Consider the following 57,671-nt stretch of genomic DNA (forward strand, 5'->3'; position numbering starts at 1 on the left):
CCCGGAACAGGTGTGCCATCGGGGCGACCAATCCAAACACCTGCAACAAACTGGCCATCCCAGCCCAGCGCCCAGGCATCGCGATGCCCATAAGATGTACCGGTTTTATAGGCCACACGGCCCGCAGGGCCAGCCGTTGGTGGCGGCGTTAACCCTGCCAAAACATTGCTGATTTGCCATGCCGAGGCTGCGGACATAATCCGCTGTGGCTCATACGTTTCTTGCCCTTTGTACCACTTCAGCGCGACCGCCTCTCCACCATGCGCCATCCCGGCATATAGCTGGACCATATCGTGCAATGTCACTCCAACGCCCCCAAGGCTCAGCGCCAATCCCGGCGCTCCTCCCTGTACATCAGCCTGAACTCCGGCCCGTGCCAAGGTCGCCATCAAATGCGCCGGTCCCAAGGCATCGGTCAGACGGATCACCGGAATGTTCAGTGACAGTTGCAACGCCTTGCGCACGGGCAATTCGCCGCGAAACACACCGTCAAAATTCTGCGGAGCGTAGCTGCCAAATTGAACCGGCGTGTCCAAGATCAATGTTTCAGGATGCGCCAATCCACGATCAAATGCCAACCCATAGACCAGGGGTTTCAACGTTGATCCCGGCGACCGAATGGCTCGGGTCATATCAACAAACCCCTGCCCCGCCGTATCCGCATATTGCGGTGACCCGACCGAGGCCAATATCTCTCCGGTTTGATGATCTGCCAAGACAATCGCCATCGACAGACGCTCATCTCGCCCATCCATATGCCCTGCCACAAGCGCTTCCAAACTGCGCTGCAAATCCGCGTTCAAAGTCAAATCATGCCGTCCGCCCCCCCGCGCCAGCGCCCGATCCGCCAAATGCGGGGCAAGCTGTGGCACAGGTTCACGGCCAATCGGGGCAGGATCATCCTGACCCGCCAATGCGGCCTCCATATCAATGACACCAGCGCGTTGCATACGCATCAACACCCGATCCCGCGCTATCTTGGCGGCGCGGTGGTGTCGGTCGGGACGGCGGCTTTCGGGGGCTTGTGGCAAAGCAACCAACAACGCGGCCTCGGCCGGGGTCAACCGTCGCGGCTCCTTACCGAGCCACGCCAATGACGCCGCCCTCAGCCCCTCAACATTGCCGCCATATGGGGCAATGCGCAGATATAAGGACAAGATGTCTTCTTTGCTCAGATGCCGTTCAAGCGCCAAGGCCAATCGCATTTGCCGCAGCTTACCGTCCCAGCGCCCGGTTGATCCATCTTCAAGCAACCTGGCGACCTGCATCGTCAGCGTCGACGCCCCCGACACCACGCGGCCATTCCAAACAGCCTGCCCAAAGGCGCGTGCTGTCGCCACAAGATCAACGCCCTGATGCTGATAGAACCGCTTATCTTCATAGGCGATCAGCATTTTGTAAAACAGCGGGTCCACCTGATCGGACGACAACGCCATCCGCCACAACCCATCGTCAATCATATAGGCGCGCAGCAACACCCCGTTGCGATCACGTATTTCGGGCGATGTGGCATGCACCAGAACCGGCAACTCAGTTGCGTCGACATAGGCATCAAACTGATCGCGCGCAAAACCGATGCTCCATAACACCACAACAAGGGCAAACATCCGTCGCATTAGGGCAAGATCACCACGCGACCAGAGTCTGTGTTCGCCCGGTAATCGGGGCGGTACATGTCTTCGACCAAGGCGGCCGGATGATGGAAGTCACCGGGGGAAACCGCCCGCAGGATATAGGCCAATTGGATGGGTTTGTTACCTGACTGATTGACCGCCGCCAAAAACCGATCTGACCGGAATTCGGAATGCTCGGCATAGGAAGGTTTTAGCCAATTCAGGGCACGCAGATCACCGGCCCGCAACAGGCTTGGATTGTCGATCTCAAACCCCGCTGGCAATGGGTCATTGATCATCAACCGGGCATTGGTTTTATCCGCTGGCCGCACCGTCAGCACCGCCACCAAACGATCCCCCGCCTGAATATCACCCTCAAGCTTTTCGCCATCCATAGTGTAATATTCACGCGTGATTCCATAGCCATAGCCTGTCGCTGCAACCGCGCCGTCAGGGATACCCAAGGTTGTCAGCGTGATATCCGTGGGCCGGTCCGACGTGTTGCGGATCTCGGTTGGATCCAATGTCGCCCCATCCACACGGCGCACAAATGGCCCCGACAAAGGGGCCCCATTCACGCTAAGGCCTGACACGGTCGGATCCTGAACCATTGCATGCGCGGCCAGCAAGGTCCAAGATTGCTCTTGGGTCGACAACGGGCGGTTCACGTCCGCAATACGCCCGGTCAATGCCTCGCGATCTACCGCATCACTGCGCGCCTCAACCGCCAGCGACAAAACCCCGGCCGCGTCACGTACTGAACTGCCGTAATCGGCGCGATAAATCCGGTCTTTGTTCCAAATCCGGTTCGGAACCAGACTTGCCGCGCTTGAAAACATCTGATCCGCGCGTTTTTGATCCCCATAGGCCGCCAAAGCCGCACCCAATTGTGCCCTCGCCAGCGGAGTTGCAAATGCGGTGGCCCGTTCGTCCGCATAATAGCGCAAGTCCCCCATCGCGGCCTCACCTTCGCGGGCCAAAACCATCAGCGCATAGGCAATGTCTTCGCCACCCTTATCGAAATCCGGCGCATAAGCGATACGATTGCGCAAATTGTCCAACGCGTTACGCCAAGCCAAAGCCGGAACCTCGTAGCCCGCATTTCGCGCCCGCCCAAGGAAGTCAGTGACATAAGCATCAAGCCAGAAATCACCCGAATAGGCCCCCCAAAGGCCAAAGGCCCCGTTTGGTGCCTGCCGTGTGAGCACCCGCGTTATGGATTGGTTGATCCGCAGTGCAATCCGGTCTGTATTGCCAAGACCCAATGGCTCGGCAATGGCGCTCATGTATAGCAAAGGCAACGCCTGCGACGTGACTTGTTCCGTACAGCCATACGGATAGCGATCCAGTGACGCCAACAGCCCCGGCGCATCAAACCGCGCCAAAGGTCCAGCGGAGACCAGCGCCGTCGAGCTTGCCAGTTGCAGCCCAGCAAACACCTCTTGGTCAAGCGTGAACGTCTGACCAGGGGCCAGTGACAACCGGCGGGTCGCCCCAATCGGCGGATCATTGGCACGCACACCCAAGGTGAGCGATTTGGTCAAAACCGCACCGTCGGGCATCGTCAATGCCACCTCAATCGCATGATCCCCGACCAAATCCGCGCGCAAGGGCACATCAAAGGCCAGCTTGCTGCCCTCTTCCAAACTCACCATTTCTGGCAAAACAGATGTGTCTAGGCCAACACCATTAGCGGTGACGCGCAGGGGCATCTCACCCGTTGGCCCTTTGACATGGGTGAGCTCAAGATGCATCCGCGATGTATCACCGGGAGACAGGAAGCGCGGAACAGACGCGCTCATGACAACCGGATCGCGCACCAGCACATCAGCTTCGGCCTGACCAACACCAACATCAGACCACGCCACCGCCATCAGCCGCACCGTGCCGTTAAAATCGGGCATATCGAAGGAGACTTCGGCGCGCCCTTGGGCATCGACGCTCACCAAACCGCTGAAATACGCCACCAACTCTTCGGTGGGGGGTGGGCTTTGCATCCGCATCCCGGCGGCATAGTCACCGCCAGACCGCACAGCGCCCATCGCGCCATTCATGCCGTCAATCAAGCGACCATATATATCCCGAATTTCAACACCCAACCGGCGTTGGCCAAAGTAATGGCCCGCTGGATCGGGCGACTGGAAACCGGTGAGGTTCAGGATACCCAAATCGACGGCTGCAACCGTGACATGGGCGGTCTCGCCTTCCTTGAGGCCTTTGATCTGTACCATCGCAGAAAGCGGTCCGCGCGGGGCCACCTCCGCAGGTACGTCAAACGCAACGTCGAGCTTGCGCGCCCCCGGATCGACGGCGGCATGGGCCAAACCCAAAGCGCGCGCGGGGTTTTGACCCGCCGCAACATCCATTGGACGGATCACCTGAGCGGTGACATAGACACCTGCCCCCCAATCTTCGGTTACAGGCAACTCAAGCGTGGTTTCACCTTCGCTTACATCAATGGCTTGCATCGAAATCACCCGGTCCGCCAAAACAGTGACCAAGGCCTTACCTGCATAGCGTGGGGCCATGCGCAAACGCGCCGTATCGCCGGGCTTATAGGCCGGTTTATCAAGCGACAATTCAAGCATGTCAGGCGTGTCAGTGGTATCGGCAGCGCCATACCACCCTGCATAGAAATCCATCGACGCTGCGACATAGGCACCATCGGTGCGCTCAACCACAACCTCATAATGCCCCCACTCCACATCGGCGCTGATACGAAGCGGCTCGTCCCCAAGCAGGCCGGTGCCACGCGCCACAGTTTTACGGGTGGTGATCGGTTCCCAATGCCAATTGCCGTATTGCTGATACCATTGGTATCGCGTGCGCACACGATTGACCTGCCATGACACATCCATCACCTGCGGTTCCAAATCGGGACCAAGCGCAATGACATCAAACTCCGCTGACACCCCTTCGGGCAGTTCGTCGTCAAAGCCAGGACGGATGCCAATCATCGGTGTGGCCGGTAAAACAGGGCGGGTGATGTCACGCTCAACCGGGCGGCCCGAGGCTTCGGACAAGCGCAGTGTTGCCCGCGCCATCATTGGGCGGCCTTTGGCATCAATATCCGGCAAAGGCAGATCAAGCACCGCCTTGCCCTGCGCATCCGTCACCAGATTGGCGGCAAAACTGTTGGTACGGACAATCCGGCCATCATCATGACGGCCAAACTGATACCGCGGGAAGGACTTGAGCGAGGTTTGGCTCGAAAATTGCAGTTCCCCTTCGATGGGCAGGTCGGCACCAACCGCACCAAACAGATACCGCGCCTCAACCCCAAGTTTGGGCGCGTCTAACGGATTAATTGGGCCATCGGGCAGCGCCAGATCAAAATCAATCCGCTCTGGTACAAAATCCTCAACCAAAACACTGGTGGTGGCGACAGCTTTGGCATCCGGGTCTGTATAAACCGCGATCTGCCATGTGCCGCGTGGGACCGACGGGGCCAAAGGCAGGGTGTAAACATGACCTCCCTCCTGCCCGCCATCGGAAATGTGGCGCGAATACTCAACCCCATCGGGGCGCGTCAGAACCGCGGTCAAAGGGAGATCTTCAAGGGCAGAAGCTTTGGCATCCCGCAAAAGCGTGGTCACATAAATGACTTCACCCGCACGGTAAGCCCCGCGATCTGTCGTCAAAAACGTATCGACAGGTCCGGCAGGGTCGCGTCCTTCGACACCACGATCAGACAGATCAAAAGCCGGATCGGTCAGCGACAAAAACGCCAGATCCTCGTCCCCACGTTTGGCCGTAACAAGAGCCGCCTTGGTGCCACCCTTGCCACGCAACAAACCCGGCCCAAATTGCGCAACGCCCTTGGCATCCGTCAGCACAGTCGCCAAAACCCGGTTTGCAGACGACATCAGCGAAATTTCCAGCCCTTCCAACGCACTTGCATCGCCAAGCCCACGGGCAAACACAGTGAGGCCGTCATTGCCCTGCAGGGTGGTCAAACCAATGTCCGAGAGCAAAAACCATTGCGTCGCACGGCCGTCTGAAAACTCTTCGCTGTTGGGAACGGAAGCCGTGAGCGCATAGACCCCGGCGGGCAAGTCACCCACAACATCCCCCATCGGCAGCCGGGTGGTGATATCGGTGTTCAGGCGGTTTTCAACCTCACCTTTGCCGCGCCATATCTCTTCTGCGATGTCGCGGCTAAAATGCTGTTCTTCCCATTTCGACAGGGGCTTACCAAAATAGCTGTCTTGAATCGCACGCAACAGGTTGCGATCAGACACCCGGCGCAAAACAAGGTCAACTTCGGCCAAATTGACCGTTTCAATCGGCAAACCTGCATCAGCTGAGCGCGGCAAGACATAGGCACGACCGGGAAATCCCACCTTTGGGTCGCGGTCACGCACGTAGGCGGTGATGTCAGTGTTGCGGATCAGCGTTTCACCGCTATCGGCGGGCAGGCCCGACCGGAACGTCACCGTATATCGGCCACCATGTTCCAAGCCCGAAACGCAAATTCGACGATCATCGACAGTCACAGCCATGCGCGGGTCGGGCAGGCGGACATAGGGCGCGTAATCAACCCCGGCTCGCACCAGCTTTTCCGAGAATTCAACGCAAATGCGCGGATCGGAGCTATCGGCCTCAACCAAATGTTCCTGAATGCGAAAACCGTATTTGCCAATGGCCGTATCCAGCAACTCTGTTACATCATCGCGCGATCCATAAAACTCAGCCAAACGAAGCGCTGGAATCATGTCGCGCCCACGGCCCATCTGTTCCAAGGCCGTCGCCATATCATACAGCGAATCCATCAACTCAGGCACCTCGGCCGCACGCAGATAGGCATTGATCGAAGCGAAATAGGCGCGTTGGCGATATTTACGCTGTTCTGACCCTTTGATTTGCTTGGCAAAACGCGCAGACAAACGCCCGTATCGAAGCCAGTCCTGAGCTTCGTCGGTTTGGGCGGTGACCGCTGCGGCCCAGTGGGTCGCATCGCGCAGATTGCCAGACTTGGCATTTTTATCTGCCGCATCAATCAAGGCCCGCGGGCTCCATTGGCCGCCCGCGTGACGCGCCCCCAACGCCGCCGCTTCGGTTCGGGCTCTCTCCAGATCTATGTCATTCAAGAAATCGAGATCCAATCGACGATCTGCGGCTCTGGTCTGAGCCTCGGGGGCCGTGTCTCGGACAAAGGCCGAGATCGCGCCGTCATAAGGCGCGCGATCCGACACCACCGATTTGGGGAAGCAGGAATTTGACCGAGAATTAAAGGTAAACGCCCGACACTCAGGGTTATCAAGGCAAAGCTTTTGGCAAGCTTCCAGCGAGGTATCGAACAGAGACTGCAAATCGGTTCCGACGAAATCCACATCGCGCGTCACAATAAGCCGTCTGTCTGGTATCGCAGAACTTTCGGTGTCTTGGGCAGAAACTGTGGGGGCAATTGCCAATCCAGCCAGCCCCAGCACGAAGGCCATCACAAAACGTCGCATGAAAATGCTCCTTTTCGGTCAATGCCTTTATGCTGCCATGCGTCCCGGATTCGAACAAGGCTGGCATTTTAAACTGATGTTCACCCCCAGCGCGCAAAAGTGCGATGCACGCAGGAGGATATGGAATGAGTTTGGCCTCACGTCTGGCCGATGAACGACGCGCGCGGCTGGCAGCGGAACGCCTGTTAGACCTCAAACAGAAAGAACTGTTTGAGGCCAATCGCCGTTTGGGTCAACACGCCAGACAGTTGAGCAATGAGATCAAAGAAACCCGAACTGAGGTGGCTCAGGTTCGGCAACGGCACCAGCGTGTCGTGCACGAATTGGGCGAAGCCACACAGCGCATTGAAGTTGTAACCGATCAACTGTGGAAGGCTTTGAAGTCCATTCAAGATGGATTTGCGCTGTTCGATCCAGACGGGTGTATCGAATTGGCCAATCATGCCTATCTGTCTATTTTTGACGGGATCGATGATATTGGTCCGGGGTCCAGTTATGTCCAAGTGTTGGAAGTCTTATCCGAAGAAGGACTGGTTGACCTGCAAGGCGAATCTGCCGTGTCGTGGCGGGATCATATGCTGGCGCGCTGGGAAGAACCGACGATTCCCCCGCAAACAATTCGCCTTTGGAATGGCCGTTTCATTAAAATCCAAGATAAACGACTGCCCGATGGCGGTGTTGTTAGCCTTGCGGTTGATATCACCGATCTGGCGCGCATGTGGTCCGCGGTCAACGAACTGCCGGATGGCTTTGTCATGTATGACCCCGAGGACCGGCTGCTTATGTGCAACGAGCCTTACAAAGAAATCTACAGCGCATCGGCCCCCGCGATGGAGCCTGGCACCCCGTTTGAGGAAATCCTGAGATACGGGCTTGAGCGCGGGCAATATACCGAAGCGCTTGGCCGGGAAGAGGAGTGGATCGAAGAGCGCCTCAAGCATCACCGCGCGGCCCGTTCTCAGATCGAACAGCGCTTGGAAGACGGTCGCTGGATCAGAGTCTATGAAAGCCAGACAAGCGATGGCGGGCGTGTTGGTTTGCGCATCGACGTCACGCAAATCAAAGAAGATCAGCAACGCCTCAAGGAGGCGATGAACCGGGCCGAGGCAGCGAACCGTGCAAAATCCGCCTTCCTCGCCAATATGAGCCACGAAATCCGCACTCCGATGAACGGTGTTGTTGGCATGGCTGATCTGATGATGGAAACCGATCTTTGCGAAGAGCAAAGCCTTTATGTTGATACGATCCGAAGCTCCGGTGAGGCGCTTCTTGTTATCATCAATGACATTCTCGATTACTCCAAAATCGAAGCCGAGAAACTGGTCCTACACCCAGAACCATTTGATTTAGAACGCGCAATTCACGAAGTTGTCATGCTGTTACAGCCAACAGCCCGCGACAAGGACATCGCTCTCTTGGTCGATTACGACATGTTCCTGTCGACCCGATTTATCGGCGACGTTGGGCGTTTCCGTCAAATCATGACCAATCTGCTTGGAAATGCGGTGAAATTCACCGTCGAAGGCCATGTTCTCGTGCGGGTGGTTGGCGTCGCAGATGACGAAGGTGAAACCGCCATTCACCTGACGATCGAAGACACCGGAATTGGCATTCCACCTGACAAGGTGGATCATGTCTTTGGCGAATTCAATCAGGTCGAAGATGAGCGAAACCGCAAGTTTGAAGGCACCGGTCTTGGCCTCGCCATTACCCGGCGCTTGGTGGAATTGATGGGCGGTGAAGTCTGGGCCGAATCCGAATTGGGCAAGGGGAGCTGCTTTGGATTGCGCGTCGTTCTTCCCGCCGAAGAGCCTGTGGTTTTCGACACCGCCAAATTGCCCGATCATCTAAAGAGCGTTTTGATTGTCGATGATCACAGCGCAAACCGAACGATCATGTCCAAGCAACTCGAAGTTTTGGGTCTCAAGACAGAATACTGCAAGACCGGCTCAGAAGTGATCGACCTTATGGCCACACCTCCCGACATGATGATCCTCGAGCAGGAGCTTCCTGATATGGAGGCCGTGGAGCTTGTGTCTCATCTGAGAGGCGCGGGCCATCGCATTCCTGTCGTTGTGCTGTCCGACAATCCCGGGCAAGTCAAAATCGACAATGACAAAGGCATTATTGCAGTGCTGCAAAAGCCTGTGCCGCGCCGGATTTTGTTTAGCACGTTGGAAAAAGTCGGCCCGGCGCTCCGAGCAGAGGTCGCTCCAAAGTCTGACACACCAACAGAAAAACCCGCCCAAACTGAAAATCCTGAGCTGATCCTCGATGTCATTGTGGCCGAGGACAATAAGACCAACCAATTGGTCTTCAAAAAAATGGCGGCCAGCTTCAACGTAGAATTACGCTTTGCTAACAATGGCTTAGAAGCCGTTGAGGAATACCAGAAACAGCGCCCCGACCTGATATTCATGGACATTTCCATGCCTCAAATGGATGGCAAGCAAGCCACCCGCGAAATTCGCAGGATCGAGGGGGCCGGTGATCAAGTTCCCATTGTTGCGGTTACCGCCCACGCAATGACTGGCGACAAAGAAAGCATTCTTGAAGCGGGGTTAGACGATTACCTGACCAAGCCGCTCCGCAAAGCGCATTTGGCAGAGAAAATCGCCTATTACACCAAAATTATTAAAGCCGAACGTGGGGATTAACCCGCATCTGCCGGGCGCACAAAAACCGGTTTGTCCGGTTCAGACATCTCAGGCTGATAGACATATCCGCCAAGGTCAAACCGTGTGATGGCGTCAGGGTCTACCAACCTGTTTTGCACGATAAATCGCGCCATTGCGCCGCGCGCGCGCTTGGCGAAAAAGCTGACAATCTTTGGTGACCCGTTTTTGTCTTCCATAAACTGCGGTGTGATCACTCTTGGTTTCAATGATTTAGCCGGAACTGCACCAAAATATTCCTGACTGGCGCAATTGATCAGCACGTCAGTTTGGATGTCCTCAGCCTGTGCATTTAGCGCTTTGGCGATGTGGTCGCGCCAGTATTCGTACAGGCTCCCGCCCCGTCTGGTTTTCAACCGTGACCCCATCTCAAGCCTGTAGGCTTGCATCGCGTCCAAAGGGCGCAACACCCCATAAAGACCGGATAAAATACGTAAATGATCCTGCGCCCAGGCCATTTCCGCGGCGTCCAGCGTGCCGGCTTCTAATCCCGTATAGGTATCACCAGCAAAAGCCAGCGCAGCGGGGCGCACATCTTCTGGGGCTGGCGTTTCAGAATAGGCCCGAAACCGATCCCGGTTCAGTCGGGCCAGATCGTCACTCAGGTCCATCAACCCTTTTAGGTCGCCCAATGTCAAATTGCGCATCGTTTTGGCCAAACGGTTCGCGTCGGCGGTCATTTGCGGCTCTGTCATCTCCACCTGCCGCTCGCTCCAATCCAGCCGTTTGGCCGGGGAAATCACCACCAACATCTGCGCACTCCTTTGCTTTGTTCTTGATTTAGTCCAACCCAAGGCAAAGGTCCAGTTTCGCAGCCAACCAGCGGTCATTTTTGCCAGCATTTCGCGACTCACGAGATTGCGTTACAGTACCTGCACTTTTGAAGTGTTTATTTGGAGAAGCCCAATGTCGATATTACGACTGGCCGCATTGGCCCCTTTTGCGATTGTCGCAGCAACATCTTCTGCATCCGCCTGGCAGGACACATCCTACCCTTATCCATGGAATCGCGGCTGTGACAAAGACAACTGCTATGAGCCCTATACAGCGTATCAAAACGGCCATTATTCACACTTGACCTGTAAAGATCCGCACAAATACCTCACCTATGTCGGGGACAAACTTACCTGCGTTCCCCATGCTCGGGTGGCAAAATAATCGTTTATTCGATTGTATTTAGAACATCGAGAAAGGCAGAGCCAAAGCGATCTGCCTTTTGCTCCCCCATGCCGGGCACCGCTTCCATCGCGGTCAGGTTTGTAGGTCTGGTCTTGGCAATTTTGGCCAAGGTTGCATGGGTGCAGGAAAGGTATTTCCCAGTCCCATCTTCACCACGCGCAAGCTCAACCTGCGCGGCCATCAAGGCATCATAAACCGAACCGGCATCGCTCCCTGCAAGCTTGCGGCGCGTCGGGTGAAGCGCTTCGACCGCACCGGTCATGACTTCCAAAAAGGCCGTGCCGTATCGCTCAAGCTTTTTGGCACCCACTCCGCTGATCCGCGCCATTTGGTCCAAGGTCGAAGGGCGGTTTTCGGCCATTTCGATAAGCGTTTTATCTGGAAAAATCACATAAGCTGGCGCGCGCGCCGCTTCTGCCAAGGCCCGCCGTTTCGCTTTGAGCGCAGACAACAATGGCGCGTCTTCGTCGCTCACCAGCATTTTGACCGCCGGCCGCCGCTCTGCTGCCCTGCGCACCACATCCTTGCGAAGCTGAATGCTCTGTTCGCCGCGCAAAATGGGCCGGGCTCCTTCGGTCATGACCAACGCCCCATGGCGTTCGGCATCCGGGCGCATAAGATCATGCCCCATCATCTGACGGAAAACCGCTTGCCACTGCCCTTTGGTCAAATCCTTGCCTACCGCAAAAGTCGGCAGGGTTTCATGCCCCCGCGACAGGACTTTCTCCGTTGAATTTCCAAGCAAAATATCGATTAAATGCCCAGCGCCAAAACTCTCACCTGTCCGCAATGCGGCCGACAAAGCCTTGCGAACCGCTTCGGTTCCATCAAACAATTCCGGCGGCGTGTCACACAGATCGCAATTGCCACAAGCCTCGGCCTCTTCGCCGAAATACCCAAGCAAAACCTGCCGGCGGCAGCCCTGAGCCTCTGCCAATCCGAGCAACGCGTTTAGACGCCCATGATCCGCATCGCGCCGTTCGGGTGGGGCCAAGCCTTCATCAATTTGCGAGCGGCGCAGGCGAATATCATCAGGCCCATACAAGGTGAGCGTTTCCGCCGGGGCGCCGTCACGGCCTGCGCGGCCAATTTCCTGATAATAGGCCTCAATACTCTTGGGTAGGTCAGAATGTGCGACCCATCGGATGTCAGGCTTGTCGACCCCCATGCCAAACGCAACCGTCGCCACAACAATCAGCCCGTCTTCGCGCGCGAACCGTGTTTCAACCGCCCGCCGATCCTCGGCTTCCATTCCGCCGTGATAAAAACACGTGCTGTGGCCCTGCTCACCTAATGCCCGCGCCAAAGTTTCGGTGCGCGCCCGCGTTCCGCAATAGACAATCCCCGATTGGCCTTTGCGCGCTGCGGCGAAATTCAAAATCTGTTTGCGTGGATTGTCTTTGGGTTGGAATGCAAGGTGGATATTCGGCCGATCAAAGCCGCGTAGAAACGAATTTGGCGGCTGGCCGTCAAACAGGCGTGTAACGATTTCCTCTTGGGTTTCCGCATCGGCGGTGGCCGTGAACGCCGCCAAAGGCACATCCAGCGCGCGTCGAAGCTCTCCTATACGGAGGTAATCCGGTCGAAAATCATGGCCCCATTGGCTCACACAATGGGCTTCATCCACCGCAATGAGCGACACCCCCGCCTGCAACAGCATCCGCTGAGTACCAGAATTGGCAAGCCGCTCCGGTGCCAGGTACAGCAATTTCAGCTCGCCGCGATGCAACATATCCCAAACGGCGTCAGTCTCTTCTTGGGTATTGCCCGATGTCAGCGCTCCGGCCGCAACCCCCGCCTCTCGCAACCCGCGGACCTGATCGCGCATCAGGGCAATCAGCGGCGAAATCACCACTGTCACACCTTGGCGCATCAAAGCAGGCAATTGAAAACAAAGCGATTTACCGCCACCAGTTGGCATAATCGCCAACACGTTTTCACCCCGCAGCACGGCTTCCACTATTTCACCCTGACCGGGGCGAAAGGCGTCAAATCCAAAGACATCTTTCAACAGTGCCGCACTTGGCACGGTGTCGTCGCGTGGCATGCTGAACCTGCGTTCTTATACTATATCTGCTCTTATCCCGACATTCTCATACTAAGATTCGGTGAATCAAGCCCAAACGCACAGGTTTCTTACGGTGAAAAACGCCCCGAGGTGGCCGGGCGGCATATCGCCCAGCCTGGAAAACCCTTCAAGCCTTAGAAAGAATAGAAAAATCCGGCATTGTTGGCCAACACGATCCGAATGATCATCAAACCAATCAACGCCACCAAGGGCGCAAGGTCGAGCCCGCCCATCGGTGGCAGAACCTGACGAATGCGCGAATACACCGGCTCAAGGATCCGGTTCAGCCCATCCCAGATCTGTGCGACCAGCGGTTGGCGAAGGTTTAGAACCTGAAAATTGATCAACCAGCTCATGATCACATGAGCGATGATAAAGAACCAAGCGATGTCCAACAAAAGCGTCAGAATCTGAAACAACGACTGCATTATGGGGCCTCTTTGAATAACACGCCCAACACCTAAGCACGCCAGTACAAAAGCGCAAGTTTGCCGCTAGGTTGTGGTTGACGCGCGGTGAAAGACGCTGCACCTGAACCAAATAGTTCAGGAGCACACCATGTATCCATTTATTCGAATGATCAAAGGCATGTTGGTTAACCGCAACGCCCCCAAAATCGACCTGTTGGACACCCACATCTCGCATCACATGTGCTGGCCATGGGACATTGATCTCTGGATGGAACTGAACAACGGTCGCACCTTGACGCTCTATGATCTTGGCCGCCTGCCCGCGGGTGGGCGCGTTGGAATGTATGGCCCGATGAAGGCCAACAACTGGGGCATGACAGTTGCCGGGTCGGTCATCCGATATCGCCGCCGCGTCCGTATGTTTGAAAAGTTCGACATCCGCACCCGGCTGCTCGGCTGGGACAAACGGTTTATCTATATGGATCAAAGCAGTTGGAAAACCGATGGCGACTGTGCGAGCCATGTTGTCTTGCGCATGGCCCTGACCGACAAAACCGGCATTGTTGATCCTCAAAAGATGATGGACCTGCTCAAACCCGGCACATCTTCGCCTGATTTGCCCGAATGGGTGCAAAAGTGGAAGGAGGCTGAAGACTTACGCCCCTGGCCACCGATTAAAACCGACCCATGAAGTCCTTGGGTCTCGACCCGCACTTGAAGTCCGACATTTAAAGACCGGCTGGCGTTAGGAAATCCTTGCCAGCCCGCGTCGAACAGGATTCTATGCGCGCAAATGGGCGGGACACGGGCGGGACAATGGCAGACACATCACTTCGCAAGCGCATCTGGGGGTGGTTCTTTTTCGATTGGGCCTCGCAACCGTATAACACGCTGCTGTTAACCTTCATTTTCGGCCCCTATGTCAAAGACGTCATGGGCGATGGCACCTCGGCGCAGGCGGCTTGGGGATTTGGCATCGCTGCGGCGGGCATTGTAATCGCCATTCTCGCGCCGATCCTTGGGGCGATTGCCGATACTGGCGGGAACCGGCTGCGATTTATCTGGGGGTTTTCAGCGCTTTACGTGCTCGGATCGTCCATGCTCTGGTTCACGGACCCTGTTGATTTTAACCTCTATTCCACGCTGTTTTTCTTTGCGATCGGCCTGATTGGGATGGAGTTTGCGACGATCTTTACCAACTCAATGCTGCCTGACCTTGGCCCGCGTGAAGAAATCGGCCGTATTTCGGGCAATGGCTGGGCCTTTGGGTATCTGGGCGGGCTGATCACACTGGTCATCATGCTGACCCTGTTGGCCGAGAACAAAACGACCGGAACAACCCTAATTGGCATTGATCCCCTCTTTGGCCTAAACGCCGAGGCCCGCGAAGGCACCCGCGCTGTCGGTCCGCTCACTGCCCTTTGGTATGTGATCTTTATGGTGCCATTTTTCCTCTGGGTGCGTGACCCGCGCCAACACCCGGCCCCCAAAGGTGCCGTTCGCAAAGCCTTGCACCAACTGTGGAAAACCATCACGTCGCTGCCCAATCACCCCTCGCGTTTTGCCTATCTTGGATCGTCGATGTTTTACCGCGATGCGCTGAACGGCATGTACACTTTTGGCGGCATCTATGCGGCAGGTGTCTTGGGGTGGTCCGTGGTTGATGTGGGTGTCTTTGGCATTCTCGCCATCATTTCTGGCGCGGTCTTCGCTATGATTGGTGGGCATTTGGATGACCATTTCGGCCCCAAACCTGTCATCACCACCTGTGTTTGGATCTTGATGGGTGTCGGCATTGGAATCATCATGATCCGCCCCGACAGCCTGTTTGGCATCGCTTTGCCCGCCGGGTCCAACCTTCCTAACATCGCCTTTTATATTTTCGGCGCAACCATTGGCGCTGCTGGCGGGGTCATTCAATCGGCGTCACGCACGATGATGGTCCGTCAGGCCGATCCCGAGCGAATGACCGAAGCCTTTGGCCTCTATGCGCTTTCGGGCAAAGCCACCTCATTCCTCGCCCCGCTCTCGATCGGCATCGTCACAACGCTGACGGGTTCCCAGTCGCTCGGCATCACTCCGCTTATCGGGCTTTTCGTCATCGGGTTGGTTCTGCTACGCTGGGTACAGCCGGACGGAGATTGATTGGTATGTTGAGAATTTTGATTTTGCTGACGTTAATCGCAGGCCTGTCTGCCTGCGGCAGCGACCGGGACAGACCGCGCAAAAACAAAGCAAGCGCAACGCCGACTGTGCGCAATATTGATCCGATCCTTTCGACCAAACAGGCGAAACAGCTTTTTGGAGCCAAGGTCTCGGCCAGCGCTCAATCCGCGGCCCCTTTTGGCAGCTACGCCAAAGGGTGTCTGGCTGGCGGTGAACAACTGGCGGAAACCGGCCCGACCTGGCAGGCCATGCGCCTGTCGCGCAATCGCAATTGGGGTCATCCTGTCTTGCTCGATTATGTCCGCGACCTAAGCCGCAAAGCCGCACGGCAACCGGGTTGGGAAGGGCTGTATTTGGGTGACTTCAGCCAACCTCGCGGGGGGCCGATGCTCACAGGGCATCGCAGCCACCAAATCGGCCTCGATGCAGATATCTGGCTGCGTCCGGCAAACGATCTAAACCTGACCGTAAAAGAGCGTGAAAACATCTCTTCGATTTCGATGCGGCGGTCTTCTGGTGCCTTTACCAACAACAATTGGACCCGCGCCCATCACGAAATCCTCAAAGCTGCGGCCAGTGATCCGCGCGTCGCCCGGATTTTTATCTTTCCCGGTGCCAAGGTGCAGATGTGCAAAGACGCAAAAGGCGACCGGGCCTGGTTGCGCAAAATTCGCCCATGGTGGGGGCATCATTACCACTTCCACGTGCGTCTGAATTGCCCCAAGGGCACCAAAGGCTGTGTAAACCAAAACCCGATCCCCAAGGGGGATGGCTGTGCCGAGGCGCAGGGTTGGGTTGACCGCATTCTCAACCCGCCGCCGCCAAAACCGCGCGACCCCAATGCCCCGAAACCAAAACCGCGCCGCGAATTGACATTGGGTGATTTGCCCAACGCCTGTTCTGCCGTGCTGTCGTCCAAGTAAGATATGAACGTCCGGTCTTTGCGAAAAATTCCCGCCCTGGCGGCGGCATTGCTTGCGGCTTGGGCACTTGCCGCCCCTGCTGCTGCGCCCCATGCTGTGCAATTTGTTGGAAGCTATACCTGGCCCGCCTCTGCCCATCATTTGGGTGGGTTTTCAGGGCTTGAACTGGCGGATGACGGCAAGACCTTCACCGTGATTAGCGACCGAGGCGATCTCCTGACCGGAACGTTTAAGCGACGTGATCGCAAGATCGCTGGCCTGTCCACCAGTGCGGCGACACGGCTGACAGATCACAAAGGCCGGGCGCTCAAGGGCTGGAAAACGGATTCCGAAGGGTTGGCCATTCGACCCGACGGGCGTGTTTTCATCTCCTTCGAAGGCGAGCACCGTGTTTGGGCCTATGGTGGCACACAGAAAGAAGCCACCCGCCTGCCCCAACACCAAGCTTTTCGCTCTCTGCAGGGCAATTCGGGCATCGAAGCGTTGGCGATCAACGCCAAGGGGCATCTCTTTGCGATACCGGAACGTTCCGGCAAACTGACCCGCCCGTTTCCCGTTTGGCGCTTCAACGGCAAAGGCTGGAGCCAGCCGTTTTCGCTGCGCCGTTCAGGTGGCTTCCTGCCGGTCGGGGCCGATTTTGGACCGGACGGTATGCTCTACCTGCTTGAACGCGAATTCACCGGCATCGGATTTCGTTCTCGCGTGCGTCGCTTTGATATCGACGGGGCCAAGGTCAAACGCGAAGAGACCCTGTTTGAAACCGGCGTCTGGCGGCATGACAATCTCGAAGGTCTCTCGGTTTGGCGCGACAGCTCTGGTGACATTCGGCTGACAATGATCTCGGACGATAACTTTCGCACACTGCAGCGCACTGAATTTGTCGAATATCGGGTGCTTAAAAACTAATCTCTTGCGCCATTGCGCCGCTGTCTGTAAACGCCGCCTGTCCGAATGACTCGGGCCAAGTCCCCGCAACCTTGCAAAAACGGGTCCATACATGACACGCACGCATATCCCTGGCATTCTTGCCATGGCGGCCATCGTTCTGGCTTCCAACATCCTCGTCCAATTCTTGTTCGGCAACTGGCTGACATGGGGCGCCTTCACCTATCCGCTGGCCTTTTTGGTCACTGACCTGATGAACCGCATTTACGGCGCCCAAGCGGCCCGAAAAGTGGTTTTCGTCGGTTTTGTCGTTGGCGTTCTGTGTTCGCTGGCCGGCACGCAAATCATGCTTCAGGGTGATGGTTTCACCTATCCGGCCGTCACGCTGCGCATTGCAATCGGCTCTGGCCTTGCCTTTCTGACCGCTCAGTTGCTTGACGTTGCCATCTTTGATCGTCTGCGCGACGGCAAATGGTGGCGCGCGCCGCTGGCCTCCACTCTGGTTGGCTCAACGCTCGACACCGTGATTTTCTTTTCCATCGCGTTTTCGTCGCAACTCATCGCGCTTGAGCCGGGCAACGATGTCAGCTGGGCTAATGAAGCCTTGCCTTTGCTTGGTGCCGGTCCTGTCGCCCCGCTTTGGATGTCTCTGGCTGTGGCGGACTGGATGGTCAAACTCAGCCTTGCCCTGATCGCCTTGATCCCGTTCAAAATGATCGTTTCATGGGCGCTTGCAAAAAGAACTACTGCTTGATGCAAAGAAAACACTTTGTGGTTTTCTAATCCCGTGGCAACATCATCTTGAGGCAACACAATTGAAACCAAGTTTCGATACGCTTGTCTCATCGCGTTTTATACAGCTGAAAGGAGGTGATCCAGTGATTAGAGAACCATTGGAGAAGGGTGCAGGAACAGTGCGAGGGGTCGAGCTCTAGGGTAATTCCGGGCAACAGCCTATCAAACTGGCGAGCAGCCTAACCGGCCCCCGCCTCCGTATTCTCGAAGGGTCGTCCCACGGGCGGCCCTTTTAGCATTCAGCAGCCTATCTCGGAGCGTTTCGATGCTGCAAATCAACGACAATATCACCATCGAAGACTGGGAGCTGACCGAACAATTTGTTCGCTCAAGCGGTCCGGGTGGGCAAAACGTGAACAAAGTCTCCACTGCGGTTGAATTGCGGTTTGAGGCCGAGCGTTCCCCAAATCTACCCGCTCCTGTCAAAACACGGTTGCGCAAATTGGCTGGACGCCGGTGGACCAACGAAGGTGCGTTGATTTTACAGGTCGAAGAAACCCGATCTCAGGCCCGCAATCGCGAAATTGCCCGCCAGCGGCTGATTGAACTCATCCAAAAAGCATTGCACAAGCCGAAACGCCGCATTCCGACGCGCCCGACGCTCGGGTCCAAGAAGCGCCGCCTTGCCAGCAAAAAGGCCCGCGGCGACGTGAAATCTCTGCGCGGCAAGGTTGATCCAACCGATTAGAACCGCTCTAGCAGCCGGTCCAAATAATCCCGTTCAATTTCAGGGCGCTCTGCCTCGCTTGAACGACGGCGAATTTCGTCCAACAATTCCTCGGCACGGCGATACACATCTTCACCTTGCAGCAGGCCTTCATCGGTGTCTGCGCGGCCCGAATTGCCCTGGCTCCTGCCAAGAGGATCGCGCTGTTCACCCGGATCACCGCCCTCTGCAAACCCTTGCTGGCCTTGCTGTTGCGCACGCTGTTCGGCAATTGCTTCACCCAGCGCCCGCATACCATCGCGCAGCGCTTCCATCGCTTCGGATTGCTGATCAATGGCTTCAGCCAAATCACCCTCGCGCAGTGCATCTTCGGCCCCGTCCATCGCACGGTCTGCATTTTCCAATGATTGCGCCGACCGCTCTCCGGCCTCGGTTCCTTGGCCGGGAAGATTGCGCCGCTGTCTGTTGAGTTCGTCGCGCAACGCCTGTTGGCGATCCGCCAATTCCTGTTCCAAGCCTTGCTGGCCTTGGCCTTGACCTTCGCCACGCTCGCGCGCTTGGCCCTGACCGGGTTGCTGATCGCCCGGCTGACCTTCACCTTGGTCGCCTTGCTCTTGGCCTTGTTGCTGACCGTCTTGACGTTGCCCCTGATTGAACTGGTCCTGCAGGTCGCGGAACGCCTCGTCCGACAACTCCTGTTGATCACGAAGCGTATCCGACAGTTCATCCATCGCCCGTTCGCCCGGCGATTGTCCGCCTTGGCCTTCGGTGACCTGCATATTCTCCATCATTTCCTGAAGCTGTTGCAGCGCTTCCATCGCCTCGGCCATGCGACCCTGTTCCATCAGCTCCTGAATGCGATCCATCATGCGCTGCAGATCATCCTGCGACATCTCAATCGTGTTCTCAGGATCACCTTGTTCGCCCGGCTCTTCATTTTGACGGTTTTGACGGGCCAGCTCGCGCATGTAATCCTGCGTCGCTTCGCGCAATTCTTGCATCAGTTCGGCGATTTCTTGATCCGACGCGCCATTCTTCATCGCCTCTTCCAGCCGCTCTTGCGCCCGCTGCAACCGCTCAAGCGCATCTTTCAGATCGCCTTCTTCCAGTTCGACAGCCAACTCCCACAATGCCTGCGCCAATTCGTTTTGCGCGTCGTCACTCATCACATCCAGCGCTTCCAGCTTGGCCAGAACCGCGCGAAGCGATCTATGTGCCTCATCTTTGCGAAACACGTCATCCGGTCGGTTGGAAATCGCCCGAAGCAATTGCGTGATCACGTCTACATTTTGCCGATTCCACAAAAGTGCCTGACGTTGTTCGATCACAGCCGCGGCCATCGGATCGAAAAAGCGCCGTCCGGGCAAAGTGATCAGCTCGGGCTGTGTCCGCGCGGTTTGCCCCCGGCCATCGGTGACACTTAGCTCAAGCCGCACCGGTAAATTGGCCCATGGATGCTGCGAAAAGTTCCCGCCCAGCGCTTCTTTGAAATCTGCGCGACTGCCGGACACGGGCATCGGAAGGGGCACATTGATGTCCTCTAACGGCTCTGGGGCCAATGCGCGTCCATACCGGCGGTCCACCTCGTCCAAAGCCAGCACAATGCGGGCCTGCCCGGCTTCGACGCCAAAGTCATCCAAAACCGCAAACGGAATCTGCGCGGCACCATCATAGGCAACTTCAATCTCGCCATCGCGGGTGATCAGGGGCGGCGTGTCCGCAACCATGGCAACCTGCCAAGCGCGGCCATTTGGCCCTTCGATTGCCAACCGGCCAGCTTGAGCCACTTCAAAATCATGTGCGGTGTCCTTGGCCTCTTCGACGGTCAAAATGCGCCCAGACACCGTTTCAGCGACCGACAAGGCCCCCACTTCGCCATACATGCGTAGCGTCACCGAAGCCCCTTCGTGCACCTCTAGGTTTTCTGCTGTAATATCATTGAGATAAACCGTCGGAAGACGTGTATATCCGGGCGGGGACACCCAGCCTTCCCAGCTGGGCCCTTGCGCCAATTCCGGCCCGCCAACGCCCATATTGGTCACCGATTGCACCCGCACAAACGACCCAAACAAAAACGCCACAGACAATGCCAGCACCGCCACAAACCGCAACGCATAGGGATCGGCCCTGGCCACACGCAAATCGGGGTCAACCGCTTTGGCGTCTTTCAATCTGTCGCGCATCCGGCTTTGGTGCGCCGTCCAAACCGCCATCGACGCTGCATCGCCGGGCCCAATCGCCGGGCTGTCCATCGCCGCTTGGATCGGATTGCCTTTTAACGAACGATCCAGCCGCAACACCGCGTCATCCTGTGACGGCCAATGAAACCGGCGAAGCCCACGCGCACAGGCCCACAGCGTCAAGCCAATCAGCACAACAGCGCCCGCCCAAACCCATTCAACCGCAACCAAATCCTGCAGTCCGAGCATCAAAATCGCCAGCGCAACAAACAGCACCGACCAAAGCGGCCACCACGCGCTCACGATCCGTTCGGCCACAAGCCCGGCGTGTGTGAGCGCCAAAGGCCAGCGAATCCTGCGCTTTAAATCTGTATCAAACTTCGCGGCCATATCGTCCTCGCAGGCGTCATATCAGACAGGCATGCGAGGAGAATGCCTCACAACCATTCAGGAATGGTATCGCGATTTATCATTTCGTCAAAGGTCGGGCGTGGGCGAATAACCGCGAATTGATCGCCATTGACCAAAACTTCGGGGATAAGCGGCCGTGTATTGTATTCACTGGCCATCACCGCCCCATATGCGCCGGCACTGCGAAATGCGACCAAGTCGCCGGCAACAAGCGGCGGCATCTGGCGTTGCTTGGCAAATGTGTCACCACTTTCGCAAACAGGTCCAACAATATCATAGGGTTGTGGTTCAAGCCCAACCTGAGGCTCCACCACCGGAATAATGTCATGATAGGCTTCATACATGGCCGGGCGGATCAAATCGTTCATCGCCCCGTCCAGAATCAAGAAATCGCGCCCTTCACCGTTTTTCAGATAAATCACTTTGGTGACCAAAATTCCGGCATTGCCTGCGATCAAACGCCCCGGTTCAATCTCGATCTCACAGCCCAAATGGCCAACCGTGCGCTGAATCAGCTTGCCATAATCGGTCGGAAGAGGCGGCGCTTCGTTGCTGCGCGCATAAGGAATCCCCAATCCCCCCCCCAGATCAAGCCGCGTGATCTCATGTCCATCGGCCCGAAGCGCCTCCGTCAGATCGGCCACCTTGGCATAGGCCAATTCAAACGGTTCCAACTGCGTCAGCTGGCTGCCGATATGCACATCAATGCCAACCACTTTGATGCCCGGCAACGCCGCCGCCTGCGCATAGACGTCGCGGGCTCGGGCAATCGGAATGCCGAATTTATTCTCACTTTTGCCGGTCGCAATTTTGGCGTGGGTTTTGGCATCCACATCCGGGTTGACCCGAATGGCGATCTTGGCTTCGACACCCATCGCTGTTGCCATCTGCGAAATCGCAGCCATCTCTGGTTCGCTCTCGACATTAAACTGCCTGATCTGCGCCGCCAGAGCCGCCCGAATTTCATCTGCTGTTTTACCGACACCAGAAAAGACAATCCGCTCACCGGGAACGCCCGCCGCCAAGGCCCGCGCCAACTCCCCGCCCGAAACCACATCCATACCGGCACCTTCTGCGGCCAATGTCCGCAAAATCGCTTGGTTGCTGGCGGCTTTCATCGCATAGCAAACAAGATGCGGCCCCCAATCAAGCGCCTCATCAAACAGGTGGAAATGTCGGGTCAGAGTCGCTGTCGAATACAGGTAAAACGGCGTGCCCACTTGCGCGGCAATTTCCTTGACCGGCACATCCTCGGCCCACAACGCCCCTTCGCGATAAAGAAAATGATCCACGCCCGTCTCCTGTCCTGCAGCCGTTCCCGCTTAGCGCATCCCAAAAGGTGAAAAAACCCTTGGTTTTCTTCTTTCCGAAAATATCCCCGCGGCAGGCTCCGACCGTAACGCAAAAGCCCCGGCTCACTAGGAACCGGGGCTACTCACTTTTTTGGCAATCTTACTGGGTTGTGTCTTCGCCCGGTCGTATCGGCGCGCCATCTGCGCCACATCCGGCGAGGCTGCAGGCCGACAGGGCCAACAGCGCCACAATCATTACTGTCTTCATTTAAGCACCTCCTTCCAGCGGGTCACTTGTTCGCGCACCCGCGCTGGGGCTGTGCCACCATAACTCATCCGCGAAGCAACCGATTTATGCACCGTCAGAACGTCAAAAATCCCGTCGGTGATCGCCGAATTTTCCGCCTGCATGTCTTCGAGGCTAAGGTCCGGCAGGTCGCAGCCTTTGGATTCAGCCAAGGCGACAAGCGCGCCCGTCACATGGTGCGCATCCCGAAAGGGTAGCCCAGTTTCGCGTACCAGCCAATCGGCAAGATCCGTCGCGGTTGAGAATCCCGCCGATGCCGCCCCTTCAAGTGAGGCGCGGTTGCCGGTCATATCCTTGACCATGCCTTCCATCGCCGCCAAGGCCAGCATCCAGTTGTCCGCCGCGTCAAAGACCTGCTCTTTGTCTTCCTGCATGTCCTTGGAATAGGCCAGCGGAAGGCCCTTCATCACCATCATCAGCGCAACATTGGCCCCGAAGATCCGCCCAATCTTCGCGCGGATCAGTTCCGCCGCATCGGGGTTTTTCTTTTGTGGCATGATGCTTGACCCGGTGCTGAACCGGTCCGACAAGGTGACAAAGCGGAACTGCGCGCTTGACCAGATCACCAATTCCTCAGCGAAGCGGCTCAGGTGCATGGCCGAAATCGACGCCACCGATAGGAATTCAATCGCGAAATCCCGCGCCGAAACCGCATCCAATGAATTGGCCATCGGACGATCAAAGCCCAGCGCCTCCGCCGTCATATGTCGATCAATCGGGAAACCAGTGCCCGCAAGCGCCGCCGCCCCCAAAGGCGATTCGTTCATACGTTTGCGGGCATCGCGCACGCGGGAAAGATCGCGCGCGAACATCTCAACATAGGCCATCATGTGATGCCCCCATGTCACCGGCTGCGCGGTTTGCAGGTGGGTAAAGCCCGGCATCACCCAGTCCGCCCCCGCCTCAGCCTGATCCACCAGCGCGGAAATCAGGGCGAGCAGACCCTTTTCCGCCGCATCCAGTTGATCCCGCACCCAAAGGCGGAAATCTGTCGCAACCTGATCATTTCGCGAACGTCCAGTGTGCAAACGCCCCGCCGGTTCGCCAATCAGCACCTTCAAACGCGCTTCGACGTTCATATGAATGTCTTCAAGCGCGGTTGAAAATTCAAACGTTCCGTTCTCGATCTCTGACAAGACCGTGAGCAAGCCTTCCCGAATGGCCTTTGCATCGCTATCACTAATAATGCCTTGCGCGGCCAACATGGCGGCGTGGGCCCTTGAACCGGCGATATCCTGTGCCGCCATCCGCTGATCGTATCCGATCGAGGCGTTGATCGCCTCCATGATCGCATCCGGCCCGGCGGCAAAGCGGCCGCCCCACATCTGGTTTGAGGAAGTATCCGACATGAGCTGTCCTTCGGAGGAAATATGAAAAATCTGGGTCTTGCGTTGCTGTATACTGCGACGATGGCGCTTGCAAATCCTGGCTTCGCTGATGTGGCGGCTGCGACCGCCGCGCGGACCGGCGATATGAAGAAATTGATCCTTCATTCCGAGCCAAAAACCCGCGAGATGGCCGACTTTATGACCTTTGAAGGGGAACCATTGAACCTATCCGATTGGCAGGGAAAATGGCTTGTGGTGAATTTCTGGGCCACATGGTGCGCACCCTGTCGCAAGGAAATGCCCATGCTCTCCGAGCTTCAGACCGAAATGGGCAGCGATACATTTGAGGTCATCACCATCGCGACCTCGCGCAATCCACCCCCGGCGATGAAGGCCTTCTTTGAGGATATCGGCGTCACCAACCTGCCGCTGCACCGCGATCCGAAATCGAAATTGTCGCGCGGCATGGGGGTTTTAGGCCTGCCTGCGACGGTCATTCTTGACCCAGATGGCAACGAAGTTGGCCGCATGACAGGCGATGCCGATTGGTCGTCTAACAGCGCCAAAGCCGTGTTGGCGGCGCTGATGGGGCCCGCAGAATAGACCCGCTGGGCATACGACCTAGAAACTCTATCTTCAAACCCGTCCCGGAACACCCGTTTAAAATGGGTGACGGGACGGCTTTGACATATCACGATTTATTCTTGGCTTTCTTGCCGGCTTGAACAGGCCGATCGGCGTGTTTGCCGCCTGAACTGTTGAACGCTTGATACCAAGCCGGCTTTTGCGCTGGGTTCGCACCGGCGCGTTTTACCTTGGGTTTCTTCGATTTGGGCATTGTCCGTCCTTTTCAATTCCGCACAGACATAGAAGGAACACCTCGGGATTGATACAGCTACCTTTTCACCGGGAAGGTCGCCGAGCAATGCAGGCCATTTTGCAGGGCCGAAAACACGACGGGGTGACCCGATGGCCACCCCGTTTCTCTGAGAGAGAGAGAGAGAGAGAGAGAGAGAGAGAGAGATTACCTAGAGGCGATCATCACACGCCGAGTACGCGTACGTCGCTTGATCTTGCCTTTTTTGATGCGGCCTTTGGCCAAGTCCAAGCTGTCCTGCGACCGCCATGTGTCTGGCGTCAAACGATCCACGACAGCCACCGGGGCTACGATCTCAGCCGAGTTTCCTGCCCGCCCTGGAATGTCTGCAACTGCCATGGAAGAGGCAAAGGACAGGGATAGGACAGTGAAAACAATGCGCATTCGTGCAACTTTCGATCATGGGCCCCCACCCAATGGTTAATAGAATTGGGCGAAACTGCGGCGCAGCGCAACGGTTTTTTGCCACATTCGCCCTATTGAACACTCGACCCAAAACAATCAGACGCTTCGATTGAACTTGTTTGCCAACGGGCAACAATCACTCCGCAATTTTCGCCCATTTTCAAGCCTTTGGCTCGAATCACGCCCCGGATTCGTGCGAAAACCCAGATCAGGCCGACCAAATCGAGCACCCTCGTCACCGTTGCCGACACGTTCCTGACGCCACGACCTCTTTGACAGCCGCCTCCAAGCCCAAGACACTCCTCTCAAGGAGGACCCATGCCGCTCACCATTCTCATCGCTCTTGTCGTCATCGGCATCGCAGGCATTGCGGTGCTGACTTACTGGCTTGGCCTGTCGCGCCCGAAAACCTTTGCCAGCGACAGTGATGTTCGCGCGGCGTGGTTCCGCGAATTCTCGGACATACCCGTCACGCATGTCACCCTGTGCCAATCCGGCAATGGCGCGCTTGTCCAAACGCCCAACGGCCCCGGCCTCGTTTGGGCGATGGGCGTTGACAGCACCGCGCGTTTTTTGACCGGCGCGTCGCTCAGTGCGACCGACACCGGCATGCGTATTGATCTTCCCGATTACAGCGCCCCGCATGTCACCCTACGCCTGACACCCACCGAAATCACCCAATGGACAGGCCAAATCGGAGCCGCAATATGAGCGATCTTAGGTATCCTGACGTAGTGCAACTTGCCGTGCCGTTCTTTATCGCCGCGATTCTGGCCGAGTTGCTCTGGATCCACACCCAAAAGCGCGGCGGCCGCTATGAAACCCGTGATGCGGTCACATCGCTGATTATGGGGGCTGGCAATGTGGCCTCTGGCATCGCGCTTGGCTTTATTGCGTGGGGGTTCTTTACGGTTCTGTGGGAGATCACCCCCCTCAACCTTGGTAGCTCCCTTGCCGTGCTCATCCTCTGCTTTGTTCTGGACGACCTGCGCTATTATTGGGTGCATCGGTTTGGTCATCGGGTTCGCTGGGTCTGGGCCAGCCATGTGAACCACCACTCCAGCCAGCATTACAACCTCACCACGGCGCTGCGCCAAACATGGACCTATACGTTTACCTTTATGATGGTGGTGCGCGCGCCGCTGATCCTGATCGGGTTTCACCCGGCCATGGTGCTATTCTGCGGCGGGTTGAACCTTGTCTATCAATTCTGGATTCACACCGAAGCCATCGGCAAAATGCCCCGCTGGTTTGAAACCATCATGAATACGCCCAGCCATCACCGCGTTCATCATGGTCGCAATCCGCGCTATCTCGACTGCAACTATGCCGGTGTCTTTATTATATGGGACAAGATGTTTGGCACCTTTGTCCCCGAACAAGACGATGAAAAGGTCGATTACGGCCTTGTGCATAACCTCGGCACCTTTAACCCGATCCGCGTGGCGTTTCACGAATGGGTCGGCATTTGGAAGGATGTGACCCAACCCGGCATCACATGGTATGATCGTTGGATGTATTGCGTCGCGCCCCCCGGCTGGTCCCATGACGGGTCACGCGACACATCTGAGGCGATCAAAGCCAAGCATCTGGCAAAACACCCTCAAGACGGCGGAACGGCAGGGTTTTCGTGACACCGGGAAGGTAAAATGGACTACGATCTTTGTCTGCGTTCGGCGTTACTAGACTTAGAAAGCTGGGCTATTGTCCTGACCGGGTTTACAGTTTCCGTCTTTTTGATGCGATTTGAGAAGAGGGCTTTTGCTGTCACCTGCTTTCTCACCACTCTCGTGCTGGCAACAAGTTGGGCCTATTTTTACTATGAACTGAACTGCGTCGAACACCGCTACTCTTGAAGAGGCAGACACCCCCCCTGAACGCCCAGAATTATCATCGGTAAGGCATTCCTGTCTTCCGCCCGTTAACTAATTGAGGCACGATCCACTCTAGGCGGCTCTTGCGAATTATTCGCAACAGAACCCTTGTAACGAACCCGTGATGATCCCATATTGATTGTATACCAATGAATACACAACCAGTCCGATAGGAAACCATGTTCGATCAATTGCTTTCGAACGGGTTTATCCCGTTCACTATTTCGCTTGCTATTTTGTTTGGCCTCATGGGGCTGGAACTTGTCTTTGCTTTGCTTGGCGGCACACTTTTAGGTGCGGGTGGCGATGCGGATGGGCCTGATATCGACGGTCCTGATATCGACGGGCTTGATATAGATGGCCCCGACATCGACATTGGTGATTTAGACATTGATCTGGACGGGATCGACGTTTCAGAACTGGAACTGCCTAGCTTTACGGATGTTGAGATCGACACCGAGACCCCGGATGGGGCCAGCCAAACCGGCGGTATCGCCGCCTGGCTTGGGTTTGGCAAAATGCCAACATTGATCTGGCTCGCTTCGGTGCTCATGGCCTTTGGCGTGACGGGCGTTGTGGTGCAAAACGCGGTCATTGGTATCTTTGGCAGTCCTGCGCCAGCTTGGACCGTCGCCCTGCCATCAGGTCTGGCAGCGGTCTTTTTCGCACGGCATTTTGGCGCGCTCTTTGCCCGCCTGATCCCGAAAACCGAAACCGAAGCCTTGTCCGAACGCCATCTTGGCCGCCGTCAAGGTATCATCACCCAAGGTACCGCCGCGCGCGGACGTCCCGCCGAAGTGCGTGTGACGGATCGCTACGGCAACTATCAGTACCTGCGCGCGGAACCCCTGCGCGACGATGCGCAAATCACACAAGGCTCCAATGTTCTTGTCCTGCGTCATCGGTATGACGGCGGCTACCTCCTCGTAGATCTGCCTACAGAAAAATAAATTATTCAACGAGTTAGGAGACAACATGGATTTACCCATCCTTCTTTTCCTGGTCGGCGCAGTCCTCGCCTTCCTTATCGTCATCGGCCTTGTATTGGGCCGCCTCTATCGCCGCGCCACCCGCGAAGTCAGCCTTGTCAAAACCGGTGCAGGCGGCAAACGTGTCATCATGGATGGCGGCGTGATCGTCGTGCCGTTGCTGCACGAAGTCAGCCCGGTCAACATGAAAACCCTGCGTCTTGAAGTGTCGCGCGAAGCCGAAGCCGCTTTGATCACCAAAGACCGGATGCGCGTTGATGTTGGCGTCGAATTCTACGTGTCGGTTCAGCCCACCGACGAAGGCATCGCCCGCGCGGCGCAAACCCTTGGCGATCGCACCTTTGACGTGGAACAGCTTCGCGAAATGATCGAAGGCAAGCTGATCGACGGCCTGCGCGCTGTGGCTGCCCAAATGACCATGGACGAACTGCATGAAAACCGCGCTGATTTTGTGCAAGAAGTGCAAAACGCCGTGTCCGAAGATCTGACCAAAAACGGTTTGTCGCTCGAAGCTGTGTCCTTGACCGCATTGGACCAAACCCCCTTCGAAGCACTGGATGAAAACAACGCCTTTAACGCCGTTGGTATGCGCAAACTGGCCGAAGTCATCGCGACCTCGAAAAAGGAACGCGCCCAGATTGATGCGGATGCTCAGGTTGCGGTGCGTCGTGCCGAAATGGAAGCAGAACGTCAGAGCCTTTTGATCCGCCAGGACGAAGAACAAGCGCGGATCGAGCAGCAGCAGCAAATTGAAACGATGAAAGCCGCGCAAGAGGCCGAAATCGCGGCCCGTATGGAAGATTCGGTTCGCGAAACCGAACGCTCACGGATTGCGCGGGAAGAATCCATTCGTGCTGCCGACATTAACCGCGAGCGCAACATTCGCGATGCTGAAATCGCCAAGGAACGCGCTGTTCAAGAGGCCGAGATCGCCAAAGAGCGTGAGCTTGAGGTCGCCAATCAAGAGCGTCAGATCATTATCGCGCAAAAGTCCGAAGAAGAAAGCCGCGCCCGTGCCTCAGCTGATTTGGCCCGTGCAGAAGCCACAAAGGCAACGGAATCGGTGACAACCGCCAAACAGGTGGCCGAAGCCGAACGTCAAAAGCAGGTTGCCTTGATTGAGGCCACCCGTGAAGCGGAGCAAGAAGCGACCAAGATCCGTCTTGCCGCTGCCGCTGAAAAAGACGCGGCCCAAGACCGGGCCGATGCCCGCCGCGAAGAAGCCCAAGCCGAAGCCGATGCGCTAACCATCCGCGCCGAAGCCAAGAAGAAAGACATGCTGGCCGAAGCCGAGGGTAAACGCGCAATCACCGACGCCGAAAATGCTCTGAGCGCCGAACTGATTGCCATGAAAGTCGATCTGGCCCGTCTTGAAGCGATGCCCAAAGTGCTGGCCGAAGCTGTTAAACCGGCCGAGAAAATCGACTCGATCCGTATTCATCAGGTTGGCGGCCTAAATGGGGCCACCGGCAGTGGCTCGGGAAACGGAGCGGGCGGTGACAAGCCACCAGTGAACCAAGCTCTTGATTCCATTATGGGAATGGCTGTGCAAATGCCCGCGTTGAAAAAGCTGGGCGAAGACTTGGGGCTTTCAATGGACGGAACAGTGTCGGGCCTGTTAGGGGAAGCGCCTGAAAAAGACGCACCCGAAACAGCCGAGACCGACGATAAACCTGAGCCGACGGCTTAACAAACAGGGCGGGGAATATCCCCGCCCTTTTTTACAAACCGGGTTGCCCCGAAAACCCCTCAAACCCGTCCGTGGTCTCGGTCAGATCGGCCTCGTAATGGTCGATGAGCGGCATCACCAAATGCTCAATCTGCGTGTTCCAAACTGGCCCATTATAAAACCCGTCTTTTATCCTCTCTCGGTCTTCCAACGTTGGAAACGCACGCATCCAATGCACTTTGTCAGCGTTTTCCAAATCCCGCAGAGGGCCAAAAACCAGCATTCCCGCATCGCGCAGAGCGGCGCGGTTTGCACGTTCAAAGAATGCGATGAATTCTTCCCGACGGCCGGGTTTGAGCGTGTAATGACGGATTTCAACAATCATGATCAGGCCTAGTTAAACCCTTTATTTACAATACGATCCGCTGCGATAGCTCGCCGTATCAAAATGGAAATGATCTTTGTGATGCCGATCTGAATTTGGCCCCAGAACAGTGCCAAAAGGACCGCATGCCGCGCTGTGCATTTTGCTCAGGGCCTTGCCCTTTTTGCCGCGGCCCCAGTCATTCAGAACTGATATTTCCGATCCATCGGCCAGTTGTACTGCGGCAATATCAATCGCTTTGCCGCGTCCGTGTTCGGAAATCCGGCCGCCCGGTTGGTTGTTGCGGGTTCGGCATGCGTAATGCGCCACGACGCGCAGGCCCGATACACCGCCGCCCTGTTTCCCGACTGCGGGAACCGCCCCGTTTTGCAACCATGTTTTCAGTGCCTTGGCGGTTTCACAATTGATCGTTGCCGCTTGGCTCAGACGCACATTTCCCACCGATTGAAGTCGAACTGCGTTGTCCAATCCACATCCAGAAATGCGGCCCGGAACATTGCCCACGATTTCGCCGACCAATGCGGGATCGCCGCACAAACCGCCGCCTTCGGGCGTGCTTTCGCTCGAAAAGGCGCGGTTCAGATAGCCGCGCACCCCGTCCAAATCGCTTTGTTCCTTGGGCGCTTTTTCACGCCCGCCGCCGCAAGCGCTCAGCGCTAGCAGCACACATCCAACAGTTACCCAAGTCTTCACCGATCCACCTTTGCGCGACCAAAATCAGGAGCATCTGTATCCTGTCCGGCCTCAAGGATGCCACGTCGGATTGCGCGGGTATGGGTGAAATAGGCGTGAAGCTGCTCACCATCGCCGGTACGAATGGCGCGTTGAAGGGCCATCAGCTCTTCGGTGAAACGCCCCAGAACTTCGATTGTGGCGTCCTTGTTTGTGAGGAAAACATCCCGCCACATGGTTGGATCCGATGCCGCAATCCGGGTGAAATCGCGAAAACCGGCGGCGGAAAACTTGATGACTTCTTTGTCAGAGACCCGGCGCAAATCGTCAGCGACACCGACCATCGTATAGGCGATCAGGTGCGGAATATGGCTCACCACGGCACAGACCATGTCATGGTGCTCGACTTCCATCCGCTCTGTGTTGGCACCAAGGGTTTTCCAATAGGTTTCAACACGTTGTATTGCGGCCTCATCGCCGCCTTCCTCTGGCACGATCAGGCACCATCGGTTATCAAACAAGGAGGCAAAGCCTGAATCCGGGCCCGAGTGTTCAGTGCCGGCCATGGGGTGGGTTGGCACAAAATGCACCCCGTCGGGCAAATGCGGCTTGATCGCGTCAATCACAGTGCGCTTGACCGAGCCAACCTCAGACACCGTCGCGCCGGGTTTCAGCACCGGAGCAATTTGCTGCATCACCGGCCCCATCGCGCCCACGGGCACGGCGAGCACAATCAAATCGGCGTCTTTGACCGCCTCTTCGGCGCTGTCGCAGACCCTGTCACACAACCCAAGCCGCCGCGCGGTTTCGCGGGTTTGTTCAGATCGCGCATAGCCGGTGACGTGGCAGTCCATCCCGGCACGTTTCATCGCCCAAAACATCGACGACGCAATCAGGCCGAGACCGATCAAGGCAACCCGTTGATAGGGCGCGCTCATCTCGCGCCGGCCTTAAACTGCCCCACGGCATGGGCAACCTGACGGCAAGCCGGTTCATCGCCGACGGTGATCCGAAGGCAATTGGGCAAGCCATATCCACCAACTTGACGCACAATCAAACCCTGCGTTTGGAGGTAGGCATCGCAGGCCTGCGCCTCTTCGGGGTTGCCAAAACGCGCCAGCACAAAGTTTGCCGTTGAGGTGTCGCATTGCACGCCATGTTCGGCCAATGCTTCGGACAACCACGCCCGCAAACGGGTGTTTTCATTGCGGCATTTCTCGGCGTACGCCGTATCGCGCACCGAGGCTTCGGCCGCTGCCAAAGCTGTGTTTGACACGTTGAAAGGGCCGCGCACGCGGTTGAGCACGTCAATGATTTCACGCGGTCCATAGCCCCATCCGATCCGCAATCCTCCCAAGCCGTAAAGCTTGGAAAACGTCCGGGTGATCACAACGTTGTCGCGCATTTGCGACAATTTCGCGCCACCGTCATAGCCGTCGACATATTCGGCATAGGCACCGTCCAGAACCAGCAAGGCTTGTTCGGGAATGCCCGCAGCCAGACGTTCGATTTCAGCCATGCCAATCATGGTGCCGGTGGGATTGTTGGGGTTGGCGATGAACACAAGTTTGGTGTTTTCCGTGCAACCTTCCAGGATCGCATCAACATCGGTCACCCGGTCGCGTTCCTTGACCACCACAGGGGTTGCCCCCGAGGCCAGCGCGCAGATCCGATACATGGCAAACCCGTGCTCCGTATACACAACTTCGGCCCCCGGCCCACCGTAGGCCTGGCACAGGAAGGTGATAATTTCATCCGATCCGGCACCGCAAATGATGTTGTCGGCGTTCAGACCGTGCACGTCGGCCAAGGCGGTGCGCAGTTCAATGTGATCAGACGACGGGTAGCGATGCAATTCGTGAATGCAACGTTCCACAGCCTTTTGCGCGGCTGGGCTAGGCCCAAACGGATTTTCGTTTGAGCTTAGCTTGATCACATTCGAAACCCCATCGAGATGCGCCTTGCCCCCGACATAAAGGTCGATGTCCATGATACCAGATTTTGGCGTGATCTTGGTCATATCGGTCTCCTGTTAGAAACGTGCTTACCTTTGTGCGCGACGCATGAAAAGTCGCAATACCTTGGCGTGATGTCACAAGGGTCGATTATGACCAAAATGCCGATAGATTATGAAACGACGGAGCGCGCACCAAGGCAAAGTTGACAGCTGTCAACCCTGTAAGTCATTGAAATAGTGTCGTTAAAATTGTGTTGCGCGACCGTCCCGCGCAACACCCTGTTCTGACGCAGCTTTAAACCACCACATCCATCGCGGTCTGATCACCCACACCAAACACCCGCTTGTACCGCGCGATTTCTTCGGCTGGGCCCATGGCTTTGTTGGGATTGTCCGACAGTTTGACGGTGGGGCTTCCATTGGCCTTGATCGCTTTGCAAACCAGACTGAAGGGCGCAAGGCCATCATCCGGGGCAAGACCACGAAAATCGTTGGTAAGCAAAGTTCCCCAGCCAAAGGACACGCGGACACGACCGGCAAACTGCTGATAAAGCTCTAAAATCTTGGTTTCATCAAGACCGTCAGAGAAAATCACCAGCTTCTTGGTCGGGTCTTCACCACGGGATTTCCACCAGTTGATCGCGACTTCTGCACCCGTCGCGGGATCGCCGCTATCAATGCGCATTCCGGTCCAGCCAGCGAGATAATCCGGCGCGTTTCTCAAGAAACCTTCTGTGCCATAGGTGTCGGGCAGGATAATGCGCAAATTGCCATCATGCTCTTCGTGCCAATCGGCCAAAACATCATAGGGGGCCTGAGCCAAAGCGGCGTCATCGCCGGCCAAAGCGGCGTAAACCATCGGCAATTCATGGGCATTTGTGCCAATCGCCTCAAGATCGCGGTTCTTGGCAATCAGACAGTTGGAGGTGCCAACAAAGCTTTCGCCAAGCCCGGCCCCCATCGCCTGAACACACCAATCTTGCCACAAGAAACTATGGCGCCGACGGGTGCCAAAATCAGCGATGCGCAGCTCGGGGACATGGCGGAGTTTCTCAACCTTTTCCCAAAGCTTGGTCATGGCGCGCGCATAGAGGATCTGAAGCTCAAACCGGCCCATCTGGTTCAAAACCGCCCGGCCGCGCAGCTCCATCAACACTGCCAAAGCTGGGATTTCCCACAGCATCACTTCGGGCCACGTGCCTTCGAAGGTCAGCTCATATTGATCGCCAACGCGTTCCAGATGATAGGCAGGCAGGCGCACGTTTTCGAACCATTCGACAAAATCCGGCCGAAACATCTGGCGCTTGCCGTAAAAGGTATTGCCGCGCAGCCACGTGCTTTCGCCCCGTGACAGCGACAGGGAGCGGATGTGATCCAACTGTTCGCGCAATTCGCCTTCGTCGATCAAATTGGCCAAAGGCACGTTTTTCGATCGGTTGATAAGGCTGAAGGTCACCTGCGTGTCGCGATTATTGCGAAACACCGATTGGCACATCAGCAGCTTGTAAAAATCCGTATCAATGAGGGACCGGACGATCGGGTCGATCTTCCATTTATGGTTCCAAACACGGGTAGGAATATCGGTCATCGCAAAGGTTCCTGAGTCATTGCGTGGGGTTAGACCATGTTTGAAAGCCATTGTGAAGGTGGCGGAAAAAGGCGGCTAAACCGGCACCTGGGTGGCGTGTTTGACCCGGCTCAGCGCAAAGATCGAGTTGGTGGCCGACACGCTGTCATGTTCGAGAACCCGACGCATGAGAATTTGTTCGAAATCCCCCATGTCACGCACCAGCAAATGCAACAGGTAATCCCATTCCCCAGAGATCGAATACACCTCAACGATGGTTGGTTCGAGCTCCATCGCGCGTTTGAATTCGGCCCGCGATGCGGCGTCTTGCGCCTTGATACGGACCTGACAAAACACGTCCATTTTACGCCCCACGCAAGCCGGGTCGACCAAGCGGATATGCGGCCCCAAAACGCCACTCTCTTCGAGCGCCTTGATCCGGCGCCAGCAGGTGGCCGACGAGGTATTAGCCTGTTGCGCAAGATCAGCCATCGACATGGACGCGTCGCGCTGAAGCAGATCGAGGAGACGTTTGTCGAGATCAGAGAGGTGAGGCGTTTCGTTCATGAAGAGCAGATTACCGAACGGATCACATCAAAATCAATCACTTCTTAAGGCAGTATGAACAGCCCACTCTGATTTTCTGGGTAAACTTTCCCAACGCGCGGGCACCCAGCCCTTTGAACGGACTTCAGAGGACGACATGACAGACCAAACTCCGATCTTAAAAGACTATGAGCTTACGGACCGATATACGCAGACAACAGGCCGGGTTTTTCTCACTGGGACACAGGCAATCGTGCGCATTGCGCTAGATCAGGCCCGGCGCGATCAGGCCAAGGGATTGGACACGCGCGGCTATGTATCGGGCTATCGCGGGTCGCCGGTGGGCGGGATTGATCTTGAAATTGGTCGCAATGCCAAGTTGGTTGCTGAGGCCGGGGTCGTTTTTTTACCCGCAGTGAACGAAGAATTTGGGGCGACCCAGATGATCGGCACCCAGCAGGTCGAAACCGACCCGGACAAGGATGTCGACGCGGTATTTGGCCTTTGGTACGGCAAGGGTCCGGGGGTGGATCGGGCGGCGGATGCGCTGAAGCACGGCAACGCCTATGGTGCCTCGCCCAGAGGGGGCGTTTTGGTTGTGGCGGGGGATGATCACGGCTGTGTCTCGTCCTCCATGCCGCATCAATCCGACGTCGCCTTTATGAATTTTTTCATGCCGACCGTGAACCCCGCCAATGTTGCCGAATTCCTGCCCTTTGCCGAATGGGGCTATGCGCTGTCACGATTTTCCGGGATGTGGGTTGGATTTAAGGCGATTTCCGAAACAGTCGAAAGCGGGATGTCCTTTGAACTTTCCCCTGATCGAACGTTTGTCACACCCGCGTATACGCCGCCTGGGGATGGGTTGCATTACCGCTGGCCCGACCTGCCGGGGCCGCAAATCGAAGAGCGGATGGAAGCCAAAAAGGACGCTGTTCTCGCCTTTGCCCGCGCCAATCCGATTGATCGGGTCGAATGGGGCCATGAGGACGCCCGGTTTGGGATTGTGACGACCGGCAAAGCGCATCTGGATGTGCTGGAAGCGCTGAGATTGCTGGGGATTGATGAGGCCGGGGCGCGTGCCTTGGGCGTGGATATATATAAGGTCGGTATGGTTTGGCCCTTGGAAGATGTCGGCGCGCTGAGCTTTGCCAGTGGCAAGCAAGAGCTGTTGGTGATCGAGGAAAAACGCGGGATCATTGAGAGCCAGCTCAAGGAATATTTCTACGATTTCCCCGGCCAGAAGCCTGAGCGCATGGTCGGAAAACGCGACGAACGGGGCGCGCGTCTGATCCCTTGGACACATGAGCTTGGCGCGGTGATGCTTGCCAAAATTATCGCGGCACGGCTGGATTTGAACTTTGGACTGCAACTGTCGGCCAAGGCCGACCGCATCGTGCCCGCCCCGAATGTGATTGCGGTCGACGGGGCCGCGCGCACGCCGTATTTCTGTTCGGGTTGCCCACATAACACATCGACCAAAGTGCCCGACGGATCGCAAGCCATGGCCGGGATCGGTTGCCATTTCATGGCAAGCTGGATGGACCGCAACACGACATCTTTGATCCAGATGGGCGGCGAAGGTGTGAACTGGGTCGCGCGCTCAAAGTTCAATGGAAACAAGCACGTCTTCCAAAATTTGGGCGAAGGAACGTATTACCATTCCGGGTCTTTAGCCGTCCGACAAGCCATCGCGGCAGGCACCAATATCACCTATAAAATCCTGTTCAACGACGCGGTTGCGATGACCGGGGGGCAGACCGTCGATGGGCCGATTGACGTGCAAGGCATCGCCAAATCCATGGTCGCCGAGGGCGCGGTCAAGGTGGTGGTTGTGTCGGACCATCCAGAGCAATTCAAACGCGCAGACTTCCCAACCGGGGTTGAGATTTTGCACCGCTCGGAAATGGATCGCATCCAACGGGAGCTACGAGAGATCCCCGGCACGACGGTCTTGATCTACCAACAGACCTGCGCCACAGAAAAGCGCCGTCTGCGCAAGCGTGGCAAGCTCGAAGACCCCAAGAGGTTTGCGGTGATCAACCCGCTGGTGTGCGAAGGCTGCGGCGACTGCGGGGTTGAGTCGAATTGCCTGAGTGTTGAGCCGCTTGAAACGGAATTTGGCCGCAAGCGTCAGATCAACCTCAATTCCTGTAACAAAGATTTCACCTGTGTAAACGGGTTCTGCCCAAGCTTTGTGACCGTCGAAGGGGCCACCCTGAAAAAACCGAGCACCGAGGGCAACAATGAGGCCTTTGAAACGCTCAAAACGGGTTTGGCCCCCCCTGTTTTGCCACGCCTCGATACGCCTTATGATATTCTCGTGACCGGGGTCGGCGGCACCGGGGTTGTGACCGTTGGCCAGCTTATTGCCATGGCTGCAAATCTTGAAAACAAGGGCACCAGTGTGCTGGATTTCATGGGGTTTGCGCAGAAATTTGGGCCGGTTTTGTCGTATATCCGCATGGGAAAAACCGAAGCAGAGGTGAATCAAGCGCGCACCGAACCTAGTTCGGCGGATGCGCTGATCGGCTGCGACCTGGTGGTCAGCTCCTCTCCCAAGGCCTCGGCCACTTATCGCAAGGGGCACACAAAGGCGGTGGTAAATACGGCGTTGATGCCAACCGGAGATTTCACCCGCAATCGCGATGCAGACCTGCGGGCGGGTGACCGATTGACCCGGATTGCCGATGGTGTTGACGGATCGGCGCTGCGGTCGCTGGATGCCAACGCTCTGTCGCAGGCGCTTATGGGCGACACGGTTTACGCAAATGTTTTGATGCTCGGTGCAGCGTGGCAGGCCGGGCTTGTTCCGCTGAGTGAGGCGGCGCTGATGCGGGCAATTGAGCTAAACGGCGTGAAGCCGGACCAAAACAAAGACGCGTTTACATGGGGGCGGATTTTTATTGCTGCGCCTGATCAAGTTGCCCGGATCGCCGATTTGCCAAACGCGCCGGTTGTGTCGCTTGATGAAATGATCGCGCGCCGCGCCGATTTTTTGACCGACTATCAAGATGCAAAATGGGCCCAAGAGTATCGCCAAACCATCGCCACTGTTATCGAGGCAGAGGCGCAAGTCACTGGTCGTGCAGGAATTTTATCTGAGGCTGCGGCCAAGGGGTTGTTCAAGCTAATGTCCTATAAGGACGAATATGAGGTCGCGCGACTGCATTTGGAAACCGGGTTTCTGGACGGTTTGGCGCAACGGTTTGAGGGCGATTTCACCGTCAAACATCATCTCGCCCCGCCGTTATTATCGGGAAAACGGGATGCGCGCGGCAGGCCGGTGAAACGCGCGTTTGGGCCGTGGGTTCGGGTCGGATTCAAAGCCCTGGCGCGGATGAAATTCCTGCGGGGTGGGGCGTTTGATGTGTTTGGACGCACAGCGGAACGTCGGATGGAACGCGCGTTGATCGCCGACTATCGCGACCTTTTGCAGCGCCTGACAAAGGGGCTTTGCCTCGATAACCATGTGGAGGCCGCCCGGATTGCCGGGCTGGTGATGGATATTCGCGGGTTTGGCCCGGTCAAGGAGGAGGCCGCGACCAAGGTGGCCAATCAGACCGCAAACGCGATCAAGGCATTTGAGGAGGCGTAATGTCGGAGACGATCAAGGTTGAGGATCATGGGATTTGGGTGGAAATCACCCTGAACCGGCCGGAAAAGTTAAACAGTTTCAATGAGGAAATGCATCTTGCGCTGCGGGCGACGCTTGAGGCTGCGCGTGACGATGGCAAACGGGCGGTGCTGTTGACGGGCGCGGGCCGCGGGTTTTGCGCCGGGCAGGATTTGGGGGATCGTGACCCGTCAAAGATGCAGCGCAAACCCGATCTGAGCAAAACCGTGCGCGATTTTTATGCGCCTCTGGTGCGGCTGATCCGTGGCCTGAAACTTCCTGTCGTTTGTGCCGTGAATGGGGTCGCGGCGGGGGCCGGGGCCAATCTGGCACTGGCATGTGACATTGTTCTGGCCGGTCACGGAGCCAAGTTTATTCAGTCTTTTTCGAAGGTTGGTCTCATTCCTGACACCGGTGGCAGCTGGCATCTGCCGCATTTGATTGGCGAAGCGCGAGCCAAAGGATTGGCGATGACGGCGATGCCGCTCCCGGCGCAAAAGGCTGCGGATTGGGGGTTGATTTGGCAGGCCTACCCCGATGCTGAGCTGATGGACGAGGCGCGGGCGTTGACCGCACAGCTGGCCAATGGGCCAACCCTCGGCATGGGGTTGACCAAGTTTTGCATCCAAGAGGCGGCCACCGCGAGCTTGAGCGACCATCTGGAAACGGAGGCCGACGCGATGAAAACCTGCGGCGAAAGCGATGATTACGCCGAGGGTGTGTCTTCGTTCCTGCAAAAGCGCGCAGCTGTGTTCAAAGGCCACTAACCCCGCAAGACAAGCCGCGCACCCTTTTCGGTTCAGGCTTCGTAAAGTTCGAGCGGGAGGTCATCTGGATCGGCAAAAAAGGTGAACCGCGCGCCGGTGAATTCATCGGTGCGGATCGGTTCAACAGGGACATTTCGGGCGGTCAAATGGGTGATGGCAGCGTCCAAGTCATCAACCGCAAAGGCAAGATGGCGCAACCCTTGCGCCTCAGGGCGCGACGGACGCCGCGGCGGGTTTTCAAACGAAAACAGCTCAATCTGGCCGCCATCCGGCAGGGCAAGGTCGAGCTTCCAACTGTTGCGGTCTGCACGATGGTTTTCCGCTAAAACGGTCAGGCCGAGCGTCTCAACATAGAATGTCTTGGACCGGTTGTAGTCACTGCAAATGATGGCGGCGTGGTGAATGCGTTTTAACATGAAGACCCCGGTTTTGCGTCCAACCTAGTGATAAACATAACGGCTGCAACGAAAAACCGGGCGCGAAGGCCCGGTTGATCCCGCTGGTTCTGGTCCAGTCAATCAGTGGCTGGTGCCCTCTTCGAAGGTGATTTTGTTCCAGACATTGTATTTGCCGGACGGCTTGCGCATTGGCAGGCGTTTGACGATTTCCAGAGTTTCGGCATCATAAATCAACACCTCACCATCTTCTTCCCAAACCGACACCAAGGCGTGGCTGCCATCTTTGGTAAACTCCACATGGGCGACGGTGGCACCGGGCACGGGGCGCATGGATTTGACGATCTCAAGGGTGTCTTTGTCGATGATATGCATCACGTCTTTGTTCGGCCCAAAGAACACATCCGCCCAGACATATTTGGAGTTTTTATGACTGCGCATAAAGAATCCGGGGCCTTGGGTTGGGATGGTTTTGACGGTTTTCCATGTGTCCATGTCGATCACCGAAATGGTCGCGTCTTTGAGATGCGGAGTGGCCATGACCGTCGTGTCGCCATGCCTCCAGGTGATGCCAGACCCCAGATGCGGCATGCCCGCCAGCGCGAGGTCGGCCACTTTTTGACCAATGACGAGGTCGATTACCAGACCGTCTTCGCCTTTGCGCGAAGCCCCCATGACGTATTCATAGGTCTGATCAAAGAAGAAATCATCGAGGTAATCGGGCGTGGTGATTTTGCGGATTGGAAAGGGGGTTTCTTGGGGCACGGGCCCTTCGATTTTCCAATCATGGGCCAGACCACCGGCGAAATAATTCAGGTCCGGGTGTTTGCTATAGGACACTTCCCAAATTTCCGGCACATCCTTGAGCGCAAGGACAAAGCTTTCGCGTGGCGGTGCTTGGTAGACGGCCGAGACACGGCTGGGCGTGCCATCTTTCCCCTTGATTTCATGCACTTCGGCAACGCTCAGGTCAGCGGTTGATAGGATCGTCAACGTGTTGGGAAGGTAATTCGCAACAGCGAGCCATTGGCCATCGCCGCTCATGGCGATGTTACGGCTGTTGAGGCCAGCGCGCACACGCCCCACCTGTTTCAACGCCCAGATATCGTATTTCTGCACCCAACCGTCACGGGACATGATGAAAACAAAGCGACCGTTGGGATCAAATTTCGGCCCCCCATGCACCGCAAAAGGCGTGGCAAAACGGTCAAGAACGTCAAACGTATCGCCATCCAAAACGCTGACGTGGTGATCACCTGTTTCCACCACAAGGGTGATGTTCATCGGATCAGACGACCAGATCGGCGCATCAACCGAAACGTAGTCGTCATCCATGACCCGGCTGGCCATAATCTCATCCTCGCCCCAAGGCGGCACGGTGTCGAGCGGGGTTTTGAGGTAGGCGGCAAGTTCGGCGATGCGCTCCGAGCTAAGTTCTTGCGCAAAGGCTGGCATTTGCGTGGTGACGCGCCCATCGCGGATCACGGCCTCAACCTTTGGGCCGCGCATCCGTTTGAGCGTTTGCGGAATCAACGCCGGGCCGGTGCCGCCAAGACGGTTGGCGTCGTGGCAATCTGAGCAAAACTCAGCATAATCGGCGCGCGGGTCCGCTTGGGCGATGCCAGTCAGGGATAACGTGGCCGCCAGAGCGAGGGTCAAGGTACGGATCATGATCATATCCTTTTACAGACCAGTTAAGAGGCCAGTTTACAGCCCGGTGCGGTGGGCGCGTGCGGTAAAGAAGATGCCAGACGGGCTCTCTGCATCAATTTCACGCAATTTTTCAAAGGTTTGCGTGTCGTAGATCATCACCTTGCCAGCATCCCGAACGCTTATCCAAACCTCGTGACCACGCGGGGTGAATTCCATGTGAAGCACAGCAGGCCCCGGTTTGAATTCCTGCACGATCTGTTTGGTGACCGTGTCGATCACCTGAATGGTATCGTTGAGCGGGTGGGCAAAGTTGACCCAAACTTGGCGTCCATCCGGGCGCGACATGGCAAAAACTGGCTGGCCGTGGGTCTTGGTTCGCCCTGTTTCCTGCAATGTATCGGAATCAATCCACAGCACTTCGTTATGACCAACAGCAGGCAGAACGAACTCACCACCGGTATGCGCCCAACCTTCGAGATGGGGCATTTTGTAGACTGGCATCTCTTGCTGACCACGGCCGTAATTGGGCAGTACGCGGATCGGTTCGGGGTTGTCGGCCCACAAGTCAAGCGCGGTCAGACCATCTTGGCCAAACAGGCCGGTGATATAGGTGCGGCCATTGGCGGTGATCAGCGCGTCATAGGGGCGGTCACCCATGTCGGGGATTTTGGTAATCTCAGCACGGCCCGACGACATGTCAGCGATCCAGGTTTCGCCGGTGTCCCACATGGTGAACACAAATTTCGATCCCGGTGCATCAACCAAGCCGATGGTCTTGCTGCCGGTTGGAATGTCCGCGACCAATTCCAGCGTGTCAGCGTCGAAAATTCGCACGCCGCCGGGTTCGTAATTGGACACCGCAACGAGTTTGCCATCGTCGGAAATGGCTCCGCCAATGGAATTGCCAGCCTGCACAACGCGATTGGCGATTTTGCGATCAACGATGTCGACCTTGGTCAATCCACCGTCCCGGCCAAAGACATAGGCAAAACGTTCATCCGAGGAATAGACGAGGCTGGCATGGGACAAATCGCCAAGGCCTTCGATCCGCCCCAGCGCGGCGCGATCCGATTGATCGACCAACAGAACCGAGCCAGTGGCCCGTTCAATGACCAGACCTAAATCGCCGGTTGCAATGGTGTCCGCCATAGACGCGGTGCCCAGCGCGATTGCGAGGGCGCAGACGGTGTTCCAAAGTGTTGTACAGCAAGTCATGGAGCTTCTCCTTTGAGAAGATATTCGGCAATCCAAGCCGCTTCGGCTTGGGTGATAAGCGGGCGCCACGGCGGCATGGGCGTGCCGGGGACGCCGTCGAGGATGACGGTCTGGAGGATTTCGAGATCGTAATGTTCGATGCTTTGCGGGCGAATGTCGGGGCCTAGGCCGCCTTTGAGCGTCAAGCCATGACAAGATCCGCAATCTTGGACCACAAGGCGTTCCAAGGCCGCAGGATCAATCGGTTCTGCCAGCACCGGCCCCGCCAAAAGAGCGCATATTGGCAGAAGCTTAGCCATGAGCGGCGACCTCCGCCGCCTCGTTTTCAAGGGGCAGGCCTTGCGCGTTATAAAGCGACACGACCTTGCCGATGATAAACAGTGTTGGGGGGTTCAGATCAGCATCGCGCGCGTCGGCGGCGATTGTGTCGAGCGATGACAGCATCCGCCGTTCATCCGCGCTTGTGGCCTTGGAAATCGCCATCACCGGCGTTGATCCGGGCAGGCCTTCTGTCATCAGGCCAACCGCGATCTGGCCGATATTAGCGACCCCCATATAGACCACCAGCGTGGTATCAATATTGGCGAGCCGCTTCCAATCGAGGTCGAGATGCTTGTCCGCCTGCCTGTGGCCGGTGACATATTGCACGCCCGTAGCCAGCCCCCGATGGGTCAGCGGCACGCCCGAGATCGAGGAGGCACCTTGCGCCGCGGTGATTCCGGGCACGTATTCGATCTCAATTCCTTGGGCCTGCAGAATTGCGGCCTCTTCCGATCCGCGACCAAAGATCAGCGGATCACCCCCCTTGAGGCGGGCGACGTGATGGCCAGCCTGCGCCTCTTCGACGAGGATTTCATTGATGCGGTCTTGGGTCACCGCATGGCATTGCGGCATTTTCCCGACAAACACCATTTTTGCAGTCGGGTTGGCCATGGCGATAATGTCGTCTGACACAAGCCGATCATAGACCACGCAAGTTGCCGCGCGCAAAAGGCGTTCGGCTTTGAGGGTCAGCAGTTCGGGGTCTCCGGGGCCTGCGCCTATCAGGGATACTTTGCCGGTCATATGTCGTCTCGCTCGTCCTATTGGATGGCTAATGGCCAAGCATATCCCGCAGACGACCACGGGTTTTGTGGTGTCGATTCGTATGTCGGTCGGCGGGTGAAGCTCGGGCCGGTATGTGGGGACTAAAGTGGGGCAGCAGAGGCAGCTTTACCTTGACTAAAGTTAAGCTGGGATGAGTTTCAGGTTTGAACGTCAAGTTTTACTGCACCGCCCCAAGGCGACCAGAGCCAAATCCACCCAAGTTTTGCATCCTACACCCACAGTGTCGAGCGGACCCGCAATGTCGCATGTCGGCTTTCCGCGTGTCGACACTGTGGGTCGAAACGCCAAACGGTTTTGTGGCGTGATGGCTCGGGGCTGGACCCATTCGTTCCGCGCCACCCACAGGGCAAAGGGAACTGCACGAACATAGTTTCCTTTGCTGAGATCGAACAATTCTTAGGTCCAGACCCGAGGTACAGTCAATTAACCTGCTCAGTGACACCGGGTTGCCCCAATGTCTGATACGTCCGCCAGCTACCGAGATGAGTGATATCTTCTGCACCTTGAACACCGGTCGTTTCGACAAGGAAACCATGCGCCTTTGAGCCATTTTCAAGCTCAACCGTACCGATCGAAAGCGGTGCGGGAATTCCTTCAAGGAATGCACCAACAGCGGATTTCGGCAGAGCCCAGACTTCAAGCTCGATCTTCGCACCTTTTTCGATCCGAAGGAGACCAGGCCTTTGGGGGGGCCCCCCGGCCAGAGCGTAAAGACGATAGCGCGGCGCGGTATGCGTCGCTTGGAGGAGCCGCCCGCCGCGTGATGTCAGTTCATGGTTGAGCGCCATGCCGGACATATGGGCACCGCATACTGCAATAGCGATTTCCGCCTCTGTGACGCTGTTTGGTGTGACAGCAACAGCTTCACCGGCGAAAGCCGCCGCGAAACTTGCCACCAGCGCGTCTTGACCGCTGGGAGCCAAAAGAGTGATCGACCCTGGGCGTCCGTCGCTGCGCGGCTCCGACGGGACTGCTATGCCGCACATGTCCAAGAGGTTCACGAAATTGGTATAGGTGCCGAGGTTTGAGTTCGGGGTCACGGGGTCAGCCTCAAGATCGGCCACCGAATAGAACGTTGGGATCGTCGGGACACACAGCATATCGACCTGTGCCATCAGCTCATTTGCGGCCCGTTCCAGCTCTTTCAATCGGTAGATGCCTCGGAACGCATCCGCAGCAGATAGCTTCTCGGCAGCGCCAATGATCTTTGCCGTTGTTGGATGCAAAGCATCTGGCGTATTTTGCATGATTTCTTCGACAACGGTATAGCGCTCAGCCACCCACGCCCCTTCGTAGAGCATTTCCGCCACGGCATAGAATGGCGAGAAATCGAGCTCCACAAGCGTCGCGCCGAGTGTTTGCAACTGCTTCAGATTGGTTTCGAAATTTTCAGCCTGCACGGTATCGCCAAAGAAAATCCGCGAGGCCGCATCAGGAACCCCCACCTTTAAGGCGGACGACGGCGTGTTCAGATGTCCCGCAGTTAGATTCTTGGAATAGGCGTCTTCCGTGTCTTCTGCGCAGGCCACTTGGAACGCAGCAAAGGCGTCGGACACAGTCGCAGCGAAGATTGAGATGGTATCGAGCGTGCGGCAGGCAGGCACCACTCCGGTTGCAGACAATGCGCCCAAGGACGGTTTCAACCCAACGATATTGTTGAGCGCCGCCGGAACGCGGCCGGAGCCTGCCGTATCTGTGCCAAGCGAGAACGTGACAAAGCCATGACCGACAGCAACACCCGAGCCGCCCGATGACCCGCCCGGGACAATATCGGGATCAATCGCATTTTTGGGGGCACCATAGGGCGTGCGCACGCCGACCAATCCGGTTGCGAATTGGTCGAGATTGGTCTTGCCGATGACCAATGCGCCCGCCGCCCGCAGCTTTGATATGACAAAGGCGTCGCGGTCCGGTGTATAGGCATAGGACGGACACGCGGCAGTTGTCGGGAGTCCGGCCACGTCGATGTTGTCTTTTGCCACGAAAGGAACACCCCAAAGTGGCTGCGCCCCGGAGCGTGCAGGCAAGGACTCTGCTTCGTCGATCACGTCTTCCATTGGTCGAAGATGAATAAATATCGCCGGGTCGCCCACCGCTTCGATGCGCCGGTAAACCTCGCGCACGATGTCTGATGGGGTCGCCCCAGTGTCATATGCATCATGCAGGGCATCAAGTGTCAGGGCCGTGTCTTTTGTCATGGTCTTGGTCTTTCCGTTTCAGGCGGCAACAGGTTCGGGCGGCTGCGGGGCGGCCTCGATCAAAGCGCGGGTGTAGGGGTGGCTGGGGTTGTCCATCACGGCCGCAGTCGGACCACGATCAACGATTTCTCCCTGTTTCATGACGAGAACCTCGTCACACAGCAGGCGCACAACGTTGAGGTCGTGGCTGACAAACAGATACGACATGTTCATTTGCGCCCGCAGATCCACCAATAGATTGAGGACGAGAGCTTGGATGGAGACGTCAAGCGCCGCAGTCGGCTCATCTAGGATCAGGAGCTTCGGCTCCAATGCGATGGCGCGTGCAATACCAACACGGGCTTTCTGGCCACCCGAGAGTTGGTGTGGAAAACGGCTCAGGAGCGGTTGTGGAAGGCCCACCAACTCCGCCAGCTCTGACACGCGATTGGACAGTTTTGCCCCCTGCAACCGATCAATTCGGGCCAGCGGCTCTGCGATGGCAGACGCGGCGGTGCCACGCGGGTTCAGGCTGTCGGTCGCATCCTGAAATACCATTTGGATGTCTCGGCGCACGGGGTGACGCATGAACTGACCTGATGGGGTCGATGCGATGTCGTGCCCCTCAAACAGGATATTCCCAGAGGTCGGATCTTGCAGGCGCACAACCATTTCCGAAGTCGTGGATTTTCCGCTGCCGCTTTCACCGACAAGCCCCAGCGACTGCCCAGCCTTGATGTCGAAAGACACATCTTTCACAGCCTGAACCGGACCCGATTTGCCCGGATAGGTCTTTACAAGGTTACGTACCTCCAGAAGCGGACGCGTATGGACCTTAAGCTCGGGTTCGGGACTGCGCGCTTCGGGCGGCAAGAGGTTTCTGATGGATGCGCCCAGACGTGGTGTCGCGTCCACAAGCTTACGCGTATAGGCGTGTTGGGGATCGGTGAAGAGCTTGTCCGGTGCGCCTTGCTCGACAATCAGGCCGTCTTTCATGACCACAATACGGTCGCAATACTGCGATGCGAGGCCAAGATCGTGCGTGATAAGAAGCATCCCCATGCCGCGCTCTTTCGCAAGATCACCCACAAGGTCCATGACTGCTTTTTGCGTGGTAATGTCGAGCCCGGTTGTGGGTTCATCTGCGATCAACAGCTGTGGTTTGCAGGCCAGCGCGATGGCGATGACAATCCGTTGGCACATGCCGCCTGACAGCTCGAACGGATAGGCCTCATAGCGGGCGGCGGCATCGTTGATTTTGACGGCTTCCAGGGCAGCAACGGCTTTGGCCTTCGCATCCTGCCTTGTCGCCTGCGCATGGCGGATCAACACGTCTTCAACTTGGTGCCCAACGCGCCGAATGGGGTTGAGAGCAGCGCGTGGGTTCTGAAAGATCATCGAGATTTCACGGCCACGAATGTCACGCATGTCTCGCTCTGATGCGGCGCGCAGGTCGATCCCGCCATAGGTCACATTCCCAGTTCGGATGTGCCCACCGGCATCAAGAATGCGCATCAGGGCGTAAGAGGTCACAGATTTGCCCGATCCACTTTCCCCGACAATGCCCAAAGTTTCGCCTTTCGCGACATCGAGGGAGATACCACGCACGGCGTTCACCTCGCCCTTTCGGGTTTTGAATGCGACGGAAAGGTCCTTAATCGACAACATGGCTCAGGTCCTCTTTCGGGGGTCAACGATGTCGCGAAGACCATCGCCGAGAAGGTTGAATGTGAAGACCGCGAGCATGAGCCACAGACCAGGGAAAACCGCGAGCCACCATTCGCCAGAGACAATGAAGTTCGCGCCTTCGGCGACCATGATCCCCCATTCGGGTGTCGGCGGGCGAACGCCAAGGCCGATAAAGCTGAGGCCTGCCGCGTTCAGGATGGCCCAACCGAGGTTGAGCGAAACCTGCACCATCATCGGCGGAAGGGCGTTTGGAAAAATATGAACGGCGAGCACGCGCAGATCGCTATTGCCCGCCAGCTTGGCAGCCTGTGCAAAGCCCGCATTCCGGCGGATGTTGACCTCGGCCCGCACAAGGCGCGCATAGAAGGGGATGTTGATGATTGCGGTGGCGTAGATGATATTTTCGACTGTGTTGCCAAGCGCGGCCACGACGCCCATTGCCAGAACGAACAGCGGAAACGCCATGATCGTGTCGAGGCAACGGTTCAGGACAGCGTCGAGCCACCCGCCCCAATATCCTGCGATTGAGCCGAGGACAGACCCGAGGACAAAGCTGAGTGCCACAGCCACAACCGATATGGTTAAATCGAGGCGCGTTGCCACGATGACCCGGCTGAACACGTCACGGCCCAGATTGTCAGTCCCAAACCAATGATCCCAGCTGGGGGCTTCGAGCGCGCGGCTTGCATTTGTGGCCAGCGGGTCAAAGGGCACCAAGGCGGGGCCGAAGACCGCGCAGCCCAGAAAGAAGGCCAGCATCGCAAAGGCCAGCATCGTGACCGGGTTGTCCTTGAGGACATAGGCGATGTGCCCAAGGGTTGTGTCGCCTTTGGCCGTGGGTCGGGTTGTTGTTACGTCGACCATCAATTCAATCCGATACGAGGATCGATCAGCGCATAAGCGATATCGATGATGAGATTGAGCGCCACAAAAAGAAGCGCCATGGCCAGAACGAAGCCTTGTACGGCGGCGTAGTCCGAAACCACCAGCGCTTCGACCGCATAAGATCCGATACCCGGCCAGGCGAATACTTTCTCGACCAAGACGTTTGCGCCAAGTGTGAAGGAAAAGACCATGCCAAGGGTGGTGACGACCGGCAGGAGCGCGTTTCGAAAAGCGTAACCATAGAGAACCTTGCGACTGCCAAGGCCAGCGGCTCGGGCGGTGCGGATAAAGTCAGACGACAGCGCCGAGAGCATGGATGCGCGCGTCATGCGGGCAATGGGTGCCAGTGTGAAAAGGGCAAGTGTCGTGGCCGGCAGGATCAGTTGCTTGAGGGCTCCGAACCACGTTTCCCAATCGCCCGCAATCGCGGCGTCGATCAGGTAAAAGCCGGTGACATGCGGGGGCGAGAGATAGATAAAGTCGAGCCGCCCCAGAGGAGATGGCGCAAGACCGGCGAGGTAATAGAAAATATAAATCAGCACGATCCCGGTGAAAAAGGTTGGGGTTGAGACACCGGCTGTCACGAGAATTCGGCACAGATGATCAACCCATGTTCCGGGCCGGGTGGCCGCAAGAACGCCCAACGGAATGGCAATAGCGCAGGACAAAAGCAACGCGACGAGTGTCAATTCAAGAGAGGCAGGCAAACGGGCGGCCAGATCGGACACGACTGTCTGGCCCGTTGTCAGTGAGCTGCCGAGATCACCGCGCGCCAGATCGCCGACGTACAAGAAGAACTGCTGGACGAGTGATTTATCGAGGCCAAGCGCTTCTCGAATTTCGGCAATTGACGCCGCATCCGCCGCCGGACCTGCAAAGTAGGCGGCGGGATCCCCTGGTAGGGCGCGTGTGAGCAGAAACGAGATCACAACAACGCCCATCACAACGGGGATCGCCTGGGCCAAACGGCCCAGGATCATTTTCGACCGTGCGCTCATCAGCTGGTGGCCGTGGTCAGTGGACGCACGTCGAGCTGGCGGTGGAACCAGAACTCATATCCAGCCGCGCCGTTCATTGCGACGTTCAGAGCAGGCTGCCAAAGCGGGATTCGAGGAAGATCGTCAAACGCGATCTCGAACATGCGTTTGATGTTGGGCGCATAGGCCGGGTCATCCATCGGGATGTGCAGCGTGCTGTCCACAAGCTTTTCTATTTCCTCGTTCAGGTAGTTCGAAGAGTTGAACAGGTGCCCGTGCTTGTAGGCCCAGAAGAAATAGTAATCGGGGGTATTCAGCCAGCCGCCGAAGTTCTCAAGGTGCAGCGGCAGGCGTTTTTCGACCAAGGCCGCCGATCGCCAGTTTGCGCCGGGAATCTTTTCAATCTGGGCCTTAATCCCGATCTCTGCGAATGCTTCCTGCATCAAAAGCGCGGTTGGCTCCATCCAGTCCGCCAGACCAAGGCTGATTGACAAAGGCACTTCAAAGCCCGAGGCGAAACCAGAGGCCTCCATGTGCTCCTTGGCTTTGGCCATATCAGTCATATACGGCGACTTGCGGGGCCAAGCCGTATCGGAGATTTCAGCCCCACCACCCCACATCGGCGCTCCTCGACCGTAGGCCGCAGTCTGGAAGATGGCCTCATAGGGGATGGCATAGGCGAGTGCCTTGCGCACGTTAGCGTCTTGAAATGGCTCGAAATTAAAATTCGGGCAGAGGCAATGGATGCAATTCTCAATGGGCGTCGAATAGACGTCCACGCCCTCCATTGCATCGAGTTCGGAAGCGTCTTTGTTCGGAATGTTGAATGACATTTGCACGTCACCGCGTTCGACAAGCGCGCGGCGGGTTGCCGGGCTTGGCACTTCGCGGACAATCACCTGCTCAAAGCCTGGCAAGGGTCCACCAACCCAGGCATCATTGCGTTCATAAACAAGTTGCTGCCCCTGATCCCAGCGCACGATCTTATAGGCGCCTGATCCTGCTGGCGTCGTGTGCAGGTATTCCATCGCCCAGGGGTCGTCTGCCGTCGCATTTGCTTTGGCGACCTCCGCGTTGATGATAAATGGCACCGGCACGGCAAGGTCAGGCAGAGTCAGCTTGGAGGGCTTGTCGAGCGTGATGACAAATGTTTCTTCATCGACCGCTTCGAATTGATCAGGGCGTTCCAAACCGCCTGCTTTCATTTGAACGGTCGGAAAGCCACCAGCAGAGACGGCCCGGTCAAACGACCACTTCACATCGGCAGCTGTGACTTTGCGCCCGTCCCAGAAAGTTGCGTCGGGCTTGATCTTGAAGGTCATGGTCAGGCCGTCATCCGAAATGGTCCAGCTTTCAGCCAGTTCCGGCTCGATCACATCGTAATCGTAGGACAAGCCACCGCCCGGTGTGTCTTTGGTTCCAAAGCTGACCAATCGGTCATAGCAGTTCACCGCGACTTGGTAGGAGGCCCGGTTTGTCCCTGTACGATGCAGATCAAGGCTGTTGATGGTCTGGCCCGACACGACAACGATCCTGCCGTTCGACTGGGCCTGTGCCGGCATCGCTTTCAGGAACGGCAGCATGGCTGCACCAACCGTGCCGCCGGTGAGTTTCAGAAAAGTTCTGCGTGAAGTGTCGGTCATGGCGAGTCCTTTGCGAGCAATACCGGATTTTCTCCAGCCTGCCGCTTTCAAGCGATGCAAACAAATGTTAAGAAAGAAGCGTAGCGATGCATTTTTTGCATCACTTAGTTTTTTCCTTCATTCGGGCAGGTTTGATGTGATGCGACATCTCTTGATCTACGACATGATTGAAGCCGTGCATCGCTCGGGTTCGATCCGAAAAGCGGCAGAAGACACCAACATCACCGCCTCGGCCCTGAACAGACGTATTCAGGCATTCGAAGAGGAGTTTGGCTCAGAAATCTTTGAGCGTCTTGCGCGCGGGATGCGCCTGAACCCGGCGGGAGAGCTCTTGCTTCACCACATCCGGCTTCAGCGACAGGATTTGGCCCGTGTCCATGGCCAGGTCGCAGACCTTTCAGGTGTCCGCAGGGGGCAAGTCAAGATTGCCTGTTCGCAAGCCTTGCTGCCCTACTTTCTGCCACGCGAAATTTCGAAATATCGCGCAGAATTTCCCGATGTGACGTTCACGGTGAATGTCCGTGACCGTATTCAGGCCGAACGTGATCTGGTCAATTTCGAAAGCGATCTGGCATTGGTGTTCGAGCCCGCCCATATGGTGGATTTCGAAGTGCTGCATGCCATGCATCAACCCGTGATGGCAGTGATGTCCGCCGCACATCCGTTGGCGGACAGGGACAGCCTGCGACTTCGAGATTGCCTTGAATATGATCTCGTCCTGCCGGCATCACAGTTTGGCGTACGCGTCCTGTTGGATCAGGCATCGGCACGGATTGATCGGAAACTCGAACCTGTCCTTGAAACAGACAGTTTCGACATGGTTCGGCATTTTGCAGCCTATGGGCAGGGTATCGGTTTTCAAATTCCCGTTGGTTTAAATGCTCTGGCCCGTCCCGATATGGCGTTCGTGCCCATCTCTGAAAGAGATGTTTCGGGCGGAGAGCTCTACCTCGGTCATCTTCGCGGCCGGACTCTTCCTGTTGCGGCTCTTAAATTCGCAACTCAAGTTGTCACCGCACTTTCTTAGCAAGAGCATGAATGCACCGGGGACTTGGAATAACAGGCATCCCGCCTGCGCCGAAAAGGCTGGCCCACGGCAATCCGTGTTTTGTAGGATTGCGACTGCGCCAAACAGACATTGATCGCCGTCGAACGAAAGGCCGCAATCAGCCCAATGCGGAAGTCGCCTTCTTGTCCAGCCATTGTGGAAGCGGTCATTCACATGGTCAAGCTGGGCGTCTGGAGAGTGGACGAAACGCCATATCGCTGCTCTGGCAACACGCTTTGCTTTATATGGCGTCTCCCGGAAAAGCCTACGCTTTGCGGCTTATTTCCAATGCGTCCAAAATGGCCTTACCTAACACTTCGTCTGACACGTCTTCTGGCAAGACAGTATCATCATGGCCGCGAATGCCCTCCCAATGGCCACGCCCGCGATAGCGCCATGGTTTGATTTCGATCTGACCACCTTGCAACCGTAGCGAAACATGGCCTGCGCCGTTGAACAAGGCTTTCAGCGTCTTGACACCAGCGCGCGCCTTGTCTGCTTCTTCCCACGCCTTGAATTCTTCCTTTGTTGGAAAACGGATGACGCCATCCCACTCTGGATGGTCTGGCGTGATGAACCGGCTGGCCAAGAGCGCGGCCCGCGCGTGCCCAGCGATTTCGAGTGCAGTTAGGTCTGGCGATAGATACTCATGATACCCCTTGGGGTCTGGATAGGAGATCCCATAAACCGCGTGTGAGGCGATTTCCGTGAATTTGCGATAGCCCGTGACATAGGCACTTTTGTGCTCTTTGGGAGGCTTGGCGCGCTTTTTTCGCTCCGCTGCCTCAGCGCGCCGTTTCGCAATCCATTCTTCTGTGGTCAGGACTTTTCTCATCGGATACGGCTCACTTCTACGTCGATCCCCAAACTTTCAGCTTAGTCTATCGCCCGTTGAATTTGAGTAAGCTGCTCCGGGGTGGTGTCATTTGGAACGGCGAGCTCAAGGCGTTTGAGGTCGATCTGTTCGGGACGCAATGGGAGGGTATTGAGAGTGGACCCATCAAATCCGTCGATATGGTCGATGTACCGCTTCAATGCGCCATAGATACGGCTGGGCCGATTCACCTATCCCGGCGCTCGTGTGTCCAGTGACTTTGCACTTGTCGCAATGCCTGCATCGCGGTCCCGGAAATCGAATGTCTTGAAGTTGTCCGGTGTACGCTTGCCCAAATCGCCCAGTCGTTCAAGATGATCCTCCCATGGTCCGCCTTGTTCTTTGATCGGCCCGCCCCAGCGGATGCCGGGGTTGTCGATTGTGTCCCAGTCGGCATCGGATGGCAGACGACGGGCGTTTTCCGCTTCGTGCAATAGTTCGTCACGCAAACGGTCGGGATTACTTGTCTCACCACGCCGCCCTCTACGGCGCAACAACTTCGCGGCCAACCCCGCAGGGGCTACCCCTAAGCCGATCAGCGTATTCAGATAGGCCCGTTGACCCCAGTTTCAGACGCACGTTCTTTCTCAGTAACAAGCTAGCGCAAGCACTGATTGAAAAAGACCTCGCGCAGGACTTCGGTTTACGATGGGCGCGTGTCCTTTAGGGCAAGGGGTACTGATGTTGAACATTAGTGTATGGTGAGTCGGGAAAACTGGCACGTTGAAGTCTCCCAATATCTTCAATGTGATAACACCCGATTTCTCGGGTCATCCTGCTCAAAAGAAACTGTTGGAAGTGGCCAAAGCGGTCGTGGAAACTGGCTATCGCAATTTGGGCTGAGCCTGCCCAAGCCCACCTTTATGCGGCTTGGCAATGTAACCCGCGCTTGGTGAAGGTAGGCGTTCAACACAGGCTTTGGAACAGGCGTGAACCAGAAGAGGCAACACGTCTGATCCTACCTTCAATGAGAGCCAAAACTGCTGGGGTCGATGATCGGTAAATTTGTCGAAGAGTTCATCGCATACACTACAAGTCTCCGGTTCAAAGCCCTGGACATAAGGCCGCAGCCTAGGAAACGGTGGGCGAAACTTATAGTTCCCGTAAAGAGCACGCGTACTCAGTCGGGTATCTGTCAAATTTCCGCATCGCACGATTTCATATGGGAGCCAATGCAAGCGATAAGATGTGTATAGATCAAGCTTGGTAAGGCTGGTCATATCCCCAATTTGCAGTGGAATAGACACCAGATTGCTCCCATATAGCAGCATGGATCGAACGTTCTTTAGTTTGCCAATTGATGCAGGAAGCGTGGTGATTTTTGTCCAGTCATCCCATTCGAGTTCTGCCCCAGGCTCAAACGTTTCGCGCCCATCTTCTGCCGCTTGCTCGACCAGTTTCAATAGCTTTGCCCACGCCAGGCAGGTCTCTTCAGGGCGGTCGTTATGAAAAGAAAGCTCGTTCCGTTGTCCTCGTTTGATGTGTTGAGAGGACATACAGTCACACAAAGGGCGTTCGCCAGTCCTGGCGATTGCGCGTCTTGTTCCTTCATCAACCGTGAGCAAGCGAGAGCGCCCTAGGATTCTGTCTAGAAGCTTCATCATCTAACGATTTTACCAAAGATCGCGCGGTTATCTACCGGGCATTCTTATGACTGCTTGGGCAGCACGCGGCACAGCCGACCGAGCTTGATGGCCTGCGCCTGACGCTTTTGAAGCGCTGTTGGGGTCAGTCTTGGACCGTCACCATTCCGATCATCTTTTGTGTTTCCCAGTGTGGGCCACAGAGATAATCTTGGTCGCCGGGAACCAGAAAGGTGAATTCGATGTATTCCTCGGGGAAGGCGCGGTCGGATTCGGGGGTGCTGCCGACCTGGACGGAATGGCTTGTGCGTTTGTCGACATTGACCCAGCGCACGGTGGTGCCAACCAGTACGGTTATGTGCGCAGGGCAGAAATTGTATTTGTACATGGTGACAACGCGCACGCCTTCGGCATCAGCAGAGGGCATGCCGAACATCTCGACATAGCGCTCTTCGGCCTCGGCGCAGATCACCGCGGGGTCTTTTGCCCCACGTGCACAAACAGGCAGGGCCGCGCCCAGCGCAGCCGCAGAAAACAAAGCAAAAACAATTGGTTTCATCCTAAACCCTACTTCTGAGACAAAGAATGCTGCGGCCGGAGGTACCAGCCGCAGCACGTGTTTCATTGACCGACAACGTTGATGATCGCATCGGCACTGTCCAGCGCGAGGCTGGTGTTCAGCGTCACGTGGTGGAACCGCGCCGATGTGTAATCGTCGTGGATCGCAAAGCCGACAGTGTAGGTTTTGCCGGCCTCTAGCGGCACATCACCGGGCGCACCCGAAACCAGTTTCCTAGAGAACGTCACAGTCCACATACCGTCGGCACCAAGCGCTGCCTCAGCGGCCATTTCGCCATCATTCACAACCCGACGCTCAAGAAGATACCCGTTGGCCGAAGACCCATCGGCGTAAACACGCATCAGATCCATAAAGGTGCCATCCTTGAGGTATTGTTCAATCGCTTCAGATGTTTGCATCTTGTCCCAGCCACCAAGAATAGCGCCGCGACGGCCCTTAATCTCGATATCAGTCCGGCTTTCGCTCAGGTATTTGGTGATTGTGCCAGTCGCCTGCAGTTGCGCCGCAACATCCGAATTGGCAGCAATCGCTTCGGCACCCGGATCGGTTGGCATATAGGTATTGTCGGCGTGACAGGTTGCCCAACAGCCCACTTGATCACCCATTTCGATACCTGTGCCGGTGATCATCATCGCCACTTTGATCTGGTTGTCGGGGTCCATTTTGCCACCCTCGACAAAGGGTGCAGGATTGTGCCCGCCGTCTTCCCACTGCAGACGGAAATAGACGTTTTCTCCGTCATGGGTGGCTTGGATCGTGGCCGGGATGGTGCCGCGCTTGCCCGGAATCGGGGTTGGCTCCAGCTCGTCCTTTTTGCCCCCGCCACCTGCAACGATCTTGGCACCGATCACATCAAGTTCCGCCGCGTGGCACGTGGTGCAGGCATCGCCACCCTTGGTCAACGGACGTGCGCCCCCATGAGTTTTGCCGTTCTGAACCCATTCAAACGACGCTTGGCCGGGGTAGAATAGAGTCATATCGGCAGAGCCAGCAGCACTCCAATCAAGGTCGGCTCCGATACCGGGGCCTGCGGCGGCGGATTCTTCAACCTTGCCAGCCATTTCGGCTTCAACAATGGCACGCTCATCAACGCGGGCGGCCTCAACAGCGGCGAGCAATTTCGCACGATCCGCGTCTTTGTCGGCCTTGGCAGCGGCTGCGGCATCAGCTTCTTGGGCTTCAACACGCGCGAGGCTATCAAGATAGGCCTGAGGCACTTCGCGGATAAACTTGGGATTTGGCGCTTCGAGCGTTGCGAGATAATCTTCGTCGGCCCGATCACGCAGATCGAGGTGCGCAATACCCTTGTGGCAATCAATACAGGTCTGGCCCGTTTGCATGGCGTTCAAGTGCTGTTGACGCGCACGCGGCTTTTGAAACTCTGGCATCATCGATTGGAAGTCATGACAGTTACGACATTCAATCGAGTCGGTCGATTTCATCCGCTCCCATTCATTCATCGCCAGATGCAAACGCTTGGCGTCAAACTTTTCCGGTGTCGAAATGGTCCCGGTCAGCTTGCCCCAGACTTCGCGGGACGCTTTGATCTTGCGGATAATCTTGTGCGTCCAATCCTTGGGCACGTGGCAGTCAGAACACACGGCCCCAACACCAGACCGGTTCACGTCGTGGATGGTGCCTTCGTATTCGGTGTAAATATAGTCGCCCATTTCGTGACATGAGACACAAAATGGCATGGTGTTTGTGGCTTCCATGGCGGTGTTAAACCCACCCCAGAAGATAATACCGGCGGCGAAAACCCCGGCGATTCCAGCGAGGGGCATTCCAAACAGGAAGTACCGCCGCCAGATCGGCTTTTTCTCATCGGGACCGTTATCGGTCATGTCCTGGCTCCGTTCTTAGCTGTTTGCCGGAGATGCCCGACATCATTGCTTGAGGAATTTCAGAAGGATGCAAAAAGGGGCAGGCGCATGGCCCGCCCCCTATGTGTCGTTTCAAACCATCACTTAGGTGACGTGGTTGGAACGGTTGTAGACGTTGAATTTGCCGGTAGGCGCATAGAGCCCTTTGACGCGGCCAATTTCTTCCAATGTCTTGGCGTCAAAGATCACGATCTCACCGTTTGGCTCGAGCGAGTCAGACAGGTTCCACTTGGAGACCCAAACTTCGGTCCCGTCCGCGTTGAATTCGAAGTGAACAGCGGCG

General features: G+C 56.7%; 49 protein-coding genes and 1 pseudogene (2 of these 50 cut by a window edge). 17 read left to right on the top strand and 33 right to left on the bottom strand.

Annotated features, from left to right (window positions below; genetic code table 11):
• Positions 1 to 1,616: the 5' portion of a penicillin-binding protein 1C gene (gene pbpC, locus ACRBB0_RS02540; protein WP_431372825.1), read on the bottom strand. Its footprint begins 400 nt before the window's first position; the window shows 1,616 of its 2,016 coding nt (coding positions 1-1,616); its start codon is at positions 1,614 to 1,616; its stop codon lies beyond the left edge, outside the window.
• Positions 1,616 to 7,069, bottom strand: a complete 5,454-nt coding sequence (locus ACRBB0_RS02545; protein ID WP_431372826.1) for an alpha-2-macroglobulin family protein — start codon at positions 7,067 to 7,069, stop codon at positions 1,616 to 1,618. Before ACRBB0_RS02545 ends, pbpC begins: the two co-directional genes overlap by 1 nt.
• A gap of 125 nt (positions 7,070 to 7,194) precedes the next feature.
• On the opposite strand from ACRBB0_RS02545, the gene ACRBB0_RS02550 reads away from it, so the two are divergent.
• A complete protein-coding gene (locus tag ACRBB0_RS02550; RefSeq protein WP_431372827.1) occupies positions 7,195 to 9,726 on the top strand; it encodes a response regulator in 2,532 nt (843 codons plus the stop codon).
• Here ACRBB0_RS02550 and yaaA read toward each other — a convergent pair.
• Positions 9,723 to 10,496, bottom strand: coding sequence for a peroxide stress protein YaaA (gene yaaA, locus ACRBB0_RS02555; protein WP_431372828.1), 774 nt, complete (start codon positions 10,494 to 10,496; stop codon positions 9,723 to 9,725). The genes ACRBB0_RS02550 and yaaA overlap by 4 nt on opposite strands.
• Before the next feature lie 154 nt (positions 10,497 to 10,650).
• Between yaaA and ACRBB0_RS02560 the strand changes: the two genes are divergently transcribed.
• On the top strand, positions 10,651 to 10,902 hold the full coding sequence (locus ACRBB0_RS02560) for a hypothetical protein (RefSeq protein WP_431372829.1): 252 nt from the start codon (positions 10,651 to 10,653) through the stop codon (positions 10,900 to 10,902).
• Between the two features lie 4 nt (positions 10,903 to 10,906).
• Here ACRBB0_RS02560 and recQ read toward each other — a convergent pair whose 3' ends face one another.
• Both recQ and ACRBB0_RS02570 read right to left on the bottom strand, forming a co-directional pair.
• Positions 10,907 to 12,970, bottom strand: coding sequence for a DNA helicase RecQ (recQ, locus tag ACRBB0_RS02565; RefSeq protein WP_431372830.1), 2,064 nt, complete (start codon positions 12,968 to 12,970; stop codon positions 10,907 to 10,909).
• Between the two features lie 155 nt (positions 12,971 to 13,125).
• Complete coding sequence (locus ACRBB0_RS02570; RefSeq protein WP_431372831.1) at positions 13,126 to 13,419, bottom strand: YggT family protein; 294 nt, start codon at positions 13,417 to 13,419, stop codon at positions 13,126 to 13,128.
• Between the two features lie 130 nt (positions 13,420 to 13,549).
• On the opposite strand from ACRBB0_RS02570, the gene ACRBB0_RS02575 reads away from it, so the two are divergent.
• The 6 genes from ACRBB0_RS02575 (at position 13,550) to arfB (ending at position 18,858) form a co-directional block, all read left to right on the top strand.
• Positions 13,550 to 14,092 (top strand): acyl-CoA thioesterase, encoded by a 543-nt coding sequence (locus ACRBB0_RS02575; RefSeq protein WP_431372832.1) that lies wholly within the window; start codon positions 13,550 to 13,552, stop codon positions 14,090 to 14,092.
• Positions 14,093 to 14,217: 125 nt separating this feature from the next.
• Complete coding sequence (locus tag ACRBB0_RS02580) at positions 14,218 to 15,546, top strand: MFS transporter (protein ID WP_431372833.1); 1,329 nt, start codon at positions 14,218 to 14,220, stop codon at positions 15,544 to 15,546.
• Between the two features lie 5 nt (positions 15,547 to 15,551).
• Entirely contained in the window at positions 15,552 to 16,490 is a 939-nt protein-coding gene (gene mepA, locus ACRBB0_RS02585; protein ID WP_431372834.1) for a penicillin-insensitive murein endopeptidase, read from the top strand.
• A gap of 18 nt (positions 16,491 to 16,508) precedes the next feature.
• On the top strand, positions 16,509 to 17,396 hold the full coding sequence (locus ACRBB0_RS02590) for an esterase-like activity of phytase family protein (RefSeq protein WP_431372835.1): 888 nt from the start codon (positions 16,509 to 16,511) through the stop codon (positions 17,394 to 17,396).
• 91 nt (positions 17,397 to 17,487) lie between these two features.
• Positions 17,488 to 18,129, top strand: a complete 642-nt coding sequence (locus tag ACRBB0_RS02595) for a queuosine precursor transporter (RefSeq protein ID WP_431372836.1) — start codon at positions 17,488 to 17,490, stop codon at positions 18,127 to 18,129.
• A gap of 306 nt (positions 18,130 to 18,435) precedes the next feature.
• Positions 18,436 to 18,858 carry an alternative ribosome rescue aminoacyl-tRNA hydrolase ArfB gene (arfB, locus tag ACRBB0_RS02600; RefSeq protein WP_431372837.1) on the top strand — a complete coding sequence of 141 codons (423 nt, stop codon included), beginning with the start codon at positions 18,436 to 18,438 and terminating at the stop codon, positions 18,856 to 18,858.
• Here arfB and ACRBB0_RS02605 read toward each other — a convergent pair.
• The 3 genes from ACRBB0_RS02605 to argH form a co-directional block, all read right to left on the bottom strand.
• A complete protein-coding gene (locus tag ACRBB0_RS02605) occupies positions 18,855 to 21,407 on the bottom strand; it encodes a TIGR02302 family protein (RefSeq protein ID WP_431372838.1) in 2,553 nt (850 codons plus the stop codon). The two genes, arfB and ACRBB0_RS02605, sit on opposite strands and share 4 nt — an antisense overlap.
• 47 nt (positions 21,408 to 21,454) lie before the next feature.
• Positions 21,455 to 22,720, bottom strand: coding sequence for a diaminopimelate decarboxylase (lysA, locus tag ACRBB0_RS02610; protein ID WP_431372839.1), 1,266 nt, complete (start codon positions 22,718 to 22,720; stop codon positions 21,455 to 21,457).
• Between the two features lie 264 nt (positions 22,721 to 22,984).
• Entirely contained in the window at positions 22,985 to 24,376 is a 1,392-nt protein-coding gene (gene argH / locus ACRBB0_RS02615) for an argininosuccinate lyase (protein ID WP_431372840.1), read from the bottom strand.
• A gap of 21 nt (positions 24,377 to 24,397) precedes the next feature.
• Between argH and ACRBB0_RS02620 the strand changes: the two genes are divergently transcribed.
• Positions 24,398 to 24,958, top strand: a complete 561-nt coding sequence (locus ACRBB0_RS02620) for a TlpA disulfide reductase family protein (RefSeq protein ID WP_431372841.1) — start codon at positions 24,398 to 24,400, stop codon at positions 24,956 to 24,958.
• Positions 24,959 to 25,046: 88 nt separating this feature from the next.
• On the opposite strand, the gene ACRBB0_RS02625 is transcribed toward ACRBB0_RS02620, so the two are convergent.
• Positions 25,047 to 25,193 (bottom strand): hypothetical protein, encoded by a 147-nt coding sequence (locus ACRBB0_RS02625; RefSeq protein WP_299921759.1) that lies wholly within the window; start codon positions 25,191 to 25,193, stop codon positions 25,047 to 25,049.
• A 186-nt stretch (positions 25,194 to 25,379) separates the two neighbouring features.
• Positions 25,380 to 25,616 carry a hypothetical protein gene (locus ACRBB0_RS02630; protein ID WP_431372842.1) on the bottom strand — a complete coding sequence of 79 codons (237 nt, stop codon included), beginning with the start codon at positions 25,614 to 25,616 and terminating at the stop codon, positions 25,380 to 25,382.
• A gap of 339 nt (positions 25,617 to 25,955) precedes the next feature.
• Here ACRBB0_RS02630 and ACRBB0_RS02635 point away from each other — a divergent pair, with 339 nt between their 5' ends.
• From ACRBB0_RS02635 to ACRBB0_RS02655, 5 genes are all read left to right on the top strand, one after another.
• Positions 25,956 to 26,348: a hypothetical protein gene (locus tag ACRBB0_RS02635; RefSeq protein WP_431372843.1), complete on the top strand. Its 393-nt coding sequence runs from the start codon at positions 25,956 to 25,958 to the stop codon at positions 26,346 to 26,348.
• On the top strand, positions 26,345 to 27,271 hold the full coding sequence (locus ACRBB0_RS02640) for a sterol desaturase family protein (protein WP_431372844.1): 927 nt from the start codon (positions 26,345 to 26,347) through the stop codon (positions 27,269 to 27,271). Before ACRBB0_RS02635 ends, ACRBB0_RS02640 begins: the two co-directional genes overlap by 4 nt.
• A 15-nt stretch (positions 27,272 to 27,286) precedes the next feature.
• Positions 27,287 to 27,493 (top strand): hypothetical protein, encoded by a 207-nt coding sequence (locus tag ACRBB0_RS02645; protein WP_431372845.1) that lies wholly within the window; start codon positions 27,287 to 27,289, stop codon positions 27,491 to 27,493.
• A gap of 197 nt (positions 27,494 to 27,690) precedes the next feature.
• Entirely contained in the window at positions 27,691 to 28,461 is a 771-nt protein-coding gene (locus ACRBB0_RS02650; RefSeq protein WP_431372846.1) for an OB-fold-containig protein, read from the top strand.
• A gap of 25 nt (positions 28,462 to 28,486) precedes the next feature.
• Positions 28,487 to 30,190 (top strand): flotillin family protein, encoded by a 1,704-nt coding sequence (locus ACRBB0_RS02655; protein ID WP_431372847.1) that lies wholly within the window; start codon positions 28,487 to 28,489, stop codon positions 30,188 to 30,190.
• 31 nt (positions 30,191 to 30,221) lie between these two features.
• On the opposite strand, the gene ACRBB0_RS02660 is transcribed toward ACRBB0_RS02655, so the two are convergent.
• From ACRBB0_RS02660 to ACRBB0_RS02685, 6 genes are all read right to left on the bottom strand, one after another.
• The gene (locus ACRBB0_RS02660) at positions 30,222 to 30,554 is read right to left on the bottom strand and encodes a putative quinol monooxygenase (RefSeq protein ID WP_431372848.1); all 333 of its coding nucleotides are present in this window, start codon (positions 30,552 to 30,554) and stop codon (positions 30,222 to 30,224) included.
• Positions 30,555 to 30,575: 21 nt separating this feature from the next.
• A complete protein-coding gene (locus ACRBB0_RS02665; RefSeq protein WP_431372849.1) occupies positions 30,576 to 31,247 on the bottom strand; it encodes an extensin family protein in 672 nt (223 codons plus the stop codon).
• Positions 31,244 to 32,164, bottom strand: coding sequence for a prephenate/arogenate dehydrogenase family protein (locus tag ACRBB0_RS02670; protein WP_431372850.1), 921 nt, complete (start codon positions 32,162 to 32,164; stop codon positions 31,244 to 31,246). Before ACRBB0_RS02670 ends, ACRBB0_RS02665 begins: the two co-directional genes overlap by 4 nt.
• A complete protein-coding gene (gene hisC / locus ACRBB0_RS02675; protein ID WP_431372851.1) occupies positions 32,161 to 33,246 on the bottom strand; it encodes a histidinol-phosphate transaminase in 1,086 nt (361 codons plus the stop codon). Before hisC ends, ACRBB0_RS02670 begins: the two co-directional genes overlap by 4 nt.
• A gap of 232 nt (positions 33,247 to 33,478) precedes the next feature.
• Entirely contained in the window at positions 33,479 to 34,771 is a 1,293-nt protein-coding gene (gene pncB / locus ACRBB0_RS02680) for a nicotinate phosphoribosyltransferase (RefSeq protein ID WP_431372852.1), read from the bottom strand.
• 75 nt (positions 34,772 to 34,846) lie between these two features.
• Positions 34,847 to 35,317 carry an Lrp/AsnC family transcriptional regulator gene (locus tag ACRBB0_RS02685; protein ID WP_431372853.1) on the bottom strand — a complete coding sequence of 157 codons (471 nt, stop codon included), beginning with the start codon at positions 35,315 to 35,317 and terminating at the stop codon, positions 34,847 to 34,849.
• Positions 35,318 to 35,453: 136 nt separating this feature from the next.
• Between ACRBB0_RS02685 and ACRBB0_RS02690 the strand changes: the two genes are divergently transcribed.
• The gene (locus ACRBB0_RS02690; protein WP_431372854.1) at positions 35,454 to 38,894 is read left to right on the top strand and encodes an indolepyruvate ferredoxin oxidoreductase family protein; all 3,441 of its coding nucleotides are present in this window, start codon (positions 35,454 to 35,456) and stop codon (positions 38,892 to 38,894) included.
• Positions 38,894 to 39,679 carry a 2-(1,2-epoxy-1,2-dihydrophenyl)acetyl-CoA isomerase PaaG gene (gene paaG, locus ACRBB0_RS02695; RefSeq protein ID WP_431372855.1) on the top strand — a complete coding sequence of 262 codons (786 nt, stop codon included), beginning with the start codon at positions 38,894 to 38,896 and terminating at the stop codon, positions 39,677 to 39,679. Before ACRBB0_RS02690 ends, paaG begins: the two co-directional genes overlap by 1 nt.
• A gap of 32 nt (positions 39,680 to 39,711) precedes the next feature.
• Here the strand turns inward: paaG and gloA2 are convergent, their stop codons facing one another.
• From gloA2 to ACRBB0_RS02745, 10 genes are all read right to left on the bottom strand, one after another.
• Complete coding sequence (gloA2, locus tag ACRBB0_RS02700; RefSeq protein ID WP_431372856.1) at positions 39,712 to 40,095, bottom strand: SMU1112c/YaeR family gloxylase I-like metalloprotein; 384 nt, start codon at positions 40,093 to 40,095, stop codon at positions 39,712 to 39,714.
• A gap of 102 nt (positions 40,096 to 40,197) precedes the next feature.
• Positions 40,198 to 41,745, bottom strand: coding sequence for a cytochrome D1 domain-containing protein (locus ACRBB0_RS02705; RefSeq protein ID WP_431372857.1), 1,548 nt, complete (start codon positions 41,743 to 41,745; stop codon positions 40,198 to 40,200).
• 36 nt (positions 41,746 to 41,781) lie between these two features.
• Entirely contained in the window at positions 41,782 to 42,942 is a 1,161-nt protein-coding gene (locus ACRBB0_RS02710; protein WP_431372858.1) for a cytochrome D1 domain-containing protein, read from the bottom strand.
• Positions 42,939 to 43,241, bottom strand: coding sequence for a c-type cytochrome (locus tag ACRBB0_RS02715; protein ID WP_431372859.1), 303 nt, complete (start codon positions 43,239 to 43,241; stop codon positions 42,939 to 42,941). Before ACRBB0_RS02715 ends, ACRBB0_RS02710 begins: the two co-directional genes overlap by 4 nt.
• Entirely contained in the window at positions 43,234 to 44,007 is a 774-nt protein-coding gene (gene cobA / locus ACRBB0_RS02720) for a uroporphyrinogen-III C-methyltransferase (protein ID WP_431372860.1), read from the bottom strand. Before cobA ends, ACRBB0_RS02715 begins: the two co-directional genes overlap by 8 nt.
• 461 nt (positions 44,008 to 44,468) lie before the next feature.
• Positions 44,469 to 46,247 carry an allophanate hydrolase gene (atzF, locus tag ACRBB0_RS02725; protein WP_431372861.1) on the bottom strand — a complete coding sequence of 593 codons (1,779 nt, stop codon included), beginning with the start codon at positions 46,245 to 46,247 and terminating at the stop codon, positions 44,469 to 44,471.
• Positions 46,248 to 46,265: 18 nt separating this feature from the next.
• Positions 46,266 to 47,894 carry a dipeptide ABC transporter ATP-binding protein gene (locus ACRBB0_RS02730; RefSeq protein ID WP_431372862.1) on the bottom strand — a complete coding sequence of 543 codons (1,629 nt, stop codon included), beginning with the start codon at positions 47,892 to 47,894 and terminating at the stop codon, positions 46,266 to 46,268.
• Positions 47,895 to 47,897: 3 nt separating this feature from the next.
• Complete coding sequence (locus ACRBB0_RS02735) at positions 47,898 to 48,779, bottom strand: ABC transporter permease (protein WP_431372863.1); 882 nt, start codon at positions 48,777 to 48,779, stop codon at positions 47,898 to 47,900.
• Positions 48,779 to 49,798 carry an ABC transporter permease gene (locus ACRBB0_RS02740; protein WP_431372864.1) on the bottom strand — a complete coding sequence of 340 codons (1,020 nt, stop codon included), beginning with the start codon at positions 49,796 to 49,798 and terminating at the stop codon, positions 48,779 to 48,781. The genes ACRBB0_RS02735 and ACRBB0_RS02740 overlap by 1 nt, the downstream gene beginning before the upstream one ends.
• On the bottom strand, positions 49,798 to 51,420 hold the full coding sequence (locus ACRBB0_RS02745; RefSeq protein WP_431372865.1) for an ABC transporter substrate-binding protein: 1,623 nt from the start codon (positions 51,418 to 51,420) through the stop codon (positions 49,798 to 49,800). The genes ACRBB0_RS02740 and ACRBB0_RS02745 overlap by 1 nt, the downstream gene beginning before the upstream one ends.
• 139 nt (positions 51,421 to 51,559) lie before the next feature.
• On the opposite strand from ACRBB0_RS02745, the gene ACRBB0_RS02750 reads away from it, so the two are divergent.
• Entirely contained in the window at positions 51,560 to 52,447 is an 888-nt protein-coding gene (locus ACRBB0_RS02750; protein WP_431372866.1) for a LysR family transcriptional regulator, read from the top strand.
• On the opposite strand, the gene ACRBB0_RS02755 is transcribed toward ACRBB0_RS02750, so the two are convergent.
• The 7 genes and pseudogenes from ACRBB0_RS02755 to ACRBB0_RS02785 form a co-directional block, all read right to left on the bottom strand.
• On the bottom strand, positions 52,444 to 52,638 hold the full coding sequence (locus ACRBB0_RS02755) for a hypothetical protein (protein WP_431372867.1): 195 nt from the start codon (positions 52,636 to 52,638) through the stop codon (positions 52,444 to 52,446). The two genes, ACRBB0_RS02750 and ACRBB0_RS02755, sit on opposite strands and share 4 nt — an antisense overlap.
• Positions 52,639 to 52,733: 95 nt before the next feature.
• The gene (locus tag ACRBB0_RS02760) at positions 52,734 to 53,303 is read right to left on the bottom strand and encodes a contact-dependent growth inhibition system immunity protein (protein ID WP_431372868.1); all 570 of its coding nucleotides are present in this window, start codon (positions 53,301 to 53,303) and stop codon (positions 52,734 to 52,736) included.
• A 41-nt stretch (positions 53,304 to 53,344) separates the two neighbouring features.
• Positions 53,345 to 53,851 (bottom strand): annotated as a pseudogene (locus ACRBB0_RS02765) (hypothetical protein).
• A 315-nt stretch (positions 53,852 to 54,166) separates the two neighbouring features.
• Positions 54,167 to 54,838, bottom strand: a complete 672-nt coding sequence (locus tag ACRBB0_RS02770) for a hypothetical protein (RefSeq protein WP_431372869.1) — start codon at positions 54,836 to 54,838, stop codon at positions 54,167 to 54,169.
• A 232-nt stretch (positions 54,839 to 55,070) separates the two neighbouring features.
• Complete coding sequence (locus ACRBB0_RS02775) at positions 55,071 to 55,484, bottom strand: cupredoxin domain-containing protein (RefSeq protein ID WP_431372870.1); 414 nt, start codon at positions 55,482 to 55,484, stop codon at positions 55,071 to 55,073.
• A gap of 62 nt (positions 55,485 to 55,546) precedes the next feature.
• Entirely contained in the window at positions 55,547 to 57,349 is a 1,803-nt protein-coding gene (locus ACRBB0_RS02780; protein ID WP_431372871.1) for a NapC/NirT family cytochrome c, read from the bottom strand.
• Positions 57,350 to 57,472: 123 nt separating this feature from the next.
• Positions 57,473 to 57,671 carry the 3' portion of a cytochrome D1 domain-containing protein gene (locus tag ACRBB0_RS02785; protein ID WP_431372872.1) on the bottom strand. It continues 1,478 nt past the right edge of the window, so only the last 199 of its 1,677 coding nucleotides appear in the window; its start codon lies off the right edge, out of view — the gene reads right to left on this strand; it ends in the stop codon at positions 57,473 to 57,475.

This window comes from Pelagimonas sp., from assembly GCF_050633425.1.
Taxonomy (GTDB): domain Bacteria; phylum Pseudomonadota; class Alphaproteobacteria; order Rhodobacterales; family Rhodobacteraceae; genus Pelagimonas.

Bases quoted from the DNA above. Each gene is read 5' to 3' on its own strand.
- ACRBB0_RS02545 (WP_431372826.1), bottom strand. From the start codon at position 7,069: ATGCGACGTTTTGTGATGGCCTTCGTGCTGGGGCTGGCTGGATTGGCA.
- ACRBB0_RS02550 (WP_431372827.1), top strand. From the start codon at position 7,195: ATGAGTTTGGCCTCACGTCTGGCCGATGAACGACGCGCGCGGCTGGCA.
- yaaA (WP_431372828.1), bottom strand. From the start codon at position 10,496: ATGTTGGTGGTGATTTCCCCGGCCAAACGGCTGGATTGGAGCGAGCGG.
- ACRBB0_RS02560 (WP_431372829.1), top strand. From the start codon at position 10,651: ATGTCGATATTACGACTGGCCGCATTGGCCCCTTTTGCGATTGTCGCA.
- recQ (WP_431372830.1), bottom strand. From the start codon at position 12,970: ATGCCACGCGACGACACCGTGCCAAGTGCGGCACTGTTGAAAGATGTC.
- ACRBB0_RS02570 (WP_431372831.1), bottom strand. From the start codon at position 13,419: ATGCAGTCGTTGTTTCAGATTCTGACGCTTTTGTTGGACATCGCTTGG.
- ACRBB0_RS02575 (WP_431372832.1), top strand. From the start codon at position 13,550: ATGTATCCATTTATTCGAATGATCAAAGGCATGTTGGTTAACCGCAAC.
- ACRBB0_RS02580 (WP_431372833.1), top strand. From the start codon at position 14,218: ATGGCAGACACATCACTTCGCAAGCGCATCTGGGGGTGGTTCTTTTTC.
- mepA (WP_431372834.1), top strand. From the start codon at position 15,552: ATGTTGAGAATTTTGATTTTGCTGACGTTAATCGCAGGCCTGTCTGCC.
- ACRBB0_RS02595 (WP_431372836.1), top strand. From the start codon at position 17,488: ATGACACGCACGCATATCCCTGGCATTCTTGCCATGGCGGCCATCGTT.
- arfB (WP_431372837.1), top strand. From the start codon at position 18,436: ATGCTGCAAATCAACGACAATATCACCATCGAAGACTGGGAGCTGACC.
- ACRBB0_RS02605 (WP_431372838.1), bottom strand. From the start codon at position 21,407: ATGGCCGCGAAGTTTGATACAGATTTAAAGCGCAGGATTCGCTGGCCT.
- argH (WP_431372840.1), bottom strand. From the start codon at position 24,376: ATGTCGGATACTTCCTCAAACCAGATGTGGGGCGGCCGCTTTGCCGCC.
- ACRBB0_RS02620 (WP_431372841.1), top strand. From the start codon at position 24,398: ATGAAAAATCTGGGTCTTGCGTTGCTGTATACTGCGACGATGGCGCTT.
- ACRBB0_RS02625 (WP_299921759.1), bottom strand. From the start codon at position 25,193: ATGCCCAAATCGAAGAAACCCAAGGTAAAACGCGCCGGTGCGAACCCA.
- ACRBB0_RS02630 (WP_431372842.1), bottom strand. From the start codon at position 25,616: ATGCGCATTGTTTTCACTGTCCTATCCCTGTCCTTTGCCTCTTCCATG.
- ACRBB0_RS02635 (WP_431372843.1), top strand. From the start codon at position 25,956: ATGCCGCTCACCATTCTCATCGCTCTTGTCGTCATCGGCATCGCAGGC.
- ACRBB0_RS02640 (WP_431372844.1), top strand. From the start codon at position 26,345: ATGAGCGATCTTAGGTATCCTGACGTAGTGCAACTTGCCGTGCCGTTC.
- ACRBB0_RS02645 (WP_431372845.1), top strand. From the start codon at position 27,287: ATGGACTACGATCTTTGTCTGCGTTCGGCGTTACTAGACTTAGAAAGC.
- ACRBB0_RS02650 (WP_431372846.1), top strand. From the start codon at position 27,691: ATGTTCGATCAATTGCTTTCGAACGGGTTTATCCCGTTCACTATTTCG.
- ACRBB0_RS02655 (WP_431372847.1), top strand. From the start codon at position 28,487: ATGGATTTACCCATCCTTCTTTTCCTGGTCGGCGCAGTCCTCGCCTTC.
- ACRBB0_RS02660 (WP_431372848.1), bottom strand. From the start codon at position 30,554: ATGATTGTTGAAATCCGTCATTACACGCTCAAACCCGGCCGTCGGGAA.
- ACRBB0_RS02670 (WP_431372850.1), bottom strand. From the start codon at position 32,164: ATGAGCGCGCCCTATCAACGGGTTGCCTTGATCGGTCTCGGCCTGATT.
- hisC (WP_431372851.1), bottom strand. From the start codon at position 33,246: ATGACCAAGATCACGCCAAAATCTGGTATCATGGACATCGACCTTTAT.
- pncB (WP_431372852.1), bottom strand. From the start codon at position 34,771: ATGACCGATATTCCTACCCGTGTTTGGAACCATAAATGGAAGATCGAC.
- ACRBB0_RS02685 (WP_431372853.1), bottom strand. From the start codon at position 35,317: ATGAACGAAACGCCTCACCTCTCTGATCTCGACAAACGTCTCCTCGAT.
- ACRBB0_RS02690 (WP_431372854.1), top strand. From the start codon at position 35,454: ATGACAGACCAAACTCCGATCTTAAAAGACTATGAGCTTACGGACCGA.
- paaG (WP_431372855.1), top strand. From the start codon at position 38,894: ATGTCGGAGACGATCAAGGTTGAGGATCATGGGATTTGGGTGGAAATC.
- gloA2 (WP_431372856.1), bottom strand. From the start codon at position 40,095: ATGTTAAAACGCATTCACCACGCCGCCATCATTTGCAGTGACTACAAC.
- ACRBB0_RS02705 (WP_431372857.1), bottom strand. From the start codon at position 41,745: ATGATCCGTACCTTGACCCTCGCTCTGGCGGCCACGTTATCCCTGACT.
- ACRBB0_RS02710 (WP_431372858.1), bottom strand. From the start codon at position 42,942: ATGACTTGCTGTACAACACTTTGGAACACCGTCTGCGCCCTCGCAATC.
- ACRBB0_RS02715 (WP_431372859.1), bottom strand. From the start codon at position 43,241: ATGGCTAAGCTTCTGCCAATATGCGCTCTTTTGGCGGGGCCGGTGCTG.
- cobA (WP_431372860.1), bottom strand. From the start codon at position 44,007: ATGACCGGCAAAGTATCCCTGATAGGCGCAGGCCCCGGAGACCCCGAA.
- atzF (WP_431372861.1), bottom strand. From the start codon at position 46,247: ATGACAAAAGACACGGCCCTGACACTTGATGCCCTGCATGATGCATAT.
- ACRBB0_RS02730 (WP_431372862.1), bottom strand. From the start codon at position 47,894: ATGTTGTCGATTAAGGACCTTTCCGTCGCATTCAAAACCCGAAAGGGC.
- ACRBB0_RS02735 (WP_431372863.1), bottom strand. From the start codon at position 48,779: ATGGTCGACGTAACAACAACCCGACCCACGGCCAAAGGCGACACAACC.
- ACRBB0_RS02740 (WP_431372864.1), bottom strand. From the start codon at position 49,798: ATGAGCGCACGGTCGAAAATGATCCTGGGCCGTTTGGCCCAGGCGATC.
- ACRBB0_RS02745 (WP_431372865.1), bottom strand. From the start codon at position 51,420: ATGACCGACACTTCACGCAGAACTTTTCTGAAACTCACCGGCGGCACG.
- ACRBB0_RS02750 (WP_431372866.1), top strand. From the start codon at position 51,560: ATGCGACATCTCTTGATCTACGACATGATTGAAGCCGTGCATCGCTCG.
- ACRBB0_RS02755 (WP_431372867.1), bottom strand. From the start codon at position 52,638: ATGACCGCTTCCACAATGGCTGGACAAGAAGGCGACTTCCGCATTGGG.
- ACRBB0_RS02760 (WP_431372868.1), bottom strand. From the start codon at position 53,303: ATGAGAAAAGTCCTGACCACAGAAGAATGGATTGCGAAACGGCGCGCT.
- ACRBB0_RS02770 (WP_431372869.1), bottom strand. From the start codon at position 54,838: ATGTCCTCTCAACACATCAAACGAGGACAACGGAACGAGCTTTCTTTT.
- ACRBB0_RS02775 (WP_431372870.1), bottom strand. From the start codon at position 55,484: ATGAAACCAATTGTTTTTGCTTTGTTTTCTGCGGCTGCGCTGGGCGCG.
- ACRBB0_RS02780 (WP_431372871.1), bottom strand. From the start codon at position 57,349: ATGACCGATAACGGTCCCGATGAGAAAAAGCCGATCTGGCGGCGGTAC.